Origin of the sequence: Azospirillum sp. A1-3 (assembly GCF_023806445.1) — a bacterium.
Taxonomy (GTDB): Bacteria; Pseudomonadota; Alphaproteobacteria; order Azospirillales; family Azospirillaceae; genus Azospirillum.
Genome location: NZ_JAMSLU010000007.1, coordinates 345,809 through 403,479 on the forward strand (window position 1 = coordinate 345,809; position 57,671 = coordinate 403,479).

General features: G+C 65.4%; 33 protein-coding genes, 2 tRNA genes and 1 pseudogene (1 of these 36 cut by a window edge). 13 read left to right on the forward strand and 23 right to left on the reverse strand.

All coding sequences use genetic code 11. From position 1 onward, the window contains the following. Nucleotides 1-321: 321 nt before the first annotated feature. Together M5E06_RS32100 and M5E06_RS32105 are read right to left on the reverse strand one after the other, a co-directional pair. A complete protein-coding gene (locus tag M5E06_RS32100; protein ID WP_252141712.1) occupies nt 322-792 on the reverse strand; it encodes a flagellar biosynthesis repressor FlbT in 471 nt (156 codons plus the stop codon). Nucleotides 793-870: 78 nt separating this feature from the next. Next, complete coding sequence (locus tag M5E06_RS32105) at nt 871-3,456, reverse strand: flagellin (RefSeq protein ID WP_252141713.1); 2,586 nt, start codon at nt 3,454-3,456, stop codon at nt 871-873. Nucleotides 3,457-4,207: 751 nt separating this feature from the next. Here M5E06_RS32105 and M5E06_RS32110 point away from each other — a divergent pair. Beyond that, nucleotides 4,208-4,621, forward strand: coding sequence for a flagellar biosynthesis regulator FlaF (locus M5E06_RS32110; RefSeq protein WP_252141714.1), 414 nt, complete (start codon nt 4,208-4,210; stop codon nt 4,619-4,621). A 203-nt stretch (nt 4,622-4,824) separates the two neighbouring features. Here the strand turns inward: M5E06_RS32110 and M5E06_RS32115 are convergent, their stop codons facing one another. Beyond that, a complete protein-coding gene (locus tag M5E06_RS32115) occupies nt 4,825-5,280 on the reverse strand; it encodes a hypothetical protein (RefSeq protein ID WP_252141715.1) in 456 nt (151 codons plus the stop codon). A 306-nt stretch (nt 5,281-5,586) separates the two neighbouring features. On the opposite strand from M5E06_RS32115, the gene M5E06_RS32120 reads away from it, so the two are divergent. Continuing rightward, the gene (locus tag M5E06_RS32120) at nt 5,587-5,970 is read left to right on the forward strand and encodes a hypothetical protein (RefSeq protein WP_252141716.1); all 384 of its coding nucleotides are present in this window, start codon (nt 5,587-5,589) and stop codon (nt 5,968-5,970) included. A gap of 360 nt (nt 5,971-6,330) precedes the next feature. On the opposite strand, the gene M5E06_RS32125 is transcribed toward M5E06_RS32120, so the two are convergent. From M5E06_RS32125 to M5E06_RS32160, 8 genes are all read right to left on the reverse strand, one after another. Continuing rightward, entirely contained in the window at nt 6,331-6,528 is a 198-nt protein-coding gene (locus M5E06_RS32125; RefSeq protein ID WP_252141717.1) for a hypothetical protein, read from the reverse strand. A gap of 73 nt (nt 6,529-6,601) precedes the next feature. Then, nucleotides 6,602-6,907 (reverse strand): hypothetical protein, encoded by a 306-nt coding sequence (locus M5E06_RS32130; protein ID WP_252141718.1) that lies wholly within the window; start codon nt 6,905-6,907, stop codon nt 6,602-6,604. Between the two features lie 362 nt (nt 6,908-7,269). Further along, the gene (locus tag M5E06_RS32135; protein WP_252141719.1) at nt 7,270-7,773 is read right to left on the reverse strand and encodes an RT0821/Lpp0805 family surface protein; all 504 of its coding nucleotides are present in this window, start codon (nt 7,771-7,773) and stop codon (nt 7,270-7,272) included. Nucleotides 7,774-7,845: 72 nt separating this feature from the next. Next, complete coding sequence (locus tag M5E06_RS32140; protein ID WP_252141720.1) at nt 7,846-10,017, reverse strand: HlyD family efflux transporter periplasmic adaptor subunit; 2,172 nt, start codon at nt 10,015-10,017, stop codon at nt 7,846-7,848. After that, a complete protein-coding gene (locus M5E06_RS32145) occupies nt 10,002-11,390 on the reverse strand; it encodes an efflux RND transporter periplasmic adaptor subunit (protein WP_252141721.1) in 1,389 nt (462 codons plus the stop codon). Before M5E06_RS32145 ends, M5E06_RS32140 begins: the two co-directional genes overlap by 16 nt. Continuing rightward, nucleotides 11,387-12,193 (reverse strand): efflux RND transporter periplasmic adaptor subunit, encoded by an 807-nt coding sequence (locus M5E06_RS32150; protein WP_252141722.1) that lies wholly within the window; start codon nt 12,191-12,193, stop codon nt 11,387-11,389. Before M5E06_RS32150 ends, M5E06_RS32145 begins: the two co-directional genes overlap by 4 nt. Next, the gene (locus tag M5E06_RS32155; protein ID WP_252141723.1) at nt 12,190-13,893 is read right to left on the reverse strand and encodes a TolC family protein; all 1,704 of its coding nucleotides are present in this window, start codon (nt 13,891-13,893) and stop codon (nt 12,190-12,192) included. The genes M5E06_RS32150 and M5E06_RS32155 overlap by 4 nt, the downstream gene beginning before the upstream one ends. Next, a complete protein-coding gene (locus M5E06_RS32160; protein WP_252141724.1) occupies nt 13,890-33,428 on the reverse strand; it encodes a cadherin-like domain-containing protein in 19,539 nt (6,512 codons plus the stop codon). The genes M5E06_RS32155 and M5E06_RS32160 overlap by 4 nt, the downstream gene beginning before the upstream one ends. 336 nt (nt 33,429-33,764) lie before the next feature. Here M5E06_RS32160 and M5E06_RS32165 point away from each other — a divergent pair. Beyond that, nucleotides 33,765-33,840 (forward strand) — tRNA-Asn (locus M5E06_RS32165). A 4-nt stretch (nt 33,841-33,844) separates the two neighbouring features. Then, a tRNA-Asp gene (locus M5E06_RS32170) sits at nt 33,845-33,921 on the forward strand. A gap of 316 nt (nt 33,922-34,237) precedes the next feature. Here the strand turns inward: M5E06_RS32170 and M5E06_RS32175 are convergent. The 3 genes from M5E06_RS32175 to M5E06_RS32185 all read right to left on the reverse strand — a co-directional run bounded on the left by M5E06_RS32175 (nt 34,238) and on the right by M5E06_RS32185 (nt 37,647). Next, nucleotides 34,238-34,807 carry a class I SAM-dependent methyltransferase gene (locus M5E06_RS32175; protein WP_252141725.1) on the reverse strand — a complete coding sequence of 190 codons (570 nt, stop codon included), beginning with the start codon at nt 34,805-34,807 and terminating at the stop codon, nt 34,238-34,240. Between the two features lie 78 nt (nt 34,808-34,885). Further along, on the reverse strand, nt 34,886-36,031 hold the full coding sequence (locus tag M5E06_RS32180) for an RNA-guided endonuclease InsQ/TnpB family protein (protein WP_252141726.1): 1,146 nt from the start codon (nt 36,029-36,031) through the stop codon (nt 34,886-34,888). 1,376 nt (nt 36,032-37,407) lie between these two features. Beyond that, entirely contained in the window at nt 37,408-37,647 is a 240-nt protein-coding gene (locus M5E06_RS32185; protein ID WP_252141727.1) for a hypothetical protein, read from the reverse strand. Nucleotides 37,648-37,653: 6 nt separating this feature from the next. On the opposite strand from M5E06_RS32185, the gene M5E06_RS32190 reads away from it, so the two are divergent. From M5E06_RS32190 to M5E06_RS32205, 4 genes are all read left to right on the forward strand, one after another. Further along, nucleotides 37,654-38,418: a sulfotransferase family protein gene (locus M5E06_RS32190; protein ID WP_252141728.1), complete on the forward strand. Its 765-nt coding sequence runs from the start codon at nt 37,654-37,656 to the stop codon at nt 38,416-38,418. Next, the gene (gene cysD / locus M5E06_RS32195; protein ID WP_286209080.1) at nt 38,408-39,421 is read left to right on the forward strand and encodes a sulfate adenylyltransferase subunit CysD; all 1,014 of its coding nucleotides are present in this window, start codon (nt 38,408-38,410) and stop codon (nt 39,419-39,421) included. The genes M5E06_RS32190 and cysD overlap by 11 nt, the downstream gene beginning before the upstream one ends. Then, complete coding sequence (cysN, locus tag M5E06_RS32200; protein WP_252141729.1) at nt 39,421-41,355, forward strand: sulfate adenylyltransferase subunit CysN; 1,935 nt, start codon at nt 39,421-39,423, stop codon at nt 41,353-41,355. Before cysD ends, cysN begins: the two co-directional genes overlap by 1 nt. Nucleotides 41,356-41,649: 294 nt before the next feature. Next, the gene (locus tag M5E06_RS32205; protein ID WP_252141730.1) at nt 41,650-43,314 is read left to right on the forward strand and encodes a methyl-accepting chemotaxis protein; all 1,665 of its coding nucleotides are present in this window, start codon (nt 41,650-41,652) and stop codon (nt 43,312-43,314) included. Nucleotides 43,315-43,479: 165 nt separating this feature from the next. Here M5E06_RS32205 and M5E06_RS32210 read toward each other — a convergent pair whose 3' ends face one another. Further along, complete coding sequence (locus M5E06_RS32210; RefSeq protein ID WP_252141731.1) at nt 43,480-44,367, reverse strand: S-methyl-5'-thioadenosine phosphorylase; 888 nt, start codon at nt 44,365-44,367, stop codon at nt 43,480-43,482. A 158-nt stretch (nt 44,368-44,525) separates the two neighbouring features. Here M5E06_RS32210 and mtnA point away from each other — a divergent pair, with 158 nt between their 5' ends. Further along, nucleotides 44,526-45,617, forward strand: a complete 1,092-nt coding sequence (gene mtnA / locus M5E06_RS32215; RefSeq protein WP_252141732.1) for an S-methyl-5-thioribose-1-phosphate isomerase — start codon at nt 44,526-44,528, stop codon at nt 45,615-45,617. A 25-nt stretch (nt 45,618-45,642) separates the two neighbouring features. Here the strand turns inward: mtnA and M5E06_RS32220 are convergent, their stop codons facing one another. The 5 genes from M5E06_RS32220 to M5E06_RS32240 all read right to left on the reverse strand — a co-directional run bounded on the left by M5E06_RS32220 (nt 45,643) and on the right by M5E06_RS32240 (nt 49,687). Next, nucleotides 45,643-45,894 carry a type II toxin-antitoxin system RelE/ParE family toxin gene (locus M5E06_RS32220; protein ID WP_252141733.1) on the reverse strand — a complete coding sequence of 84 codons (252 nt, stop codon included), beginning with the start codon at nt 45,892-45,894 and terminating at the stop codon, nt 45,643-45,645. Nucleotides 45,895-45,935: 41 nt separating this feature from the next. Beyond that, nucleotides 45,936-46,220, reverse strand: a complete 285-nt coding sequence (locus M5E06_RS32225) for a ribbon-helix-helix protein, CopG family (protein ID WP_252141734.1) — start codon at nt 46,218-46,220, stop codon at nt 45,936-45,938. Nucleotides 46,221-46,272: 52 nt separating this feature from the next. After that, complete coding sequence (locus tag M5E06_RS32230) at nt 46,273-47,691, reverse strand: UdgX family uracil-DNA binding protein (protein ID WP_252141735.1); 1,419 nt, start codon at nt 47,689-47,691, stop codon at nt 46,273-46,275. An 11-nt stretch (nt 47,692-47,702) separates the two neighbouring features. Beyond that, nucleotides 47,703-48,914: a putative DNA modification/repair radical SAM protein gene (locus M5E06_RS32235; protein ID WP_252141736.1), complete on the reverse strand. Its 1,212-nt coding sequence runs from the start codon at nt 48,912-48,914 to the stop codon at nt 47,703-47,705. A gap of 83 nt (nt 48,915-48,997) precedes the next feature. Continuing rightward, complete coding sequence (locus M5E06_RS32240; RefSeq protein WP_252141737.1) at nt 48,998-49,687, reverse strand: RNA-guided endonuclease InsQ/TnpB family protein; 690 nt, start codon at nt 49,685-49,687, stop codon at nt 48,998-49,000. 834 nt (nt 49,688-50,521) lie between these two features. Here M5E06_RS32240 and M5E06_RS32245 point away from each other — a divergent pair. Continuing rightward, a complete protein-coding gene (locus tag M5E06_RS32245; protein WP_252141738.1) occupies nt 50,522-51,706 on the forward strand; it encodes an RNA-guided endonuclease InsQ/TnpB family protein in 1,185 nt (394 codons plus the stop codon). A gap of 400 nt (nt 51,707-52,106) precedes the next feature. Beyond that, complete coding sequence (locus tag M5E06_RS32250; protein WP_252141739.1) at nt 52,107-52,814, forward strand: DUF2076 domain-containing protein; 708 nt, start codon at nt 52,107-52,109, stop codon at nt 52,812-52,814. Nucleotides 52,815-52,871: 57 nt separating this feature from the next. Here M5E06_RS32250 and M5E06_RS32255 read toward each other — a convergent pair whose 3' ends face one another. After that, nucleotides 52,872-54,239 carry a nucleotide sugar dehydrogenase gene (locus M5E06_RS32255; protein ID WP_286209082.1) on the reverse strand — a complete coding sequence of 456 codons (1,368 nt, stop codon included), beginning with the start codon at nt 54,237-54,239 and terminating at the stop codon, nt 52,872-52,874. Nucleotides 54,240-54,429: 190 nt separating this feature from the next. Here M5E06_RS32255 and M5E06_RS32260 point away from each other — a divergent pair, with 190 nt between their 5' ends. Further along, on the forward strand, nt 54,430-55,332 hold the full coding sequence (locus M5E06_RS32260; RefSeq protein WP_252141740.1) for a hypothetical protein: 903 nt from the start codon (nt 54,430-54,432) through the stop codon (nt 55,330-55,332). 39 nt (nt 55,333-55,371) lie between these two features. Here M5E06_RS32260 and M5E06_RS32265 read toward each other — a convergent pair whose 3' ends face one another. Then, the gene (locus tag M5E06_RS32265) at nt 55,372-56,211 is read right to left on the reverse strand and encodes an RNA-guided endonuclease InsQ/TnpB family protein (RefSeq protein ID WP_252141896.1); all 840 of its coding nucleotides are present in this window, start codon (nt 56,209-56,211) and stop codon (nt 55,372-55,374) included. On the opposite strand from M5E06_RS32265, the pseudogene M5E06_RS32270 reads away from it, so the two are divergent. Continuing rightward, a pseudogene (locus M5E06_RS32270) lies at nt 56,099-56,617 on the forward strand (transposase); the annotation flags it as partial. The gene M5E06_RS32265 and the pseudogene M5E06_RS32270 overlap by 113 nt on opposite strands. A 39-nt stretch (nt 56,618-56,656) precedes the next feature. Here the strand turns inward: M5E06_RS32270 and M5E06_RS36130 are convergent. Beyond that, nucleotides 56,657-57,671 carry the 3' portion of a HigA family addiction module antitoxin gene (locus M5E06_RS36130; RefSeq protein ID WP_502802026.1) on the reverse strand. 266 nt of this gene lie beyond the right edge of the window, so the window shows 1,015 of its 1,281 coding nt (coding positions 267-1,281); the start codon falls outside the window, past its right edge; the stop codon is at nt 56,657-56,659.

Here is a 57,671-nt window from a genome sequence, read left to right on the forward strand (position 1 = left end):
CATGCCAATTCTAGAGCTAAGCCCCGGGGCTCAACGGCGACCATATGTGTTGCTAGGCCTGTGGCCAGGCCACCAATCGCAGCCGTCGTGGCGTTCATCCACGGCGGTGTGGTGCTGCCCGGTATCTTTGTGTCACCTGAGGGAGAAAGCTGGCGCAGGCGTTTGCCCGCACCCTGGGTGTGCTTGAGGTGGTCCCGGCAACTTTGGACAGGCAAGATCTTCTGACCGGGGGAAGAAGCTGCCTACTGGTGACAAGAGATGATCGCCACTCAGGATCATGCTGTGGCGCGATCCAATGTTTGGGCCGGCCGGCCAGTTCACTCAGCGGTCGTCTGATGGCTTGCGCAATGCCTGATTGCGGCCGTCGGTGAAGGCTTCGGGTAGTGGCGTTCCGGCGGCTTGGGCCGCTTGCGTCTCTGCGACGACCATCTCCCTCAGCCGCTTCAAGGCATGGAACCCGTTGCCGGCTGCAAAGGCTGAGACGGCCTCTTTGATGGTTGTGCGGAAGTCTGGATCAACGGACAGCAGCAGCAGTTGTGTGGCTTGCCCCTCAAAGGACTGATACCGCTCGCTCCGCCCCCCTTCGTCCAACCAGTGCATAAACAGGGACTGACCGGTAAAATAAAGCCGGCGCACCGGGGATACGGTCACCTCTTCCTGCATGACCATCCGGCCCGGCAGGATCTGAGCTTGGTTGTGGATCAGCAGCGCGGCGCGCGACTCGGTGTTGGTGATGACCACCCCGTTGATCATAACCTGTTCGAATGGGCGGAGTTCCAGTCGAAGGGGCATCGGCTCTTCTCTGTGAAAGACGAAAAAAGGCGGTCATCCCGGAGGATGACCGCCCGTACCATAGCCCTGATGCTCCGCTTAGCGGAACAGCGACAGGATCGACTGCGTGCTCTGGTTGGCGGTCGAGAGCGCCTGGATGCCCAACTGCGACTTGGTCTGCAAAGCCTGCAGTCGGGCCGCCTCCTCAGCCATGTCGGCGTCCACCAGGGTCGAGACGTTGTTGTTGAGCGTCTTGACCATGTTGTCCACAAACCCGCTCTGTGCAGTCAGGCGCGACGAGGCCGAACCCAGGCTGCCCAGCACCTTCTTCACCGTCTGCTCGGCTTCGTCAGCCTTCGCCAGCATGGCGTTGAAGTCAAGGCCGTTGGAGTTACCGTTCACGTTGAAGGACGACAACGTGGTTTTGTTGTCCTGTTTGGTGTCGGTCAGTGTCAGCCCGCCCGCACTGTCCCAGCTGAGGGAAACGCCCTTCGCACCGGCGATGTTCTGGAACCGAGCCGCAGCATTCGTGGCGGTAGTGTGAGCAGCAGCATCGGCCCCGCCCGTAATCCCTGACGGGACTGTTGTGTCAGCATCGGTAATCGTCATATTGCTGATAGCTCGCCCTTCCTTATCCTGAAGGGACAGCTTTCCAGTATCATCGGCGACGAAAGAGAGATTTGTATTCGCCCCGTACTGTGTAGTGAGGCTGGTGTTGAGTTTCGTAGCGAGCGCCTTCAGGTCTGTAATAGCATTTGCTGCGGTATCGCCGCTATCGGCAATGCCGCTAGCGTCCAGAGAGAAAGTGAGCTTTTTGTCACCCTCTCCTACGGTAAAGCTGACACTCTTGAGCGCATCAACGTCAACGGCAGCTGGATCAGCGTCCACCGTAAGGGCAGCGTTACTCTGCGTCTCAGTCTGATCCGCCGCAATGCCACCGTACACTCGGAACGAAAGACCGGCCACTTCCGCACCAATCGGATTGGCGTCGGTATTTATCTTCGAATCGGCACCCTTGGTCATAACAAAGTTCATGAGCTCGGCCACTTGTGAGCCCGTGCGCTGCTCATTCTCCGAGCCAACCACATCCCGATAGTTTAGGTAGTAAGTGTTATCTGCGCCATCGACCTTCGCGCCATTTTTAACAGTTTGGTCAGCAGCGCCAATACGGAAGGTCAGCTTCTCATCCTTGCCGTCATTGTTGACGGTCATGGTGATCTCGTCGCCCGCCTTCAGAACATTGTTCTGGTCAAAGGCGAGCTTGATCTGGGAGGTTGCTCCTTTCGCTTGAGCGGAGCCAACTTCCGCCGATGCCACAGCCAGCTTGGTCGTGCTATCCGTTGTGGAAATGCCCACGAGTTGGACATTCGAATTTACGGCATCACGCTCAACCTTGATTGTCGTATCGGTCTTCGAGAAGGTCAGGCCACTGCCCTCGAGCGCACCACCCTTGTCGGTGAGCTTCGAAAGTGCGCTCTGGAGATTGCTCAAAGTGTCCTTTTGCGCAGTGGCTCCCGTGCCAAGCTGGAACTCATAAGCACTCGCCGGCGTACCCGTGACAGCCTTCATCGAAATCGTCTTCTGGGCTCCAGACGCATCTTTATAGGTGAGGTTGAACTGGTCGTCTTTAGTGAAAGCCGATCGATCCGTGGGAGCAGCATCATACGCCGGCGCACCAAAACCAGGCGTAGCGGCTGCGCTGCTGTCAACCATGGTGAAGCCACTGACAATACGGGCATTGGTGTCCGTCAGAGTGAGCGTGCCGTTGGTAGCAGTTCCTTTATCATCATAGGAGAACGACAGGCCGTCCTTGTCGAGCCCCAGTTCTTTGAGTTTCGTATTAAGCGCGTCGGTAAGGGCCTTTGCGTCTGCTTCCTTTCCAGCCTCACCAGCAATTGCAGAAGCGGTGATTGGATCAAGAGCAAAGGTGACACTTTTGGCATCCGCTGTGCCAGACCCAAGGGTAAAGCTAACTTGCTGGGCTGCCGTGACATCGAAGGCACCAGTAGTGGCAAGGTCTACAGATGCGGTGGTCTGCTTAGCGCTGTCCGACAGCGTTGCGGACAGCAGGCCGCCGGCCATAGCGGTCTTGGTTTCGGTCGCGGCACCCTGGACCACATTCATTCCGAGCAGCGAGCCCAATCCCTTATCAGCCTTGTCGATGCTGAGATTCTGATAGTCGAAGCTGAGGCTGTTCAGCGTCGGGTCACCGGACGAATTGCGGTCGAGCGAGGCGGTCACCGAAAACTTCTGCCCAGCGTCGGCACCCTTGCCGTCGAGCAGGTTGATGCCGTTGAAGGTCGCCGACTTGGTCCAGTTCTTGATCTGATCGAGCGCACCGTCGATGTCCTGCTGGATCAGTGCGCGCCCCTGCGGCTGGTCTTTAGCCTGAGCTAGTTTCGTCTTCAGCGTCGAGATCTGGTCGCTGATGGAGGTGGCGACGGAGAGCGAGGAATCAACAATCTGACTGCCGGTCGCCAGATTTTCCTTCACGGTTTTGAAGGTGGCGACATCCGAACGCAGGCCGAGCGCGATGGCGAACGTCGATGCGTTGTCCTTGGCCGAGCCGACCTTTTGGCCCGTGCTCAAGCGGCTTTGCACGTCCTGCAGTTCGGTCTGCGTCTTGTTGAAGTTCAGCAGCGCGTTCGCAGCTGCCGAATTGGTGAGGATCGAGTTAACAGACATGGCAACGCCTCTCGTTTTGAGTGACTAAAGTGCTGCATTTTGCGCACATGGGCTAACTCTACCACGATCGATAGAAAGCGCCAGAGTTTTCAGGAAGGAAGATGCGACATTGTGGCGGCAGGCAAAAATTGCCGCGGCATACTGTGCCGGGCGATACGATGCTGGGCAAAAATTGCCGATATCTGATGATATATCTGGCAGTTTCTGGTTTCTTCAATAACTCTGTTACTTAGGAGATGATGGTAGATATAGTGCCAATGCTTAATAAAATTTCCTCTTGGCATTGGCGCTAATTTTATAAACCAAATTCATTTATTGCGCAGCATTCGAGCTGTAGCAGAATCTTGCAGTTGGAATATCGTTGTTAATCTAAATCTATACATATCGAACTTCAGAACCTTGTTTCAGGCCGGGAGGCGGTAAAGCTTTACTCTGCCGCTGAGCCTTTTGGCAGAGGGCATGATGCCGATGTGTATCTGCCGGTCGCAGCTGTCGCACCGCAGGTGTTACGTCGACAAAGCCAGGGGTTGGCAATCAGCTTTGTCGGTTCAGAGCGCCCTGAGCCATTCGGTCGCACCGCTCTCCATCTCAGCTCTTTGCCTTATGAATCCAGCCTTCTCGCGGTTTGGCATCTCACCTTTTGTGCCTCTGGCACAGTGCTTGCTTTGGCGGATTGGAGTTGACGCGTGGAGCGGGGCACGGTGTCCTGATACGCCATCGCGCAGACGGTTTACTCTGGGGAGCCTCATCCATGTCGATCAATGCTTACCAAAAAACCCTTCGCACGGCGATGAGCCCCTCTCAGGTCGAACTGACGGTGTTCCGCCAGATCACTGGGCGTTTGCTTCAGGCCAAATCCGTGACCGACCCCATCGTTCGGGCACAGGCCATCAACGAAAATGCGAATCTGTGGCGCATCATTCTCACCGATGCGGTCAACCCTGACAACAAGCTTGCCGATGAGGTGAAGGCCGGTCTGATCTCTTTGGCCATGTGGGTCGAGCGTCACTCGGGTGTTGTGCTGAGGGAGGGGCAATCGATCGATCCTCTCGTTGAGGTCAATGAGCAGATGATCGAAGGGTTGCGCATGCAGGTCGAAACACCGCCCTCCCAGCCTCAGCCGACCACTCCGGATGGCTCAAGCAGGGTTGCCGTTTCCTTGTGAATAGGACGGAAGGCAGACCTGTTCGGGCGGGAAGCTTGGGCTCCAAGCTCCCACCGAGCAGGTCTGCGCCGTATAACGCCCGCGACCACTCTCAGCTCGCTGGATAGGAAAAAAGCTTTCGAAAGCATCAGTGAGCAACTGTGCCTTGCGATGTTTCCTCATTCATGTGGTGCCTCAGTGTCGCCTAAGCCATTTGACGCCGGTCAGACTGAGAGCGGCAGTGTGTCCTGGCTGCTTGTTGGCACCCGACTCGTCCGAACCGCGGATAGCCGGTCTAGATTTTCTGACCTGTTGTTGCCAGTTGGTCCCGATGCTGCGGTCAAAAATGTGGTGAGTGCCTCTGCGGCGTCGGCTGTGGTGGTGGAAACAATTCGCTCGTTTTGCTTGCGGTAGGTTTCGACAATTCGCCGGGAGGGAATTTGTTGCTCAACTTCTCCCGTCACGCTGTCGCGCACCACAAGAACCGCGAGCTTCGCTTTGCTGTCATATTGAAGCACCGGACTGACATAGGGAGCCGCAGCGGATGCATCGCCCCCGTCCGTCGCAGACGGCTCAGCTCCTTGTTTCAAAGGCTTCGCGCGCGCTCCTTCACCGAGGCTTTGCGCGATGATTCCACCCTTCCCTGGCAACGGAGAGGTCGGATAAAGACTGACCATCATGGACCCTCCATACCTGAGCTGCGACGCAGACATCCCATCACTGACATGGGAAAATCTATTGGGCTATTAACGCTACCTTAAGCGATGCGCAGCTGCAAGGGCCCTGAGGATGCTTCGGTCAGCGCTTGTGGCCCTGCGATCCGGTGGGGACGAGGGCAAAAGCAGGCGTGCGACCATGATCGACAAGCTGGCCCACCGTTTGCTTGTCCTGATGACCTTCCGATTATGAGAGGACAGGCTATGGAACCGACCGAGACTAGTACCATCCTCAGACAGCGTCTGGAGGCTGTTGCGGAGCGCTTGGTGATGCTTCTCACCACCGAGACGAGCGCCGTACGCTCAGGCGATGTCACGGCCGTCGCAACCACTGCTCCGGTCAAGGAGGGACTGGTCCGGGACTGTGCCATACTGGTGACCGCTCTTAAAGGACAGCAAGCAGATGGCATCGCGAGCTCAGGTGGCTCCTCCCATCCTTTGACGCCCGTGCTGGACCGGTTGGCGACTGCTGTGCGCGAGAATGAGACGGCGATCGCCGCGGCACTTGAGGCGAACCAGACACTTCAAGCCATGATCGTGTCGACCCTGAGCCAACAGCGCACGACGGCAAGGCCATACAAGTCTCCGGTCAATCCGGGCTCTTCACAAGCTGGAGCAGGCGGTCGTCACGCCATATTCGCACAGAATATCTGAGCGTTCCAGAACCAGGACATTCTCCCCTTCTGCAAAGTGACTGATTGCTTGTGCGATCCGTGGCTGCAGGTCTGAGGTGATTGAAAGTATTTTTCTAAATATCTGAGCTGCGCCATCAATCAGGCCCTCTGCTCTTCCAGAGGGCCCATTGCTCTCCGATGTTCCCGCCTCTCTGGGCGGGATCGTACTCTCAGTGCCAACAGCTTGCGCGGCAGCGAGGTCCCGCGGCATGACCGGTGTTTTTGCGGTCTGCCGGTGAACAGGCCCGACGGCGTGCCTTCCATCCGATGGGAAAGCGGCGGCGAGAAAACGTGCCGAAGGATCACAAGGGACGGATCCAACTGGTGCTCGTGAGCGCGCTCAGCGCTGCAGAAGTTGCCGCTGTGCCGCGCGCCCGGCAGGGCTCAGCGTCCAGCTGCCGGGTTTGCTCCCCGGGGTCACCAAACCAAGATCGTGGCACTGTTCGATCAGCCACTGCGGCGGTGGTTCGGCAACATCGCCGGTGGTTGGATCGGCGAGCAGGAGCCAAAGCTTTTGAGAATAAGTCAAAGACGTCATTCTGACGGTCCTTATGATCGCGGAAAGATAAGGTGGGGCAGCCCACGCCTCGACAAGCCGAGGTCTGAAACCCTCACGGCGTACGCCGGTGATGGGCGTCAGGGTCGAACGGCTCGTGCAACGCCTGTGAGCGGGCTTGATGAATGATCGCCATCACAATGTCTCGGAACTCTTGCGCCGCAAGATCGCTCCATTCGGGCGTCTCGCTCGGGAAGGCCATCGTATCGGCAACTTTCTCAAAGAATCGTAACCATTCATCGGCTTTTTGAGCCGGGTCGCCGGACAGTGCGAAATGCTCCTCAAGGAGCTTGGCGAAGATCGCCCGCATCGCCAGAAAATTAACGTGGAGAAGCATGTTCCCCAACATGTCATTTGACATAACAGGCTCCATTGCCAGGCGTGTTTTGGGCCCGTGGCTCCAATCTCTCGGCACTGTACCTGACCGCTGTCCGGGGCGCAGCGGCGATCGCGCCTCCAATCATCCTCCCCTGCCCAGCAGCAGGCGTTGCCACGGTGTCAGCGGCATGCGGCCCCATCGTGGGTCTTGCGTGCCAACTTGAGGCCACAGGGGGCACGCTGTCGTTGAGCGGTCATAAGCCGAGCTGGCGCTGTTACCCGCTCTTGTTGATGGCCATCAGCGGTGACGCCAATGGTCAACAGCGCCAGTTGGCTTTTGCTCCCTTGGTCAAGCGCCAGAGCCACCCAGGGGACCGCGTTCAGCAGTCACCTTGAAGGCTCCCCTCACCCGACGATCTTCCACGACCCGTCGGGCTGGCGGCAGGCGGTGCCATAGGCCTGTTCGGTGCGGCCACCGACGACAATGGTCTGCTGGAACTCGCGGCAGTAGGCGCCGGAGCCGTCATAGCCGTCCTTGACCGGCACGATGACGCCCTGGTTGCCGGACTGCGGGTTGTTCCAGGTGATGCGCTGGCCGATGGGGGCGCTGTAGGCCTGAGTGGCGGCACGGTCGGCATAGGCCTGGTCGGCACGGTCGAGCGAGGCGCCGAGTTCCCGTCCGGCGAAGGCGCCCAGCAGCGTGCCGATGCCGACGGCCACCAGCTTGCCCGAGCCGCCGCCGAAGCGCGAGCCGATCAGGCCGCCAGCAATGGCGCCGCCGACGGTGCCAAAGCCCTCTTTGCTCCCCGTCGAGCCGGTTTGGCAGCCGGTCAGTGTGGTGGACAGCAGCACAATGACGGCAGCATACCGGATGGAGCGGGTGGCTGTTGGCTGAGTCTGGGCACGCATCGCAAGAGCTTTCTTTGTTCCGGAGGATGGTCTCTGTTTATAGCGTAAGCGCTGCCTTTTGTGCAGCCGTGCTCACCAGCCGCTCTCCCGGATCAGCACGCCCAGCACATTGCGGCGCAGCCGCTCAAACCAACTGCTCCGCTCGCCCTCGACCACCACCACGCCACGGCGGCTGCGGGCTTGGGTCAGCGGCACCTCCGGCACCAGGATGGCGCGATAGACCACCTCGGCCGGGATCAGCTTGCCGTTGGCGCTGGGGCGGACGGCGATCTTGCCGCCGTGTGAGGAGGACAGCTCCGGCTGGTCGAGCTCCGTCACGGCGCTGACGTCGAGGGAGCGCAGGCGCAAGGGCAGTTCATCGCCGCCGTCATCGGGAATGAAGCGGGCTGTCGCACCGGGGTGCAGCCGGGCGACGTCGGCTTCGGCGACGAAGCCTTCAGCCACCACCGCATCCGTCACCAACAACGCCAGCGGCTCGCGTGCGGCCACCCAGACGCCGGGGCGCAGATGCTCGGGCAATTCAGCGATGTGGCCGGTGAAGGGGGCGCGCACCACCATGGCGGCGCGCTGGGCCGTGAGGCTGGCCAGTTCGGCCAGAGCCGTTTCCATCTCCTGCCACGTGATCGGCAGGTGGCTGGCCTGATCAGGGTTGACCTGCTGGGCATTGGCCTGAGCCTGGTGCAGGCGCACCGAGCGTCCGGCCTGGGCGATGCGGACCTCAAGGTCGGGGGAGCCGAGCACAAAGGCGATGCTGCCTTCGCGCAGCTCGGCAGCGACGCCAGGGGGCATGCTGGCGATGCGGCCGGCCCGTGGGGCGTAAAGCACAGCCTGCTGTTCCGCCTTCAGCACGGCGGGCGCACTCACCTGGGTGCGCCAGGGCAGGAAGACGGCGCCGATCAGCAGGGCTAGCGCGGCACAGCTGGCGGCAGAGCGGCGGTTCCAGCGCACCGCGCGCCGCCGCTGCACCCACACGCTCAGTTCCTGCAGGATGGGGCGTGCGATGAACCAGCCGATCTCCACCATCATCAAAAACAGACCCAGCAGTTTGAAGGCCATCGCGTAAACCAGCAGCGCGATGCCAAAGAACAGGAAGAAACGATAGACCCAGACCGCCAACGCATAGCCGATCATGAAGCGGCGCCGTGCCGGACCTGGCTGCTCCGGCGGCGGGTCGCCGAAGCCGAACAGCACCTCGCGCAGCCAATGGCGGCCCATGGCAAAGGCGCGGTCTTGCAGGTTGGGCAGGTCCAGCGCGTCCGACAGGATGAAATAGCCATCAAAGCGCATCAAGGGGTTCAGATTGACCGCCAGCGTCATCACCCAGCTGGTGCTGGCCAGCAAAAAGACGCCGGTGCGCAGTGCCCCGTCGGGCAACACACTCCACACCAGCGAGGCGAAGGCGGCCAGCGTCAGCTCCGCCAGCATGCCACCGGCATCGATCAGCAGCCGCTGCCGGCGGGAGACCAGGCGCCACGCATCGGTGGTGTCGGTCCACAGCATGGGCACCATCACCATGAAGGCGACGCCCATGGCCGGCACCCGGCAGCCGGCCCGCTTGGCAGCGATGCCATGTCCAAGCTCGTGCAGGATCTTGGCCAGCAGCAAGGCTCCACCGCCCAACACCAGGCCGTCGACCGACAGCAGGTGCAAGAAGCTGTGGGTGAAGGCGTCCCATTGCCGCCCGATCAGGTAGAGCCCGAGCAAGGCCGACAGCAGGACAAGGGCCAGGAAGCCGCGGGTGAACAGCGCCGCCGCCACCGGCATCAGCGCCGTCAGCAGGCGATCGGGCGACAGCAAAGCGATGCGGATGAACAGGTAGTTCTTCAGCAGCCACTTGGCCGGCCCCATTCGCCGGGCCTCGACCGTACGGGCCAGCCGCAGCGTGTCACCAGGAGCGACCGGCTGGAGCAGCTCACAGCGTTCGGCAAAGCGCAGCATCTCCAGCACCTGCTCCGGCTGGGCGGCGATCGGCGTGGTGCGGCGGATCGACTGGGCGATGGCGGCGGCGGTGCCCAGGCTCCAGCGCTGGAGGATTTCAAACTCCAGCCAGCCGATGCGCAAGAAGCGGTTGGCCGCCGGGTCCTGCAGGGTCCAGGTTGGCGCTCCATCCGCCCCAAACGGTCCTGGCATCAGCCGCAGATCCTCGCGCAGCGGCGGCAGCGGATGCTCCTGCGCTGAGGCCTGTGCGGTGGGCGACGCTGCGGCCGGTGCCTGGTGCGGGGCCGCGGCTACAGCGTCAACCATTGCCGGACCGAGGCGATGGGACGGCGCAGCACCCATAGGGCGAGCGGTGCGGTGTCGCCGTAAATTTTGGCGGTGCCTTTCAGCCCGATGCGCAGATGGTCTGTCGGTTCTGTCCAGTGTGCCTTCAGACGATAGGCAACCACCCCGTCGGGGGCGGCTTGGGCGCGATAGCTGGTGGACACCAAGGTGGCATGCACGGGGGCATCGGGTGTCACATTCAAGAAGAAGGTGACATCGGCCCCCTCCTGGAACGGCAGAGCATCGCCCACCGGCAGACTGATCTCGAGCTCCACCTCATGGGGATCGGCCAGCATCATGATCCGTTCGCCCTGCGCCACCGGGCGGCCGACCCAGTCATTGACATCGTCGAACACCGCGACACCGGCCATCGGTGCGCTCAGAGTCGCGCGCTCCAGCAGGGTTTGCAGATACGCCGCCTCGGTGGCCTCCTGCTCCAGCTTGCCCTGCAGGACAACCAGCTGTGCCTTGGCTTTGGCATCGAACACCGCCTGCTGGGCGGCTTGCTGGTATTCTGCCTGGGTGACGTCGCGGGCCTTCAGGGCCACCTTGTGTTTGGCAAGAAGTTGAGCGGTGTCGAGCGTCACCAGCGGCTGGCCGATGGCTACGGCCTGGTTGGGTTTGACGGCGACGCTGTCGACCACCCCCTCGAATGGCGCCCGCACCAGGGTGGGGGTGCGGGGAATGACCTCCGCTGGTGCCAGCACCGACTGGCGCACCGGGATGGCCCCGACGCCCAGCAGCAGCGCCACCGCCGTCGCCGCAGCCCAGAGTTTGCGCGTGCCCCCGTGTCCCGGCAGCCGCGCTTTGCGGGCGTGCGCCGCCAGCCAGGCATGGGCATAGGCATCGCCGATATGGTCGAGCAAATGGGCATCTGCGTCACTCCAGGGCTCGGTGCGGGCCAGCAGCAGCCCCCCCAGCGTGCCGCGTCCCGCCCAGGCCAGCGGCAGCCAAAAGGCGTTGGCCGACAGATGCTCGCTCCACCCCGACCGCAGGTCGGGCGGCAGGGTCGCGCCCTCGATCGGTCCGGCCGTCGCCGCACCGGCCAGATGCGCCAGCAGCCGCGTCACCCAGCTGGCATAAGCCCCGGTGAGATCGGGCACCGACACGCCCGACAAGGCCACAAGCGATCCCGTCGGGCCTCCCTGCCACAAAGCCGCCTGCTGGTAGGGCAGCACGCTTGCGGTTTCATTGACCATCACAAAAGGCAGTTCGCTCTTCCCCGCATGGCGTGCCCGCTTTTGCACCTGCAGCATCGCCGACACGCGCAAGAGCTGGCGGTTGAGCTGTCCATTCACCGCAGCAGGATTGGCCGGGAGCGGTGCGGGGGGCGCAGACATGGTGGTGGCGCTCATGGCTGCTGTCCTTTCGGCGGCTCCAGCAAGGCCCGCCCGCTCATTCCGGCCAGCAGACGCTCATCCGGATTGCGGATGGCGGCATAGAGTTTGATTGACTGGCTGACCGGATCGACCCGGCCGGACAGACGCGACACCTCGCAGTCGTAAGAGCGGCCGGTCTCATGCACCTGCACCGTGAAGCGGGTTCCAATCCTCAGCCAGGAGAGCCAGCGGGACGGCACGATGGCCTCCAGCTCCAAGCTGGTGTCGTCGAGGATGTCGAGCAGGGGCTGGCCTTCGCCGATGAACTGGTACTGGCGCACCGGCACGCCGGCAACCCGGCCGGAGAAGGGGGCGGTGATGGTACAGCGTGACACCATCGCCCTCATCACCCCAACCTCGGCCGCCGCCTCAGCCACATCGGCCTGACCGACACTGATCTCCTTGACGCTGACCGACCCCAGCTTGCGCAGCCGTTCATTCACCTCAAGCAGGCTGCGCGCTTTGTTGAGCACGGCATTGGCACGGGCAAGCTGGCTTTCCTGCACCGCGCAATCAAAGCGGACCAGCACATCGCCCTTCTTGAAGCCCTGCCCATCTTGCACCGGCAGCTCCAGGATGCGTCCCGCCATACCGCTGGCCAGAATTGTGGCGGTGTGGGCGGTGACCTGGGCGCGGATTTCCCGCTCCACCATGGGCAACTCTGGCGGCGGCGGTGTCAGTGCGGCAGGGTCAGGCCCAGCCGGGGCTTGGGCCATGGCGGTGCCGGCGGACAGCATGGCCGTCAGCACACAGCCACGGAGGAGACAGCGAACGCTCACGATACCGGTTGACCTTCTGGTTTGGCGGCTGCGGCATCCGGTGCGGTTTCAGCGGGATGCTGGCCGGCGGGCACAGCGGCAGGCGGCGTGGCGGGGGTGGGAAGCGGAGGCAGCTCGCCCTGATCCAGGCGCATCAGCGACTCCTTCACCGCACGCCGCAGGGCGTTGAGATCATCGGTCTCCACCGATGCCGGAATCGGGTCCAGTCCAACCGAGGTGTACAGATTGCCAAGCGCCGTCTGCAGCTCTGTGAAGGCGCGGTCCCGATCGAGTTCTGCCGCCACAGAGGACAGGCCGCGGCGGATGCGCTCGAACTCCGGCTCCGCCTGGGCAAGACCACCGTCATTGACGGTCTTGGCAATGCGCCCTTCGACCCGGGCGATCTCCAGGGCGGTGTCGTAGGTTTCCACCGAGCGCTGGAACTGTTGGTAGCTGACATTGACCTGGGTCAGCACGGCAACCGACAGGGCGAGGCGGCGGGTCTTTGCCACCTCGATCTGTGCCTCCGCGGCGTCGATGATCTGGGGGGCGCTGATCAGGTTGACCAGGTTCAAGGTGGCGCGCACCCCCGCCTCAGCCCACAGATTGTTCACCAGATAGGAATTGCTGTCGTAGTTGAGCGAGCCCAAAACGGACAGCCCCGGCATCAGCCGCAAAATTTCCTTATACAGGTTGTTGCGGTCGACCCGCTCCTGGTAGCGCTCCTCGCGCAGCTCCGGGCGCTGTGATAGCCCCATCAGCTCCAGCGTTGCCACGTCAACCGACACCGAGCGCGGGAAATTGGGCAGCGCCGGCGGCTCTTCGACGGTGAAAGTGGTGGTCGGCGGCACATTGATCAGGGCCGCAAGCTGCGCCTTTGCCACCGACAGGTCGGAGCGCAGGCGGCGCAGCTGGGTGATCACCTGCAGCAGGTTCTTGCGATACTCCAGGGTCGGTAGGATCGGCGCCAGCGCGTTTTTCTCGATCTCCGTGCTGGCGGCCAGGGCCTGTTCGGCCTGCCTCATCAGCGGGTCGATCTTGGGCAGCAGGCGCTGGGCGGTGCCGGCCCGCCAATAGGCGGAGCGCACCTCTTTGACGATGTTGTTGACGACGCGGCGTCGGCGCTCCACCGCGATCAGCGCGCGGTCGGACTGCTGGCGGGCCTGGAAATAGCCGACGCCGAAATCGAGCAGGTTCCAGGAAAAGGTGAGATCGCCAGTCCGCCGGTGTTGGTCTTGCGAGGTGGAGGGTTCCAGCGACTGGCGCCTGGTGAGGACCGACAGGCTGGAGGACGCGCTCTCATTGTTGCGGCCCACATAGCCGGCGCTGGCCGCCAACCGCGGCAGCAGGTTCATCACCGTCACATCGAACTGACGGTCCTGCAGGGATGCTTCGGCCATCGCCAGCTGGTGGTCGTAATTGTATTTCAGCGCGCGGGCCACCGCCTCGGCCGCGGTCAACGGACCGACGATCTCAGGTTGATTGGCGTAGATCGTCTGATAGTCGGACTGGGCCTGCACGACATGCTCAGCCGCCGGAATCGGTTCTGGCGCAACCGCACAGCCGCCAAGCAGCACCAGGGAACCGAGCATCGGAACGGGCGACAGCGCAAGCAGGCGCATCGGAAAGGACTTGGCCATCAGGGGAGGGGTGCCTTCAGCAAAAGGACTATGACGAACAGAGGGTTTCTGCTGTTGCGACAAGAAGGGGGCCGCCGTCATGCGGCCTCCTGATCGGTGTCGGCGGCGAGCAGGAGCGTATCAAGCAGGCTGCGCGCCTCGGCCAGCAGACCCGGCAGCCCTGCGGCATGGAGTTGCGCGGTGAAGCTCGTCCGTCCAGCCTGGATGGTGGCCGGCATGCCAAAGAAGGACTCCACATCGGCGTCGGCCCGCCGCTCACCGGTGGCAGCTGGTGCGGGCGGGACATCCCTGCCCTCCCCTTCTGGTGCGGTATCCGGTCGGTCACTTGGCGTCCCCTCTGCTGCCGGCTCATCCGGGCTCGGCTGCTCCGCTGGCGGTTGCGCCGCCGGCGTGCCGGCGGCTGACGGTGCCCGCGGTGCCGCCGACCGGTTGGGGGGACTGCCGGCGTCGCGCTGGGCATCGTCCACCGGGGTGCCGGTCTTCAGATCCTGTCCGACCAGGATGCGGAATTGGGCCGCCGCCTGGTTGCCGCGGTTGTCCTTCGCGACGATCACGATGTCGACGGCACCGCGGGCATTGGCCGGCGGCGTGCCGCGGAAGGTCAGGTTCGGGGCGTCGAACTGCAGCCAGGTGGGCAGAGGGCTGCCGTCCGGGCGGGTGGCCTGGTAAACCAGCTTCTCGCCGGGATTGGTGTGGCGGAAGACGTTCGGCGGCACCTGGAAGCTGGTCTGCTGCTGCGGCATCATCACCTGATTGCCCACCGATCCCGCCAGGAACAGGTCGACATTGGCCGAGCTGATCTGACGGAACAGCGCATCGGTTGACAAGAAGCCGCTGCTGTCACCCCAGCGGTTCAGGCTGGATGCTGCAAGCACCGCATCACTGCCGTAGCCGCTGACGCTGCCTGTGCTGGTGAGCACCGACAGGGCGTCGACATAGCTGATCAGCGGCGTCAGCGGCGCCGTCGGTGTGGTGGTGGTGGTCTGTCCGCCCTCGCTCGTGGGCGTGGTTCCGGACGGGGTGACCACAGTGATCAAGGGGTGCGTTGGCGTGAGCGGATCGGCCGGCGGGCTGGTCGGCGGGGGGGGCGTGTTGGGGACCGTCGGGGTGGTGGGGGTGGGAGGCGTCGGTTGCACATCAGCGGTGATGGTCAGCCGCACCCCGAGCTCGGCATAGGCGCCGACGGTGTCGGTCCCGCGCACGGTGATTGCCATGTCGCCGCTGGTCCCCGACGGCGGGGTGCCGCGGAAGGTCAGCGTTGTCGGGTCGAAGCTGAGCCAGCCCGGCAGCGGCCGTCCGTCGGCCAAGGTCGCGGTGAAGCTCAGGCTGTCTTGGGTGTCGACATCGCTGAAGCGACCGCGATCGACCGTCAGCACAATGGGTTGCCCTGCCTGCCCGCTGGCCAGCGGCGGCGGCCCGCTCACCACCGGCCGGTCGTTGGTGCCGGTGATGGTCACCACGACCTGTCGGGTTTCGCTGCCGCCATGTCCATCTGAGACGGTGACGGCATAAGTCTCGGTGATGGTCTGGCCTTCGGCCAGAGCCTGCAGCTTGGCGTTGTCGACGCTGTAGGTCCAGCTCACCTGACCACCGGTGCCGCTGCCGGTCGTGTCGGCCGACAGCACCGCCGTCAGCGTGCCAAGCTGGCCAGAACCGCTGGTGGAGACGAAGGTGGAGGTGACGGTGTGGCTGTCGCTGCGGTCGAGATCGCCAAAAGCGATGGTGCCGGTGTCGCTCAGAATGCCGCTGCCGGCGTCCTCGGTCACACGGCCGGTGAGATCGGCCACGCCGATGACCGGGGCGTCGTTGGTGCCGGTAAGGGTGACGACCACGTCTCTCGTCACGGTGGCGCCGCTGCTGTCGGTCAGGGTCAGGCGGTAGGTCTGGGTCACGGTCTCGCCCACGCCCAGGCCCTGCACCGCGGCGTTGTCCACCACAAAGTCCCAGTTCACGCTGCCGCTGCCATCGGCCTCCGTCACCCGGGCGCTCAGGCTGCCGAAGCCGCCCGCCGGCACCAGACCCGCCGGCACGCCAGCGGAGGTCTGGACCGTTGCCGCTCCCACCGACACGGTGTGGCTGTTGGTCACGTCCACATCGGTGAAGGCGACGGTGCCGCTGTCGCTCAGCGTCGGGCTGGCGGCATCCTCGGTGACCGCTCCGGTTATTTGGCTGTCCGCCATCACCGGCACATCGTTGGTGCCGGTGATGGTGATGGTCACGGCGCGCGTTGCCGTCGCACCGCCGGCATCGGTGAGCACAAGCTGATAGGTCTGCGTCACCGTCTCGCCCGCGGCCAAGCCCTGGACAACGGCGTTGTCAACCGAGAAACCCCAAGTAACCGTGCCGGCGCCGGTCCCACCAACCGGTTGACTGACGCGCGCGGTCAGCGTGCCAAACCCACCTGCCGGAACGAAGCCGGTCGGGATGCCGGACGAGGACTGGATGGTCGGCACACCCACGGTGATCGTGTGGGTATCGCTCAGGTCGACATCGGTGAGAACGATGACGCCGGTGTCCGTCAATGTGGGGGATGTGGCGTCTTCGGTCACTCCGCCGACCACATCGTCGAGCGCCAGGCCAGGTGCGTCGTTGGCGCCCTGGATGGTGACGGTGAGCGTTGCCGTGCTGGTGAGGCCGGCGGCATCGCGCATGGTGTAGGAGAAGGTCTCGGTGAGCGTGTCGGTGGTCAGGCGCAGCGCCTGGACTGCGGCGTTGTCGTTGTCGACCGCATAGCTGTAGGAGCCGTCGGGGTTCAGGGTCAGCGAGCCGTAGCTGCCGGCCAGGGCTTGGCCGAGCGTGCCGGCTGTTGTGCCAAAGGCCACGGCGGACACGGTCTTCGTATCGCCGCCATCCACGTCACTGTCGTTGGTCAGCACATTGCCGGTCGGAGTGGTGCCAGGCGTTCCGTTGGCCAGACCACCGGCCTCAACCGCCGTGGCCGTGTCGTCCACCGCTGCCGGTGCGTCGTTGGCACCCTGGATGGTGATGGTCAGCGTCGCCGTGCTTGCCAAACCCGCGGTGCCATTGATCGTGTAGGAGAAGGTCTCGGTGAGCGTGTCGGTGGTCAGGCGCAGCGCCTGGACCGCGGCGTTGTCGTTGTCGACCGCATAGCTGTAGGAGCCGTCGGGGTTCAGGGTCAGCGAGCCATAGCTGCCGGCCAAAGCTTGGCCAAGGGTGCCGGTCGTCGTGCCAAAGGCGACAGCGGACACGGTCTTCGTGTCGTCCCCATCCACGTCACTGTCGTTGGTCAGCACATTGCCGGTCGGGGTGGTGCCGGGCGTCCCGTTGGCCAGACCGCCGGCCTCAACCGCCGTGGCCGTGTCGTCCACCGCTGCCGGTGCGTCGTTGGCGCCCTGGATGGTGACGGTCAGCGTTGCCGTGCTGGTGAGGCCGGCGGCATCGCGCATGGTGTAGGAGAAGGTCTCGGTGAGCGTGTCGGTGGTCAGGCGCAGCGCCTGGACTGCGGCGTTGTCGTTGTCGACCGCATAGCTGTAGGAGCCGTCGGGGTTCAGGGTCAGCGAGCCGTAGCTGCCGGCCAAAGCTTGGCCAAGGGTGCCGGTCGTCGTGCCAAAGGCGACAGCGGACACGGTCTTCGTGTCGTCCCCATCCACGTCACTGTCGTTGGTCAGCACATTGCCGGTCGGGGTGGTGCCGGGCGTTCCGTTGGCCAGACCACCGGCCTCAACCGCCGTGGCCGTGTCGTTCTCCGCCATCGGTGCGTCGTTGGCACCCTGGATGGTGATGGTCAGCGTTGCCGTGCTGGTGAGGCCGGCGGCATCGCGCATGGTGTAGGAGAAAGTCTCGCTCAGCGTATCGGTGGTCAGGCGCAGCGCCTGGACTGCGGCGTTGTCGTTGTCGACCACATAGCTGTAGGAGCCGTCGGGGTTCAGGGTCAGCGCGCCATAGCTGCCGGCCAGGGCTTGGCCAAGGGTGCCGGTCGTCGTGCCAAAGGCGACAGCGGACACGGTCTTCGTGTCGTCCCCATCCACGTCACTGTCGTTGGTCAGCACATTGCCGGTCGGGGTGGTGCCGGGCGTTCCGTTGGCCAGACCACCGGCCTCAACCGCCGTGGCCGTGTCGCCCACCGCTGCCGGTGCGTCGTTGGCGCCCTGGATGGTGACGGTCAGCGTTGCCGTGCTGGTGAGGCCGGCGGCATCGCGCATGGTGTAGGAGAAGGTCTCGGTGAGCGTGTCGGTGGTCAGGCGCAGCGCCTGGACTGCGGCGTTGTCGTTGTCGACCACATAGCTGTAGGAGCCGTCGGGGTTCAGGGTCAGCGCGCCATAGCTGCCGGCCAGGGCTTGGCCAAGGGTGCCGGTCGTCGTGCCAAAGGCGACAGCGGACACGGTCTTCGTGTCGCCGCCATCCACGTCACTGTCGTTGGTCAGCACATTGCCGGTCGGGGTGGTGCCAGGCGTCCCGTTGGCCAGACCGCCGGCCTCGACCGCCGTGGCTGTGTCGTTCACTGCCGCCGGTGCATCGTCCGCTGCTTTAACGTCGACCGTCGCCCGGGCGGTGTTGCCGTCCAGGTTGCCACCGGCGGTGGTCGCGGTGTCGGCGCTGCCGGCGTCGGTCAGGCGCACATCGAAGGTACGGGGAGTGCCGGTGGATGGATTGTCCGAGACGTTGCGGTAGGTGATATCGCGCAGCAGCGCTTGGACGTCGCTCTTGGCAGTGACGCCAGAGTTGCCGGTGATATCGATGATGACAGCGCCATCCGTGCCAGCCGTTTGCACCACCCGATAGGTCACGCCACCAAACATCACCGTTTGGCTGTTGGTGCCGGTGACCAGGGGGATGTCGGTGCCGCCGATGCGGACAATCTCCGCGGCCCCATCGGCCATGCCGCTTGCAACGATGCGGATCGCGCTGAGGTTGGCGCTGTCCACGTCGGCCAGAATGGCGTCGGCAAAAGGCTTCACCTCACTGCCACGGGTGTCGGGCCCGGACTGCTCGGTGAAGGTGAGGGAGACGTTGGACAGACCATTGGCGGCATTGCCGTCGAGGTCGACCGTGGGCGCGTCGTTGGCGCCAGTGACGGTCACTGTCAGGGTGTTGGTCGTTTCCGCGCCACTGTCACTGTCGCCACTGCCGTAATCCTCGACCGTGTAGGTGAAGATCTCCTCTGGCGCTTGGCCACTGCGCAGGCCCTGCACGCTCGCCGTAGGGTTGCGCAGCGTGTAGGTGTAGGTGCCGTCGGCCTGAACCTCCAGGTCGCCGTAGGTCCCGGCGACAGTGATCTTACCGTTGTCGGTGGGGACGGTGACCGTGGTCCCGTCGAAGACCACCTGACGGATGCGCAGGCTCTGGGCCTCGTCCGGATCGGTGTGACCGGTCAGTAGATTGCCGGTGGTTGTGAGCGTGCCGTCCTCTGTGACGGTGCCGGTCTTGGGCATACCGGCCGAGGGCTCGTCCTCCACCGAGCTCACGCTGAGCGCGATCGTGGCGGTGCGATCGGCGGGGCTGGCGCTGTCATCCTGGCTGCGGGCGGTCACGGTCACGGTGAGTGCACTGTTCTGTCCACTGCCACCGCCACCTTGCGTGTTCCAGTCGGCCGGCAGGCGGACCCACAAGCCCACGGGCTGTCCGCTGGTGAGCGCGGCGTCGGTGAGCGTGATGGGGGCATTGCCGGTGATCGCGGTGCCGGCCGAGGCGGCGCTCGGCATGCTGTCGCTGACGACATAGTGGGCACCGTTCGGCAACCCCTGGACGACCAGGGTCAGCGTCTCCGAACCGTCGGCGTCGGTCTCCGCAATGGTGAGCGGAAGCTGGAACCAGCTGTCCTCCACCCCGGTCACGGCGACCGTGGCGCTCGGGTTGAGCTGACCGTCGACCGTCAGGTCAGGCGTGTCGGAAACGCGCGCAAGATCAATCGTGATGCTCGTGGTGGTGGTTGCGGCCTCGCCGCCAGCCCCACCGTTGGAGCCGTCATTCACAATGATGGTCAGGATATCGTCGGGCGCGGCTTCGGCTCTGTCCTTGTCTCCCAGATAGCTGAGGGTCGCCAGGGCGGCGTTGATGTCGGCGCGCGTGCCGCGGAGCTCGATGGTTGCAACGCCCGTGTGGTCCGCCGCCGCCAGCGCCGTGCCGTCGTGGCGGGTGAGCCCGGCGACCGACCCGAGGGTGAGCCCTCCCTGTCCGACACTCAGCGTGACCGCATAGCTGTCGGGGTCCGGATGGCTGGGGAACGCGCGGTCGCGTCCGTCGTCGATGGTGATCAGCCCGGCCTCATTGGCACCAGTGCCGCCATTGAAGCGCAGGACCGTGTCCTCGTTGGCCACGCTGGAGCTGACGGACAGTGGAGCGGCGATGGTCGGCGTGTCGTTGCGCGGTGTGACCGTCAGGGTCACGGTCCGCGTGGTCACCAGGGCTGCCGTTGCAGCATCCACAAAGGCGAGGCCATCGGCATAGGCATAGTCGCCAGGGTTGGCCGTCGCATCGTTGGTGTCGGTCGCCGTGTTGGCACCCTGCACGACCAGCGGGCGTACGCCGCGGTTGCCGCCATCATTGACAGCGAGCGTCACCGTCACCGTGCCGTTCCAGTCCTCCGGTCGCACGCGACCGCCGCCATCCACATCGGGGAAGGCGATGGTCAGGGCGGCCAGGCTGGCGTTGAGCTGGGCGCGCGTGCCCTGGAGGAGGAGGGTCTCGGTGTTGAGACCGGTGCCCGCCTGGGTGAGGATGGTGGCGAGCCCGGTGCCAGTGTGGGTGGCGAAGGTTACATTTCTGTCGAGCGTCACCCTCGCGGTCATCACGTCGGCCGCCCCGACGTCCGGATCGCTCATCGACAGGCCGAAGGCCGACAGGGCATAGCTGGTGCTGCCCTCATCGACCGTTTGGCTGCTGCCGCTGAGTGACGGAGCGTCATTTTCCGGGGTCACCGTCACCAGAAGCGTGGTTGCAGGTTGCATGGCGTTGGCGCCGCCGTCATTGACGGCGATGGCCAGGGTGCGGGTTGCTGTCGGCGTGTCGGAGCTGGTGCGGAAGGTCAGCGCCTCAATCAGCGCTTCTGCAACCGCGCGGGTGGCGAGCGGGCTGGTGAAGGAGATCACCAGATCGGTGCTGCCGGTTCCGCCGGAGATCGTGCCGATGGCAACCCAGCTGCCGCCGGTTTGCAGCTCGACAGCGCCGCCGTTGCGCCGCACGCTCCCGTCTGCAGCGGCCGTGTCGGTCCGCACCGAGATGGTGTCCTCGCCGGACACGAAGCCCGATACCGTGATCGAACCGCCGTCGAAGGTGGCGCTGTCGACATCTGTTAGGGTGATGTCGGCATCAAGGACCAAGGGGGCGGCCTGTGCGGCGTTTTCCCGGACCGTCAGCGGCGTCAGACCGCTGATCGTCGGTTGGTCGTTGGTCGCCTCTATCGCGATCGTTGTTGTCGCGGTGTTGCTGGGCAGACCGCTGGCCGAGATGTTGGTGTCGCCCGCGTCCCAGACCTGTACGGTGAGTGTGCGCGCTGTTGTGGTGGTCGGGTTGTCGGAGGTGTTGGTGTAGGTGATGGCGCGCAGCAAGGCTTCGAACGCGGCAACAGAGTGGGTGTCGCCGGAGGCCGGGGTGATGGTGAAGCGGCCGGTGCTTGCCGTGTAATCGACCGTGTAATCGACCAGGAACTGCACTGCCCCTTGGCTCACGGTCACGGTGCTATGGTCGGTATTGAGTGTGAAGTCATGACCGCCGATGCGCAGGAGCTCAGCGCCTCCGTCTGCCACATTGGCGACCGTGATCTGCATTGAGGACAGATTTGTGTTGTCCACATCGCTCAACAGCGTGCCCGACGCAGCGGCAATGGCCACCGGCAAGTGCTGGCCGTTTGCGACGTCGGTGAAGGTGACGCTGTGATTCACCCCGTCCGCCGCACCGTTCAGGTCAAGCTCTGGCGGATCGTTGACGTCGGTGTAGGTCAGGGTGACCGTTGCAAAGGGGCTGGGATTGGTCGGCAGTGCCTCTCCACCGGACTTGGCGTTGTTGGCGCCATCGGTCAGGTTGAAGGTGACCGTCCGTCCGGTGTTGGCGCCGTTGCTGGTTGGATTGTCGCTGGTGGTCCGGTACGAGACGGCTTCGATGAGCGCGGCCACCCGCTCGGCGGTGGCGTTTGCGGTGAGGGTGATCTGCAGCGGCACGCCGGCCGTGCTGACGATCGTCCCGCCATTGCTGTTGATGGTGCCAACCAGGAGACCGTCGACGGCGACATCGCTGCCGCTGAGTGTGACGGCCTGGCTTTGATAGGCCCCGGGCCTGACCAGCAGCACGTCCCCGGCGTACCATGTCGCCAGAGTGACGGACAGCACGCCACCGCCAAAGTTTTGATCGGCAAGAGCCAGATGCGCGAAGTCGCGCGGATCGTCGACGCTTGTCACGGTGAGCAGGCTGACCGGGGCGGTGCCACCGAGCCCTGCAGTCTCTTGGAGTGTGATGGTGGGGGTGCCGCGTGGGGTTGAGACCACCTCCGGGCTGTCGTTGACCGCCGTGACCGTCACACCAATGGTGTTGGTGGCTGACCATTGGCTGGTCTGCTCGTCCACCGCAGCGAGGTTCTCCCCGGTGTCGGCCGTGTGGCCGCTGACAGCGGCGATGGTGGCGTCGGACGCGCGCACGGTCAGGGTGCCCGGTGTGCCGTGATAGTCGGCCGCCGGATGAAAGCGGATTTCGGCCGTGGCCGGCAGCAGCAGCGCGTCGGTTGCGGCAACGTCGGTGCGGATCGTCTGCCAGCTTCCGCTGCCCACCCGATACTCCCACACGCCCTCGGCGGCGGTGGCTGCGTTGCCGACGATGGCGAGACCCTGGATTGTCGAGGCCGCCGTGTTGCCGCCGCCGGCGATGTTGGCCCCGGAGGGGCCTTGGTTGTCGGTGACGTCGGAGAAAGACCCGGAGTAGAGCGTGGACACCATGGTCCCTGAGGGCGTGGCGCTGTCTTCCGGAATGCCGGTCACTGTCCGGCTGGTGATCGTCGGCCGGTCATTCACCGGGGTCACTGTGGTGGAGACTGCAACGCTGTTGAGGCCCCAGGCGCCGGTTTGGCTGGCCGAGTCGCCGTTGGCCGACAGCGTGATGGTCTTGACGTCCGAGGCGTTGGCGCTGGTCGGCAGCGACATGCTGCTGTCGGCGATGCGGATGGTCAGCACGCCTGGCGTGCCGTGGAAGTTGGCTGCCGGCGAGAAGCGAACTTGCGCGTTCACCGACAAAACCAGAGCGGTGTCTTTCGCAAAGCTGGTCGGAACGTCGACCCAGGTGAGGCCATCACTGGACACCTGCCACGTGCCCTGTGCGGCAATCGCCTCATTCTTGGTGATCGCGATGTAGCCGGCAGCGGTTGCCGTATTGCCACCGCGGACGCCGGTCTGGCTGTTGGGAGGAGCGGTGCTGCGGTCGTCGGTTGCGTCGGAATAGCCAATGGCGGCGCTGTTGTCGGTCAGCAGCGTGGCGAAGCTGATGGCGCTGGTGGTCGTGGCGTTGGTGGTGTCCTGTTCTGCAACGGTGCCGACGCTCATGGTCTTGCCGCTCTCGTAGGTCGGCCGGTCGTTGAGCGGGGTGACGGTGATCGACAGGATGTCGGTGTCGGACTGAACGCCCAGCCCACCGCTGTGCTGATCGGTCGTGACCACCTGGATGCTGGCCACGCCGCTGGTACCATGCAGGTTGGCGCTCGGCGTGAAGGTCAGGGTTTTCAGGACGGCGTTGAGATCCGCCTTCGTGCCGGCCAAGGTGATCGTCGTCCGGTCCGCCACCCCCGCGCCGGTCACGCCTGCCTGGTTGGCGATGCTGATCGTGCCGCCGTCGGCCGTCAGGACCACGGTCATCGGCAAGCCGAAATCGTCGACATCCGAGATTTGGATGAACGCGTCGTGCGCATCCTTGACCGGGGTGTTGGTCGAATCCTCGGCGACGCTCAGGGGCGACGGCAGCGCGTTGACCGGCGGGTCATTGACCGACGAGACGTTGAGCAGGCGGGTGGCCGTGGCGATGTTGGTCGCCAGGGGCGGGACGGTATCGGTGGCGGGGTTGAAGGTGTCGGTGCCGGGGATTGCTCCTGGCGGCGAGCCGTCCTGGTTGACCAGGCCGCCGTTCGCCCCAAACTGCGTTCCAGCCGTGCCTGCATCGGCGTCGATCAAAGCCCCGCTCACGAGGTCGCGCAGCCGGTCGTCGACGATCACCTGAAGGCGGTAGGATGCGTCGCGGTCGGTACCGAACTGAAGGGTCAGCCCTGCCAGCGCGGCGTTCACCTGCGCCAGGGTGCCGCGCAGCACCAAGGCGGTATTCGTGCCGTTGTGGGTCGTGTCGACCGTAGCCCCTGCCCCCGCGCCCGGCGCGATCGTCAGGTTTGCGTGGTCGGCGACGGCGGTGCCTGCGGCATCCATCAACCGAACCGTCGCCTGGACAAAGCTCGTCTCGCCGGGGTCAATGGTGGCCAGTTCGGCTTCGGTGATGACGATGCCGGAGATCGCCACGCTGCCCGAGCTGGTTACCGGCACCGTACCGCTGCCGGCGGTCACGGTCGGCGCATCGTTGACGGCGACCACCGTCAAGGCGACGGTCTTGACCACGTCCGCATTGGCGACGCTTCCGGCGCCGACGTCGCCCCCCACAGCGGCATCATGCTCTTTGAACGTGACCGTCAGCGTGTCGGGACCATTGTAGTCTGCGCTGCTGGTGTATTTCAGGCCGCTGTTCAAGATCGCTTGCAGATCAGCCCGCTTGCCGGTCAGGGTGAGGTCCGAGCCGGTTTGGCCGTTCACCGACAAGGTACCCTTGGTGACGTGCAGGCGGACCTGCATGTCGAGGTCCAGCGGGTCGGACTCCGGGTCGCTCAGCGTGAAAGCGCCCGTGAAGGTCCCCTGGACGTCCTCATAGAAGGTTTGGGCCGCCGGCACGGTCATGTCGTGCGGGTCGTTGATCGGCGACACACGCAAGACCACGGTTGACGACACGATGTTCCGGCTGCCGGCCGGCACCTCGGCCGTGGTCCAATCGTACGCTGTGGTGTCGACTGCTGGTGCAGCAGCGCCGATGCTGCTTGGCTGGTTCACCGGGCCGCCGTTGGCGCCGCTGGTGAGCGCACCGTTGCCGTCACGCAAGCGGTCGTCGACGATCACTTCCAGCTGGTAGCGCTGGTTCAGGTCCTGGCTGAAGGTGACGGTCAATGTCTCCAGCGCCTTGTTGACCTGGGCGCGCGTGCCCTGGACGGTCAACGGCTTGTCGACGCCATCAGCACCCGCGAGTGCAGTGATCCCGGCCGCCGTGCTGTCGAAGGCGAAGGTGACCGTGCCCGGGATGGTGGTCGCGAGGTCGGTGATGAGCGTGCCATCCTTGTCGCGCAGGCGCACGGTCACCTGGACGAAATCGCTCTCGGACGTGTCGAGCCTGGTCAGGTCCGGGTCGGCGATCTGGAAGACCGTCGTGCCATCCTTGATCGGGTTGTAGGCCGGGGTGCCGCTGTCGATGAGGATCGGGGTCGCCGGCCGGCTCGAGATGGTCGGCGCATCGTTGGCCGGTGTGACCACGATCTCGAATTTGCGGTCGGCTTGTTCCTTGTCGCCGTCTGACAGCGTGAAGAGGAAGCTGTCGTCGGTCGCTCCGGCGGGGTTGCCGTCATAGTCCTCGGCGCCGTTGTGGATGTAATAGATATGGTTGGCGGCCACATCGGCCTGCGTGAAGCTGGAGCCGACGGCGATTCGGCTGAAGGTGATCCCATCGCTGGAGCGGGCGATGTACCCTTTTGTCGGCGCTGTGGTGATGCGGTACTGAACCTGGAGGCTCGAGCTGTCGGGATCGTAGGCCTGCAGATCGGCGCTGGTGATCAGCACCCGGCTGCCTTCGGAGACGGTGACGCGGTTGTTCGCGGGAACCCCACCGATGAGGTTGGGAGACCCAACGGTGACGGCCGGGTCGTCCGCATCGGCATCCGCTGCGATTTGCGGGCCGTCACTGACGGCAGTCATGTCGAAGGACACGTCGGTTGGGGCGCTGACGGCCCCCCAGCGGTCGACGGCCTTCACGGTGAAGGTCGCGGAGCGCACCTCGCTGCCGTTGTGGACGAACCGCAATCCGGTCGTGTCGGCGCTCGCGGTGAGGAGTGAGGCGGAATAGAGCCTGTTGAGCTGCACCGCTTCCCAGCCGGTGCCGGTGTTGATCTCAAGCCAGCCGGCGTCGCTGCTCGGCAGAGCGGTGATCTGGAACTGCAGGGGGTTGGCAGCGTCGTGGTTGAGCGCGAAGTTGTTCGCATAGACACCATCAGCCGCTGGTGTCTCCAGATAGGATTCAGTGACCGCATCGTCCGGATCGGCGAATGACAGCAGCGAGGTGGTGATGTACGACGTCCCCCCTTCCGGGATCGTCGTGCCGCTCGAGCCCGCCGCCGTCGGTGCATCATTCACCGGCGTGGTGTAGATGGTGAAGATCCCCGTCGTGGCGATGGAGGCCCGGGTCACCGGGTCGATGGCGCCGGTTGAGACCGAATAGCGGAAGCTCGACTGGAAGCCTTCGCCGGCCGACGGCATGAAGCGGACATGGCCGGCATCCAGATCGGCCTGGGTGAAGGTGCCGTAGGTGCCGAGTGTCTGCCAGGAGCCATTGACCTGGCGCTGCAAGGTGCCATGCCAATCGCTGCCAGTGACGCCCAGTTTCAGCAGCGTGTAGACGATTTGCGCGGTCGAGGCGCCCGACGCGCTGTAGCTCAGCATCACCGGGGTGGCGGAATCGCTGTCGACGCCGTAAATGATGCCGGCCGTCTCACTGCCCTCTGTCACCGTGCCGGCAGCGGGCTTGGCGGGGTCGGGGTTCTGGCCCAGGAACAGGATTTGGCTGCTGTCGGCGGCAGGCGGTGGCGGTGCATCGTCGTTGCGGATGAGGCCGGTGGCCGTGGCCCCGGCGCCGGCGATGCTGCCATAGCTGGCCGAGACCAAACGGACGGTGAAGCCCTCGTCCGCTTCAATCGTGCTGTCACCCGCGACCTGGACGGTGATGGTGGCGCTGGAGGCGCCAGCGGCGAAGGTGACGGTGCCTGAGGGCAGCGTTGCGTTGGCAAAATCGGACGCGGTGGCCGGGCTGGCGCCGCTGCCGGCCGCCGTCCACGCCACGGTTGCGGCGCGCGAGCTGTCGCCGCTGCGGGTGACGGTGAAGGTGTAATCGGTGGTGCCGCTGGCCCCTTCATACTTGCTGGCGTCGGCGGCGCTGACGGTGTAGGTCGGCGGGACCGGGTCGTCATTCTCGATCATGCCACTGGCCGAGGCGGTGACGATCCGTGCGCCGACGGCGTTGCTCAGCACCACCTGGAACGGCTCGTCCGCCTCATAGTCGATGTCGCCGACGGCCGCGATGGTGATGGTTTTGCTGTCCTGGCCGGCTTCGAAGGTGATGCGGCCGCTCAGGCTGCCGGTCAGATCGCTGGCCGTGGCGCCGCCATACTGCACCGCCCAATCAACCGCGCTGGTGCTGGTGATGTCCCCGCTGCGGGTGATGGTGAAGGTCAAGGGGGTGGTGGCGCTGTCGCCCTCGCTTTTCACCGCGTCGGTGGCGGCGATCGCCAGGGTCGGCAGGCTGTTGGGATCGTCGTTCACGATGGTGGCATGGGCGATCGCTTGGTCAATCACCGCGTTGGTCGCGGCAATCAACTCGACCTGGAACGGCTCGTCCCCCTCCCGCACGCTGTCCCCGCTGATCGGGATGGTGATGGTTTTGCTGGCCTCAGTCGGGGCAAAGGTCACAGTGCCGGTCGGCAGCCGTCCGCCAAAGTCGGCGGCGTCCACCGCATCGCCGGTCACCCGCCAGGTCACCTCGCTGCGGTCGGACAAGGTGCCGCTGCGGGTTACGGTGAAGGTAAAGCTGGCGCCGGTGTCGGTGCCTTCCCTCAGCGCCACAGCAGTGTCGACGATGGCAACATGAGGGAGCGGGTCATCATTGACGATGGTCGAAGCCACCCAGCCACGGCCGATGGCAGCACCCTGCGCATGGTCCAGCACGATGGCGAAGCTTTCGTCCGCCTCCACCAGCTGGTCGCCCTTGATGGTGACGACGATGGTTTCGCTGGCATCGCCGGCATGAAAGGTCAGCGTTCCTCCGGGCAGCACGCCGCCAAAATCGGCCGCCTCGGCCGGGCTGGCTCCCACCCCCACCACCGACCAATCGACCGTGGCGGTGTTGGACAGATCGCCGGTGCGGGTGACCGTGAACAGATAGTGGTGCGACTCGCCGTCCCCTCCTTCCAGCTGGGTTTTGGTCACGGCGGTCAGGTCGAATTGCGGCAGGGTCTCGGCATCATCGTTGGTGATGACCGCGCTTGCCGTGGCAACCGTGATGACGCCGTCCTGCGGGGGGTCAGACAGCGTGACGATGACTTGCTCATCTGCTTCCTGCAGGCGGTCGCCGGCGACAGTGATGGTGATGGTCGCGGTGGTTTCATTCTCGCCGAAGGTGACGGTGCCGTGTGGCAGGAGGCCGTTGAAGTCACCGACAAAATCATCAGCGGTGACACCGGTGCCGCTCAGCGTCCACTTGAGCGTTGCCGCCGTGGCGACAGCGCCGCTGCGGGTGACGGTGAAGGTGAACGGTGTGCTGGTGTCGTTGCCCTCGGCCTTTGCCGACTGGTCGGCGGTAATGGCATAGATCTGACCATCGTCGTTTTGGATGGTGGTGGTGACGCGATCACCACCCGTCGCCAGCGCGACACCGGCCGGCGTCGACAAGGTGACGGTGAAGTCCTCATCCGGCTCCACCTGGGTGTCGCCGCTGATCTCCACCGTGAAGGTCGCCGTCGTGGCGCCGGCGGCAAAGGCGACGGTGCCATGCGGCAGGCTGCCACCAAAATCGGCCGCGTTGGCGGTGATGCCGCTGACGCTCCAGTCGACGCTGGCGGCAGCACTGGTGTCGCCAGAGCGGGTGACAGTGTAGGTCACGCTGTGCGGGCCGGTGTCGCCCTCCGCCACCGCCCCTGGACCGGCCAAGCTGACCCAGGAGACCGGGTCATCGTCATTTGCCACCACCGAACTGGCCGAGGCGACGGTGATGCGCGCGTTGTCGGCGTTGCTGAGCGTCACCGTCAGCGTTTCGTCGGCCTCCACCATCCGATCGCCGGCCAAAGCAAGTGTGATGGTTTGGCTGGTTTGGCCGTCGAGGAAGGTCAAGGTGCCCGATGGCAAGGTGCCGTTGAAATCATCGGCATTGACCATGCCGCCGACGCTCCAATGCACGGTGCTGGTGCCGGTCGGATTGGTGCGGGTGACGGTGAAGGTGACATCACGCGTGGCGCTGTTGCCCTCCGCCAGCACCCCTTGGTCGGCACTGATCGACAGAGCCGGATGGTCATCGTCGACGATGGTGACGGTGGAGCTGCCCACACCAATGGTGCCAGACACCGCGTTCAGGAGGGTGACGGTGAAGTCCTCGTCACTCTCCAGCAGGGTGTCGCCCTTGACGAGGATGGAGATGGTCTTGGTGACGTCGTTTGCATTGAAGCTGACGGTGCCCTGCGGCAGGCTGCCGCCAAAATCGGCCGCGTCGGCTTGACCACCACCAACCACATACTGCACGGATCCGGCCTGGCTGGTGTCGCCGCTGCGGGTGACGGTGAAGGTGAAAGCGGTGTTGCCGCTGTTGCCCTCGGTCAGGCGGGTGGCGACGGCGGTGAGGTCCAGCACCGGCGGGACCGGCGGGTCGTCGTTCATGATGGTGGCCGTGGCGGCCGCACTGGCAAGCGATCCGTTTGTCGGATTGGACAGCGCCACTTGGAAGCGTTCATTCGCCTCCTCGCTCCAGTCGCCCTTGACCGTGACGGTGATGGTCTTGACGGCCTCACCCACAGCGAAGGTCAATCCGCCTTGCGGCAGCTCGAGCAGATCGAAATCGGCGGCCGTGAGTCCGGCATCCAGGGCCTCCACCGTCCAGTTGACGGTGGTCTCCTGCTCCAGCTTGCCCGAGCGCATAACGGTGAAGGTGAAGGAGGTGTCGGTCCCGCTGCCGCCCTCTGCTTTGGCAACGCTGCCGGGATCGACGCTGATGGCCAAATCGGGGAGCGGGTCGTCATCGCGGATGGTGGCACCCGCCGGGAGGCCGATCAAGGTGGCGCCAACCGGGTTGCTCAGGCGGAGCTGGAACTGTTCGTCTGGCTCCTCACTCTCGTCCCCAGCCACCAGGATGGTGACGGTCTTGACCGTCTCACCAGCCGCGAAGGTGACGCTGCTGTGCGGCAACATGCCGCCGACAAAGTCGGCAGCGCTGGCGGCATAAGGCCCGGTGCCTTCGACCTCATACTCCACCGTGCTGGTGCCGGTGGTGATGCCGCTGCGGGTGATGGTGAATGTGTAGCTGCGCGTCTCGCCGGGTTTGCCCTCGAACTGGGTTTGGGTGGCAGGATCGGCGCTTACCGTCAGGCCGGTGTCATCGTTCAGCACGGTGGTGGTGGCGCTCGGGGTCACCACCACGCCGCCCACCGGGTCGGAGAGGGTGACGGTCAACGCCTCATCCGCCTCGACCGTGACGTCGCCCGTCAGCATCACGGTGATCGTCTGCTCCCGGACCCCTGCGGCAAAAGTGACGGTGCCGCTGAGCTCTGTCAGATCGTCGGCGGTGACGCTGCCGCCAACCGTGTAACGCACGCTGCCAGGCGTGCTGAGGTCGCCGATGCGGGTCACAGTGAAACTGACCGGCTTGGTGGCGCTGTCGCCTTCGGTCACTGTGGCGGCAGTGGCGGAAACCGCATAACCGACCGTGTCGGCACCAGCACCGCCTGCCATCGTGAGGGTGAAGGTGAAGAGCTTCAGAGGATCACCGGCATTCGGCCCCTCATAAAGGCCGCCCTGCCGGACATAGCTGCTGCCGTCGGCGTTCCATTTCACGCCCATCGCATTGTCCGACACCGCGAAGGTGAAGGAATCCTGGGACGACGGGCCGGTCAGACTGGCCTGTGATTGGACATAGACCACCTTCTTCTCAATGATGTCCTGCAGACTGAAGGTGCCGCCGGCCGCCACCAGCACGCCATCGCGCAGGATGCGGCCCTGGCCGGGGGTGCCGACCACCGCAAAGGTGATGGCGGACGGGTCGCTGTCGCTGTCCGTCACATTCAACATCGCCGTGGTCAGCACGACGCGGAAATTGTCCGTTGCTGTCGACAGGTCACCGTCCGGGCCTGCTGCGCTGACCACCGCCTCCCCTGTCCCGGTCACGGCACTTGGGTCATCATTGACCGGATCGATGGTCAAGCTGACCGTTTGGCGGAGGCTGGCCGGCGTGCTGGTGCCGCCACCAGTGTCACTGAGGATGATGTCGAAGCTGTCGGTGGCGGCGGCTCCTGTCGGCTCCTCCCCGGCATGGGCGTAATGCAGCCCGGCGAGTTGGTCTTGCGCGATGGTCAGCGTGACGGTGTCAAGGTTTTGCGCGCCATGATCGGTCAGCCAGGCCGAAAGCTCGGTGTTTGCCACCGTGTAAGCGGTGCCGTTGAGTGCGAGGGTGCCGGTGAACACCAGCCTGCCATAGGTCGGCAGCGAGGCCAGGCGGATCGTCAGCGCATCATCGGGGTCACCACCGGCGGTGGCGATGATAAAGTCGCCAATGGCGGTGCCGGCGGCGTTGGCCGGGCTCCCCTCCAACACATGCCCGGCCGCTTGCGTCACCTCGGGCGCTTGATTGACCGGGGTAACCGTGACCGCAACGGTCTGCACCCGCTCTGGCGCCGACGAATAGGACTGTGGCGTGGCGCCGTCATTCACCGTGACTTGGAAGCTGTCGTCCAGATTCTGCTCGGCCCCGGTGGCGGTGTGGACATAAACCAGCCGGCCCTTCACCACGTCGTCCTGGGTGAAGACCGATTTGGCGCCCAGCCGCTGGCCCTCGAGCTGCAGATAGCCGTGGGTTGGCAAGGCCTCCAGCCGATAGACCAGCTGAACGTCGCTTTGGGTGCCGGCGGTCACCTCGGGATCGACAGCGATCAAGGTGCTGGGGCCGACACCGACACTGCTCTTTTCGACCACGGTGACCGTGCCGGTGGTCAAGCTCGTCGGATCGTTGGAGGGCGACACCGTGACCGCGATGGTCTTCGGTGTGGCGCTCAGCGCCGGGGTCTGGCTGTCAGCGGCGGTGATGGTGAGGGTGGTGGTGCGGGCGGTGGTGCCCAGCTCTGTGTCGGCTGCAACAAAGCGCACCCCGGCCAGCCACAGATTGGCATCGGCCGCCGTGCCTGTGAAGGTCAGGCTGCTTTGGGCATCGTCACCTTGGGTGGTGCCGTCGTCGAGATGGCCAACGCTGGTGTTGGGCAGGGAAACCGTGACCGTGACCGACACAGGGTCGGTGCCGGTGCCGGCATAGCCGACAGTCCAGCCCGACAACGCGGCGCTGCTGGCATTGGCCGCATTCAGTGCGCTCGGCTCGGCCACCGTCAGGCTGTCGGCGCCGGCTGAGGTGATGCTTGGCGGGGCCAGCAGATGATGCCAGCTGGCGAGCGCTGCGGCATCGGCGGCGAGATGGGAGTCGATGGTGCCGGTCGCAACCTCCAAATCCCAGTTGCCGCCCAGCCCTGTCGAACCGGTTGCGTCGGTGGACGCTGCGACATCGGCATCGGTCAGATCGGCGAGCCGGGTAACAAAGGCCAGTCCAGCGGCCCCTCTGCCGACGTCGCAGCCGAACAGCAGAATGTCGGCGTCAGCGGTCAGGCCACGGCGCCAACCGGCCACACCGTCCGACAGGCTGTCGGCGGTCAGCACGTCATGGCCCAGCACAAGCGCGCCCTGTGAGCCATGAGCAATGATTTGCAGCGAGGATACAGAACCAGTGGCCAGCGCATCCTGGATGCGGGCGATGGCGTTGTCGTCGACGCCAATGACCAGACGCTCCACGCGTGAGGGGAGAGTGGCAAGCAGTTGATCGACATCCTGAACGCGGGCATCGACGACGACGATCTCCCGCTCCGCCAAACTGGCCTGTGCCGGAGGAGCATTGCGTCCCGGCATGTCACGGTCTGGGTCGGTTATGACGGCCACGCCGGTCAGGTCACCCAAGGTGCGGGCGAATGCCTGTCCGGTTGCACTGGCGTTGGTGTCATAACCATGGATGTGGATGCTTGCGCCGTCGCTCAGATGGTCGCGCCAGCTGGCAACCTCATCAGCTCTGAACGCCAGTGACGCGGCATCCAAGGCGTCACGACCGGCCAGCAGCCCGTCATCACTCTGGGAGGGCAGAATATGGAGGCTGTCGAGCCCGCTCTGCCCAGCCAAAGCCTGGTTGATCTGGGTGACGGCATCACGCTCGGGGTCCAGCACCACCACCCGGCTTCCCAGGGACGCAGAGGCCGCCCAAGCAGCTTGATTTTCCAGGCGGGCGTCGACGAAGACGATGCTGTGGACCGGTGCAGTGTCAAAAGACGGCGCCGCTGGAGCGCTTTCGCGCTGTTGGGGGGGCGCGGCATCTTTCGCCGCGGGCGAGACAAGCGCAGCGGTCCCATCGATTGTACGGTGGTTCTCGTCTGTTGCGGCTGGCGGGTGAGTTGCGTCAGTGGGAGAGGCATCGTCATGGCGCGCATCACGATGCTGCTGGTCGATGACCGTGTTGGCGCTGTCCGCCACCGTGGCAACGGCGGCGCCGTCAAACACGAAACGGGGCTCAAGGATGATCTTCAGCGAATTGCCCATGCTCATGACGCTTTTCCTGCCGCAGCACGGGCAGCGCCTCAGACTGGCAGCGCCTGGCCGTGGAGCGGCACAGGACGCCACCTGTGTGTAGAGCTTCCGAAACCGCCCGGGTGTTGCCTAAAATTGTATGCATATTGCATCCGCTTGGGTTACCCAGACAAGGAGGGACGTTGTTGCGAAAAGTAATGTCGCAATTCGTGACATAATCGTTCTGTCATATGGTGTGTATCAGAATCGAAACATCACGGTGGAGGTTTGATCGGGAAGGCCCTCCAACCCGGTGCTTTATGCAAAGTTCGAGCTTGTCTTCGCAGCTGGAGACCCGTATAAGCCGGCCTCCGTTCCGGATTAGCTCAGTCGGTAGAGCAGCGGACTGTTAATCCGCGTGTCGCTGGTTCGAGTCCAGCATCCGGAGCCATGTTGCGGGTGTAGCTCAGTTGGTTAGAGCGCCGGCCTGTCACGCCGGAGGCCGCGGGTTCAAGTCCCGTCACTCGCGCCACTTCGCAGGCTTAAGCTTAAGAGGGCGGACACAACCGTGTCGGCCGAGGGGGCGAAGCTCGTGACAGGCTCCAGAGCATCCATCTATGCGTCCAAGGTGGCGATCGCGACCGTGGTGAACAGCCTCACGGGCATGTCGAGCCGCCGCCGGCACCAGACCCACTCAGCCCTGGTCCGCCGCTGCTGGCAGGGGGGCCGTGGTCGCCCAGCGATTTCGCCTCGTCATGCGGCAGCGCTTCGCCTGGCATCATCCGCCAGTCCCTTGAGCAACACCGCACACCCGGTCAACGCTTAGCCTCGGTGCAGACGCGCCTCCGTCAGAGCTTGCGCAACCAGAGGCTTCCGCCAGGATTGAGGATAAACATCGGGAGTGCGGCCTCTGTTTCTGCGCCATGCCGTACATGCATGAAATCATTGAAGAAAACGATCTCAAAATCTGAGTTTCCAGTCAGAAAGGCTCTTAACATATAAATCTCATTCCATGATCTGTTCTCATCAAAAAACCAAGACTCCGGATATTCAAATGGATAGAATATATCATGGAAATGTATGTAGACTCCTGATTTTAGCCGAGGAAGCGTCGTAAACATATGGAAATTTACATCACTTCCAGCTTTACTAACGTGAGTGGAATCGATAAAGACGACATCTCCAGCATCAAGATTGTCAATCAATGACATTGGAATATCTTGAGCGCGGCATGGCATGATCTGGCAGCGCTGCTGATCGTCATGATTTATCAAACTGAAAAGCAACTCTGGGTGCGGTTCTACAAATGTGCATTGGACCTTATTTTTGAAAAACACCTCATTAATATCAAGAAACAAGCACGACGAATATCCAGATCCGAATTCAACAACACGTTTTGGCTGTGTGTTGAGAAGCATCGATCCCAGCACAATGGCATCGCCATAGGAATAGGGTGACAACTCCGCCGGCTAAAGCGCGGCGGCTTCTCGGACGAGCTAGGCGGCACCCCGCTGGCTTGGTGTCCGAAGGCCGTGTCCCGGCCCCGTGGCGTGGCTGGCCCGCTGCAGGATGACCGTGGCTGCCGCAACGTCGCGGTCCATCATGCAGCCGCAGAGGCAGCGGTGGACCCGGATGTCGAGCGTCTTGGCGACCACGGCCCCGCACTGCGGGCAGGTCTGGCTGGTGCCGCGCGGATCGACCGCTTCCACCCGAGTGCCGGCGCTTGCAGCCTTGTACTCGAGGAAGGAACGGAGCTGGCCCCAGGCGGCGTTGTGAACGGACTTGGCGAGCATTGAGCGGGCCAGTCGCTCGACGCTCAGGTCTTCGAGGGCGATGAAGGCGTAGCGGTCGACCAGCGAGCGGCTGAGCTTGTGCAGGACGTCACGGCGCTGGTTGGCGGTGCGGGCGCTGTGCCGGGCCAGTCGCTGCTTGGCCTTGCGCCGGCGCTGGCTGCCCCGTTTGCAGCGGGACAGCGCGCGCTGGAGACGGCGCTGCGTCTTGGCGGCGCGCTTGGTCCACGGCGGCGTCGGCACCACCTCGCCGTCCGAGGTGGCAACCAGAGATGTCAGACCAACATCGATGCCGACGGCGGCGCCGTCGCGCTCCGCCACCGCCACATCCGGCACGGTGACCTGGAAGCAGACGGACCAGTGTCCGGCAGACCGCGACAGAACGGCGGCGCCGAGCTTGGCGCCCGGCGGCAACGGCCGGTGCCACTTGACCTTGATGTCGCCGAAAAGGCCGGTGAGCCCGAGGCGCCCGCTCTTGCGCAGCGTCAGGCCATCGCCGACGCGGAACTCGGCGCTGTCGAAGCGAGCCTTGGCCTGGAAGCGCGGGAAGCCGGCCTTGCCTTTCGCCTTGAGGCGACGGAAGAAGGCCTGGAAGGCCTTGTCGAGGCGGCGCAGGACCTGCTGCTGGGCGGAGAAGCTGTAGCCGGCCAGGCGCTCATCGGCGGCGCGGACGGCCTTCAGTTCGCCGGCTTGGTCGGTGTAGCGCAAGGTCTTGCGCCGACGGCGGTAAGCTTCGATGCGTTGCTGCAGAGCGGCGTTGTAGAGGTCGCAGAACGCGCCCAGCATCGCTTCCATCCCGGCGACTTGTGCTTGGGTGGGATAGAGGCGGTATTTGTAGCTGAGCACGGACATGCGATGAGTTTACCTGTCGTTCCCGGTTCGTTCAACTCTCGATCTTCGGCCTGCGGCCGACCGGCTTTCCTCCGCCGCCTCAAGGCGGCGGTCCCCAGCCGGCTCTCCTGATGGGGAGGTCGGCGCCAAGATGGCGGCACGTGGGCAGTTCGTCGGTCATCGCCACAGCGCCAGCCCCTCCACCGTCTCGAGCGCCGTCTCGCTGGCACCATATCTGCGCGACGCCAAGGCGCCGCTATGGGTGGCCGGTGTTGCGCCCATAGCGGTGCCGCCACCACACTGGTTTCAGCGCTGCGCATCGGTTGGACCTGCGCAGCCCCGGCTCCAACGACGGCTTCCTCGATTTCGACGAGCCTGTCGCATGAGCGGGGCTCTCCACCATCCGCTGGCAGGGGGAATGTCCTGCGGCGCGAGGACAAGATCCGTGCGGCGGGGGGCAGACCGGCAGGCGGACCGCCCTAAGCAGTCTGTGGCGCCCGCCTGCAGGCTGTTCTGGCAAGCGGCGTCTCTTGGCACGGCATCGCCCTGACTTTAGGACGAGCAAGGTTTCAGCCAAAGCTGAGAGCAGCTGCCTGAACCGCAACAGGGCAACCTCGCCCGTCAGAGCAAGGAGGATGTCGCCGGCAGCGCTCGTCGGCACATGACGCTTGAGCTCGACAATAGGTGGTTGAGGCTCACCGGGCGTCGCCGCAAAGTGCATGAACCGGACACTTTTCTGACGTTTTCTTTGGTCTATACTGAGAATACTTAAAATTATATTATGATTTGCCAATTTAGCAACGATGTTGTTTGTAGAGCCTTGTCAGGCATCGCAGTTTTCTTTCTGGGCTTATCCGTCAAGCCAATTGAGAAACAATCAAAAACAAGGAGGATCATGAACTCTTGCCCTCCCCATCTACCCGAAATATCGAGGATTTGGCGAATACCTCAGGAAATCCCATTGCCCTTAGGGAAAACCTCTGAAGAAACGTTCAGCAATTATATCATTGAACAGATAGCTCTGCAGAGTTTTTTTTAGATATCCCATTCTCATCTGGAAGTATGCACAAAATATCCTATCGAAAGTGATTTGCACTCCTCAAAAATCATCATACTACACATCCTGGATAAATGACCTGCTTTGCAATCCACCATTGGGTGATACGTCCGTTGACTTGTAAGCCCATGGGGTTAGATCCGGATTAGAACTAAAAATGCTCATCCGATAGGACCATAACAAGCCTTGAGAAGCGGCGATTGCCCGATTTGCAGGAAAGACGCACCGATTGCCGATGCCTGGGAAAAAGACTGGGACTTCAGGTGGAGCGGTGACGCAAAAGGAGGCCGTTGTGTTTTGGAATGCAAAGACCCTGACAGCCGATCATTATGCCGCATCATTAAGACATCACTTCGGTGATGGTGCGGTTCATCGTCTTCAAAAAGAGATCGGTTTTGTTGGAAAGCGGCTCCTTAGACTTCCCAGTACGGAAAGATCCAGCTTCTTCGATCCCTGGTTCACGGAAGAGAACGCCCGTCACCTGCGGTCGGTCGCCCAGTCTGTCCGCGGGATCGCGCCGGATGCCGCCAGTGCGGCCGGTGCCGCTCCCCGCACCATCCCCCGCATCGTCTTCCTGCACGGGGTGATGCCGCGCAGCGGCACCAACTATCTCCAGAGCCTGCTGGAGCTGCATCCCGACGTGGTGGTCAACCCCTACGGCGTCCGAGAGCTTCCCTTCCTGAACACGGTGGAGGACGCGCGCATCTATGAGGGTCGCTTCCTGCGCCTCTATCAACGCAACCGGGAGTCGTTCAGCGATCTGGAAACCTTCTGCTACATGGTCAGCGGCTTCCTCCGTCGCATCGAAGCCGAATTCCCGGCGGACAAGACGGTTCTGATCAAGTCGCCCCACACCCGGATGATGCGCTATTTCCCCTACCTGTTCCCGACGGAACGCTGCCTGATCGTGCTCCGCGACGGCCGCCGAGCGGTGCAGTCCACCATCGACACCTGGCCGTTGCGCTTCATGGGCCGGACCTTCGCCGACGTCTGCCGCGAATGGAGCTTCGGCACCGAGGCGGCGCTGGAGGCGCAGAGCCGCATGAGCGCCGACGCCTGCCGTCTGGTCCGCTTCGAGGACGCGGTGGCCTCCCCCGACGGCACCGCCCGCAACCTGCTGCGCTTCCTGGATCTGAACGAGGAGCGCTATCCGTTCGAGCGGATCGGCGACCTGCCCATCCTGGGATCGTCCCGCGTCTCGCGCCGCGATGGCGAGGTCAGCTGGACCCCTGTCAAGAAACCCGAAGGCTTCGACCCGTCGAAGCGCCAGATCGACTGGCCGCGCAAGCGTCGGACCGTGTTCGACGCCGTGGCCGGAGACATGCAGAAGAAGGCTGGCTATGCTGCTTGATCCACTGCTCGACCCCCGCCCCGCGGCCAGGGAGCTTCCCGGTTCCGCCTCTGCTTCCGCACCCGGTTCTGAGGACAGCTTGCCCGCCATCCTGACCACGCCGGCCCGCCTCACCCACCTGCAAAGGCTGGAGGCGGAGAGCATCCACATCATGCGTGAGGTGGCGGCCCAGTTCCAGAAGCCGGTCATGCTCTATTCGGTGGGCAAGGACAGCTCGGTGCTGCTGCATCTGGCGATGAAGGCCTTCTATCCGTCGAAGCCGCCCTTCCCGCTGCTGCATGTCGACACCACCTGGAAGTTCCGGGAGATGATCGAGTTCCGCGACCGCACGGCGCAGGAATTGGGCATCGACCTGATGGTCCACATCAACCAGGACGGCGTGCGCCAGGGCATCGGCCCCTTCACCCATGGCTCGGCCGTCCACACCGACGTGATGAAGACGCAAGGGTTGAAGCAGGCGCTCAATGCCCACGGCTTCGACGCCGCCTTCGGCGGGGCGCGCCGCGACGAGGAGAAGAGCCGCGCCAAGGAGCGCATCTTCTCCTTCCGCACCGCCTCCCACCGCTGGGAGCCGAAGAACCAGCGGCCGGAGCTGTGGAGCCTCTACAACGGCCGCATCAACAAGGGCGAGAGCATCCGCGTCTTCCCGCTGTCGAACTGGACCGAGCTCGACATCTGGCAATACATCCACCAGGAGAACATCCCGGTGGTGCCCCTCTATTTCGCCAAGCCGCGTCCGGTGGTGGAGCGCGACGGCACCCTTATCATGGTCGATGACGACCGCATGCCGCTGAAGCCCGGCGAGACGCCGGAGATGGCCTGGGTGCGCTTCCGCACGCTCGGCTGCTATCCCTTGACCGGGGCCGTGCGCAGCACCGCCGCCACCCTGCCCGAGATCATCCGCGAGATGCTGCTGTCCACCAGTTCGGAACGGCAGGGCCGCGTGATCGACCAGGACGCCGCCGCTTCCATGGAAGCCAAGAAGCAGGAAGGCTACTTCTGATGCTGAAGGAACTCGACCCCGCCGCCATCGCCGTCGCCGACATCACTCCCGACGATGCCGCCACGGAAGTGCAGGAGTATCTGGCCCGCCAAAACAGCAAGGATCTGCTGCGCTTCATCACCTGCGGGTCGGTGGACGACGGCAAGTCGACGCTGATCGGCCGGCTGCTCTACGACTGCAAATGCCTCTTTGAGGACCAGCTCGCCAGCCTGGAGACGGACTCCGGCCGTTTTGGCACCACCGGCGCCGGCCAGCTCGACCTCGCGCTGCTGGTCGACGGGCTGGCGGCGGAGCGCGAGCAGGGCATCACCATCGACGTCGCCTACCGCTTCTTCACCACCGACCGCCGCAAGTTCATCGTCGCCGACACGCCGGGCCACGAGCAGTACACCCGCAACATGGTCACCGGCGCCTCCACCGCCGACGCCGCGGTGCTGCTGGTCGACGCGCGCAAGGGCGTGCTGACCCAGACCCGGCGCCACAGCACCATCGTCTCGCTCTTGGGCGTGCGTCATGTCGTGCTGGCGGTCAACAAGATGGACGCCGTCGGCTGGGACCGCGACACCTTCGAGCGCATCGCCGCCGACTACCGGGTGTTCGCGGCGCGCATCGGCATCACCGAGGTCACCTGCATCCCGGTCTCGGCCCTGACCGGCGACAACGTCACCAAGCCGTCGGATGCCATGGCTTGGTACGGCGGCCCCACCCTGCTCGGCCATCTGGAGAGCGTCGACGCCGCGGCGGAGCGGAAGCTCGGCGCCTTCCGTTTGGCGGTGCAGTGGGTGAACCGGCCGAACCAGGACTTCCGCGGCTTCAGCGGCACGGTGGTCGGCGGCGCGGTGCGCGTCGGCGACGACGTCGCCATTCTGCCCAGCGGCCGGACCAGCCGGGTGGCCCGCCTCGTCACCATGGATGGCGACCTGGAGACGGCGGAGCCCGGACAGGCGATCACCCTGGTGCTGGCCGACGAGGTCGACGCCAGCCGCGGCGACATGATCGTCGCCGCCGCCGGCCGGCCGGAGGTGGCCGACCAGCTCGCAGCATATGTGGTGTGGATGGACGAGCAGCCGCTGCTGCCCGGCCGCTCCTATCTGCTGCGCGCCGGCACGGCGACGGTCGGCGCCCAGGTGAGCGAGCTGAAGCACGCCATCAACGTCAACACCCAGGAGCATGCTGCCGCCAAGCATCTGGATCTGAACGACGTCGGCTTGTGCAATCTGGCGCTCGACCGGCCGATCCCGTTCGACGCCTATGCCGACAGCCGCGAGACCGGCAGCTTCATCCTGATCGACCGGCTGAGCAACGCCACCGCCGGCTGCGGCATGATCCGCTTTCCCCTGCGCCGAGCCTCCAACATTCACCGCCACGCCACGAAGCTGGACAAGGCGGCGCGGGCCGGCGGGCTGCAGAAGCCCTGCGTGCTGTGGTTCACCGGCCTGTCCGGCTCCGGCAAGTCCAGCGTCGCCGACCGGCTGGAGCAGGAACTGCACCGTCTGGGACGGCGCACCATGATCCTGGACGGCGACAATGTCCGTCACGGCCTGAACCGGGATTTGGGCTTCACCGACGAGGACCGGGTGGAGAACATCCGCCGGGTGGCCGAGGTGTCGAAGCTGATGGTGGAGGCTGGCCTCATCGTGCTGGTCAGCTTCATCTCGCCCTTCCGCGAGGAACGCCGGATGGCGCGGTCCCTGGTGGAGGACGGCGAGTTCCTGGAGGTGTTCATGGACACGCCGCTGGAGGTCTGCGAGGCCCGTGACCCCAAGGGGCTGTACAAGAAGGCCCGCTCCGGCCAGCTCCCCCACTTCACCGGCATCGACAGCGCCTATGAGCCGCCGGAAGCTCCGGAAATCACCCTGAAGGGCGGTGAACACGGCACCGACGAGATGGTCGCCCAGCTGATCGAAGAGTTGCGGCGGCGCAGGGCCATCTGATCCTTTCCTCCGTGACACCTCCAAGGGCGGCTCTAAGCCGCCCTTTTTCTTTCCCCGGCCGGACTCTTCGCCGTGCCGCACAGGATCAGGATTGAACGGAAGCCGGGAAGAAAACGGCGGCGAAGGACAATTAAATTTACAATTGATGGTCGTTATTTGTCGAGGAATCAGTGATTTCCCCTATATATTGTATATCCCCTTATTGCGTTTTGTTAACGCAACTATGGCAATTCATTCCTTTTGCGCCGGCGGAGTGACCTCCCGGCCACCCGTTCCGCCCCCCATGAGAGTGTGATGAAACTTTCCAGCAAGATCCTGCTGCCGGTTCTGGTCCTGTCCACCGTCTCGGCCGCCATCGGCGCCACCTCCGTGTGGGGGCTGAACCGCATCGCCTCCGCCAACCAAGCTCTCATCCAGATGGACCGGATGGTCCTGACCGCGTCGGAACTGCGGTCGATCAGCCGTTCCCTGCAGCGCGACGCCCTGAACCTCATTTCCGAAGACGCCGCGACCCAGGCGGCCATCGGCGAGCGGTTCGGCGCACGCATCGACGAAATGGCGGAGAAGAACCGCCGGCTCGACCGGCTTCTCGCCGCGTCGGGCAATCCCGCCGCCGGCCGGATCGGCCCACTGCAGGCCAAGGTCATGGACGCCCTGGCCAAGACGCATGATCTCGCCCTGGCGGGGCAGCGCGAGGCCGCCGCCGCCCTGTTCCGCAGCGATGTGCGCAGCAGCGAGCGTGCGGCCTCGGACCTGACCGATCCCATCATCGAGACGGGGACGGAGCGGATCGCCCAACTCACCGACGCGGTGGAGGAAACCGAGAGCTTCGTGAAGGTCACCGTGGCGGCGGTCGGGCTGATCGGCATCCTCGTCGGCGCCCTGCTCTCCCTGGTGATCGCCCGTCGCAGCGTCGTGGAGCCGCTGGCCCGCCTGACGGCGAGCATGGGACGCCTTGCCCGCAAGGACTACGGCGTCGACCTATCGGACGCGGTGCGCGGCGACGAAGTCGGCGCCATGGCCACCGCGGTCGTCACCTTCCGCGACGCTCTGCAGACCGCCGACCGGCTGGAGGCGGAGCAGGCGGCCGAGCGTGCCGCCAAGGAACGCCGCGCGGCGGAGGTCGACCGGCTGGTCCGCCGTTTCGAGGCGACCGTGGGTGGCATCCTGCACACGCTGTCCTCCGCCGCCACCGAGCTGAGCCAGACGGCGCACAGCATGTCGGGCATCGCCGAACAGACCAATGCCCGCGCGTCCGCCGCGGCCGGAACGGCGGTCGATGCCTCGTCCAACGTCCAGGCCGTCGCGGCGGCGACGGAGGAGCTGACCAACTCAATCACCGAGATCAGCGGGCAGGTGTCGCGCTCCACCGCCATCGCCGACCAGGCGGTGGGCGAGGCGCAGCAGACCAATGCGCAGGTCCAGGGGCTGGTCGAGCAGGCGCAGCGCATCGGCGAGATCGTGCAGATGATCAACGGCATCGCCACCCAGACCAACCTTTTGGCGCTGAACGCCACCATCGAGGCGGCGCGCGCCGGGGAGGCCGGCAAGGGCTTCGCCGTCGTCGCGTCGGAGGTGAAGAGCCTCGCCAACCAGACGGCCAAGGCGACCGAGGACATCGGCACCCAGATCGCCTCGATGCAGGGCGCCACCAACGGCGCGGCCCAGGCGATCGGCGGCATCAGCCGGACCATCGCGACGATCAGCGAGGTTGCCACCTCCATCGCCTCCGCCATTGAGGAACAGGGCGCGGCGACGGCCGAAATCGCCCGCAACGTTCAGGAGGCCTCCAGCGGCACCGCGTCGGTCAGCGCCAACATCGGCGGCGTCAGCGAGGCGGCGGCCCAGACCGGCGCCGCGGCCAGCCAGGTGCTGGGCGCCTCGGGCGAACTGGCGCGCCAGTCCGAACTGCTGCGGCAGGAGGTGGAAACCTTCCTGAGCGGCATCCGCGCCGCCTGACCCTGAAGGATGCGACACGAAGCCGGCGAGCAGGCCGCCCAGATGGTCAGGGCGGCTACGGGATGCACACATCTCCAAACTTCGCCCGCGCCCGTCGCAGGTCGGCGACGAAGTCCTGATAGGCCCGCTCCGTCCCCTCTCCCTGGCCCGCTCTCCCGCGGCGGATCAGCCGAGCGTGCGCTTCACGATCAGCGACAGCTTTTCCAGCATCGCCGGGTCGCGGTGGGAGGGGGCGGTCATGATGGCGTTGTCCAGCGCGGTGTGGCAGCCCTGGGTGCACGCACCCTCGCGCCCCGCCACCTTCGGCGCCAGGGCCGAGACCAGCGCGCGGGCCCTGCCGGCATTGGCGACCACCACCTTGATCACCGCATCGACCGACACATGGTCGTGCCCCTCGTGCCAGCAGTCGTAATCGGTGACCATGGCGACGGTCGCGTAGCACATCTCCGCCTCGCGGGCGAGCTTGGCCTCCGGCATGTTGGTCATGCCGATGACGTCGCAGCCCCAGCTGCGGTAGAGGATCGATTCGGCGACGGTGGAGAATTGCGGCCCCTCCATCACCATGTAGGTGCCGCGCCGCTGGTGCGGGATGTCCAGCTCGACCAGCGCCTGCTCGATCAGGTCGCCCAGCCGGCTGCAGACCGGATGGCCCAGCGCCACATGGGCGACAAGCCCGCTGCCGAAGAAGGTCTTGTCGCGGGCGAATGTACGGTCGATGAACTGGTCGATCACCACGAAGGTGCCCGGCGGCAGATGCTCCTTCAGCGAGCCGACCGCCGACACCGACAGGATTTCGGTCACGCCCAGCTGCTTCAGCGCGTGGATGTTGGCGCGGAAATTCAGCTCCGACGGCGGGATGCGGTGGCCGCGGCCGTGGCGCGGCAGGAAGACCAGCTTCTGCCCCGCCAGCTCGCCGGTCAGCAGTTCGTCCGACGGGTCGCCGAAGGGGGTCGTCACCTTGACCCAGCGGGTGTTCTCCAGCCCGTCGATGTCGTACAGGCCGCTGCCACCGATCACGCCCAGAACCGCACCGTCAACCGCATTGCCGCTCATGCCTAGCTCTCCCCGCTGAAACCGGTGCGACTATTCCGGGCAGACCGGGAGAAGGCAACAGCGGACTTCCTCCACAAGCGGATTGATGCCGGGCCATCCACCGCCTACCCTCGCCAGTCCGGCTTTGGCCAATCCGGCTTTGAATGGAGTGTCATGTCATGCGGATCGATGGAACGGCCTATCGCACCATCTGGCCGGACGGCGAGGGTGCCGTCGCCATCATCGACCAGACCCGCCTGCCGCACGATTTCGCCGTCGTCCGCCTGACCAGCCTGGAGGAGGCCGCCCACGCCATCCGCGCCATGCTGGTGCGCGGCGCCCCGCTGATCGGTGCGGCGGCGGCTTATGGCGTGGCCCTGGCCCTGCGCGCCGACGCCAGCGACCGCGGGCTGGAACGGGCCTGCGCCACTCTGCTGGCGACCCGTCCGACCGCAGTCAACCTGCGCTGGGCGCTGGAGCGCATGCGCGGCCTGCTGACCCCGCTGCCGGAGGCCCGGCGCGTCGAGGCCGCCGAGGCGGAGGCCGCGGTCATCGCTGACGAGGATGTGGAGATCAACCGCTCCATCGGCCTGCACGGTGCGGCCTTGATCCGCGCCGCGGCAGCGCGCAAGGCGCCGAGTAAGCCGGTGAATGTGCTGACCCACTGCAACGCCGGCTGGCTCGCCACCGTCGACTGGGGCACGGCGCTCGCCCCCGTCTATGCCGCCTTCGAGCAGGGCATCCCGCTGCATGTCTGGGTGGACGAGACGCGGCCGCGCAACCAGGGCGCCAGCCTGACCGCCTGGGAACTGAAGCACCACGGCGTCCCCCACACCGTCATCGCCGACAATGTCGGCGGCCATCTGATGCAGCATGGCAAGGTCGACCTGTGCATCGTCGGCACCGACCGCACCACCGCGACTGGCGACGTCTGCAACAAGATCGGCACCTATCTGAAGGCGTTGGCCGCGCACGACAACGGCGTGCCCTTCTATGTCGGGTTGCCCTCGCCGACCATCGACTGGACCATCGCCGACGGCGTGCAGCAGATCCCCATCGAGGAGCGCGACGGCCGCGAGGTGAGCGAGCTGACCGGCCGCACCGCCGACGGCCGGATCGAGACGGTGCGCGTCACCCCCGACGGCAGCCCGGTCGCCAATTACGCCTTCGACGTCACGCCGGCCCGGCTGGTGACCGGCCTGATCACCGAACGCGGCGTCTGCCCGGCCACGCGCGACGGGCTGCTCGGGCTGTTTCCGGAGCGGGGCTGAGGGCAGCGCCGCAAGATCTCCCGCGTTACTCCTCGAACTCGCCACGGACGGCGAGTGCCGCGGCGTCTCGCGCGCCATGGAGGACGCGGACGATCGCAACCGCATCCGGCAGCGGCCGATAATAGATCGCGTAGGCACGGTGGAAGGTCACACGCAGACCGGCAGCCAGCTCGTCGCGGGCGGCACCCGATAAAGGAAAGCGGCGCAAAGGTTGAAGCGTGGCTTCAATGGCCCGGATGAAGCCGGTCGCCACCGCTTCCGAGGACTCCGTCGCCACAAGGGCCCAGAGTTCCGAAAGGTCGGCTTCCGCCGCCTCGGTCAGGCGGAGCGGGAGCGGGCGGATAATGCTTTCCCTCGTTCGGCGATCCGGTCGGCATCGAAGTCCGTCAGGCGTCCCTCGGCCAGATCGGCCACGCCCCGGTCGATGTCCGCCTTCAGCGATGCAAATTCCTGGCGCTGCAGGGCGCGCTTCACGGCCCAGTCGCGCAGAGCCTCGCGGATGACCTCACTGCTCGACGCATAGTCGCCGCCGGCAACGGCGCCCTTCACGGCCGCCGCCATGGCGGCCGGTAAGGTGATGGTCAGACGTTCGATCTCAGCCATGACGACTCCCCATGGAATACTTTATAATACTTGATCATACTGATAGAGACCGTCAACCGGCCCCTTCCACCGTCTCCCGCGCCCGCCGCAAGTCGGTGACGAAGTCCTGATAGGCCTGCTCCGCCCCCTCCCCGGCTGGCAGGCGCAGCAGGTAGGACGGGTGGACGGTGACGAAGCCGTTCCAGTCGCCGAACCCCATCGGCCCGCGTTCCCGCAGGACCGACACGCTGCGCCCGGTCAGCGCCAGAGCGGCGGTGGCGCCCAGCGTCACCACCAGACTCGGGCGGACGAAGGACAGCTCCTTCATCAGCCACCAGCGGTAATGCTTCACCTCGCCGGCGGTCGGCGACTGGTGCAGGCGGCGCTTGCCGCGGGCGACGAACTTGAAATGCTTGACCGCGTTGGTCAGGTAGGCGGCGCCGCGCTCGATCCCGGCCTCCTCCAGCGCGCGGCTCAGCAGTTGGCCGGCGGGACCGACGAAGGGGCGGCCCTCCATGTCCTCCTGGTCGCCCGGCTGCTCGCCGACGATGGCGATGGCGGCGCCCTCCGGCCCCTCGCCCAGCACGGCCTGCGTCGCCCCCGGCACCAGCGGGTCCGCTGCCAGGATGATGCGGTTCAACTCGGCCAACGTCGCCGGCTCCTGCCGGGCCATGGCGGCGACGGCCTTGTCGGGGTTGCGGCGGCGGGGAGCGGCGGCCTCCGCCTCGATCATCGCCTGCACCCGCGCAGGCGCGGAGCGGATCATGCCGGGAATTGCCGCCGCTTCCGGCAGGTTGGCCCAGTATTTCCGCGGCATCTCCGCCCGCATCGCCGTGGGGTTCACCCGCGCCGGGTTGAAGGTGCTCTCGTAATAGCGCTGCCAGCCCTCGGCGAAGCGGTCGTCGCGGTCGAGCCCCTCCGGCTTCATCGCCGCCGGCCCGACGGTCAGCGACCGCCGGTCCCAGTGCAGCGATCCGACCGGCGTTAGGATGGTCCAGACCAGACTCTCGAAGCGCTCGACGAAGAAGGGGGCGGTGGCCTCGACGATGAAATGGTCGGGCTCGAACCATGCGACGTAACGCTCAGCCCCATCCGGATCGCGCACCTCGCGGAAGCGCAGGAAGGCGTGCATCTTGTGCAGGTCGCGCCGCACCGCCTTGTCGAGCAGCGCCAGCCGGTGGACCAGCGGATCGGCATGGTGGTCGAGCATGTCGCGCTCCCCCCGCAGCACCCGCCACACCAGCCGGTGCAGCAGGGCGTAGCGTTCCGGATCGCGGTGGCAGACCACGCTTTCGATCAGCGCCCCCACCGGCCGCGGCAGCGAAACCGGCGGCGCGTCCGCCGGCAAGGGGGCCGTATCCCCGAACAGCGACGGTGCCGCCCCGATGCTCCACACCACCTCGTCCGGATCGGCGCCCAGCGCGACCAGCCCGCGCAGCGCGCGGCGGAAGCCGTCCAGGTCGGCACCGTCCTTCAGATCCACACGATGCATGACCCGGCCCCTCAGAACAGGCTGAGCTGCTTGGGCGGCGCCACCAGCCTTTGCCGCAGGTCGGCGCGGTCGGTCAGCCCGCTCGGATGGTGGTCGGCGGCGATCAGGAAGGCGCGCGCCCGCTTCAGCCCCGATGACAGCCGGGCCACATCCTCCAGCCGCAGGGTGGTGTGGCGCCGCGCCTCGACGATCTTGTCGACCGCCCGCGCCCCCAACCCCGGCACGCGCAGCAGCATCTCGCGGTCGGCGCTGTTCACGTCGACCGGGAAGCGCTCGCGGTTCTTCAGCGCCCAGGCCAGCTTGGGATCGACGCCCAGATCCAGCATCCCGCCCTCGCCCCCGGCGGCGATCTCCTCCACCGTGAAACCGTAATAGCGCAGCAGCCAGTCGGCCTGGTACAGCCGGTTCTCGCGCTGCAGCGGCGGCGGCTTGGCCGGCAAAGCGGAACTCGCCTCCGGGATCGGGCTGAAGGCGGAATAATAGACCCGGCGCAGCCCATAGCGGCGATAGAGCGTGTCGCTGGTCTCCAGCACCGACAGGTCGGTGGAGGCATCGGCGCCGACGATCATCTGGGTGCTCTGCCCGGCGGGGGAGAAACGGCGTTTCTCCTCCTTGGCCTCCAGGATGCGTTCGCCGACCTGCCCCATCACCGCCTTGATCGCTCCGCCGTCCTTCTCCGGCGCGAACTCCTTCAGACTGCGGTCGGAGGCCAGTTCCAAGTTGATCGACAGCCGGTCGGCCCACAGCCCGGCCTGCTCGATCAGCCAGGGACTGGCCTCCGGTATCGTCTTCAGGTGGATGTAGCCGGCGAAGCCATGATCGCGCCGCAGCGTGCGCGCCACCAGCATCAGCTGCTCCATCGTGTAATCGGGCGAGCGGATGATGCCGGAGGACAGAAACAGCCCCTCGATGCAATTGCGCTTGTAGAAACCCAGCGTCAGCTGAACCACCTCGTCGACGCTGAACCGCGCGCGGCGCACGTTGGAGGAGCGGCGATTGATGCAGTAAGCGCAGTCGAACAGGCAGTAGTTGGTCAGCAGGATCTTGAGCAGCGAGACGCAGCGCCCGTCCGGCGTATAGGCGTGGCAGATGCCGGCCCCGGTGGTCGAACCGATGCCGTCCGGCCCGCCCGTCCGCCGCTTGGCGCCTGACGACGCGCAGGAGGCGTCGTACTTCGCCGCGTCGGCGAGAATTTCGAGCTTGTCGAGCAGCGCGTCATCCACCGTGGAGGCTTCCCTCTCCCTTGAAGATGTTCGCAATATGTTCGTTTGAAAGCAAAAGGCAAGCCAAGTGATCACTCCGCCGGCTAAAGCGCGGCGGCTTCTCGGACAAGCTCCGCGGCACCTCGCCCGCTTGGCGTCCGAAGGCCCGATCCAGGCCTGACTTTGTTGTGGCCGGAGGCCCGGAACGCGATGACGGACGCCGCCGCCACGTCGCGGTCTTCGACCAGACCGCAGTCCGAACACCGGTGCACGCGATCGGCCAAGGTCTTTTCGACCTTGGCGCCGCAGCACGGGCACTCTTGCGATGTGCCGCGCGGATCGACGGCGACCATCAGCTTACCGGCTCTCTCGGCCTTGTCAGCGATCAGCGCCCTCACCAAGCCCCACGCAGCGTCCAACACGTCCTTGGCTAGCATCGAGCGGGCCAGACCTTGAAGGTTGAGGTCTTCGACCGCGATGCGATCGTATCTGGCGACGATGTCCGCCGCCAGCGTGTGCAGCTCATCGGTGCGGCGGTTGGCGGCCTTGCGGCTGTAAGCCGCCAGACGCGCCGTCGCCGTCTTCCGGCGGGTGCTCCGCAGATCCGGTTTGCGGCTGCGAGACACCGCCCGCTGGCGCTTGCGCAGCCCCTTGGCGGCCGTCTTGGTCCAGTTCGGCCGCTCGACCAGAGTGCCGTCCGACAGCGCCACCAGCGCCGACAGTCCGACGTCGAGGCCGACGGCCCGGTCACCGAGTGCGCCACCGGCACATCGAGCTGGAACACGACAGACCACGTGCCGGCCTGGCGGGTGATGACGACGGCCGCGCCGCACGCCGCACCCGGTGGCCAGTCGCGGTGCCACTTGACTTTCACCAGGCCTGGACTCCCGACGATCGACACCCGTCGTCCCGGCTTCATCGTCAGGCCATCACCAAAGCGGAAGTCGGCCGCATGAAAGCGGGCGGACGCCTTGAAGCGCGCAAAGCCAGCCTTGGCGCCCCGCGTCACACGACCGAAGACGGCAGTGAAGGTCTTGGTGAGCCGGCGCAGCACCTGCTGCTCGGCTGAGAACGAAGAGGTGCCCAGCTCCGGCACCTCGGCGCGCAGCAGCTTGAGTTCGTCGGCCTGGGCCTTGTCGGTCAGGGAAACGCCCTGCCGGCGATAGGCCTCGATGCGCTGTTGAAGCCCGGCGTTGTCGAGCTGGCAGACCCAAGACAGCATCTCGTCGAGCGCTTCGCGCTGACGCCGGTTTGGGTGGATGCGGCATGTGTCGCTGAGAAGCATAAGCGTCGTGACGTTCTGTGCTTGTTCTGATATATACCCGCCCGAGCGCTTCGCAAGTTTGCGGACCAAATTCCCCTGCCGGCTAAAGCGGGCAGTCCACTTCGGCGTCCATGGTGGGGATGGCCGGGGGCGGCGTCGAGGATGCGGCGATACAGGGTGTCGGCCTTGGCGAAGCGCCCGGCCTCCTGATGATCCAGCGCCGCGACCAGGGCTTTCTGCAATGTTGCCATCATGGAGGCCGAAGGGGACTGCTTGCTTCAGCTGGCAGGGGAATTCGGCTCGGTGACTTGCGGCCAGCATGGATTGCGTATACACTGGCACAAAACAGGAACGCTCGTAGCAAATGAAGCTGAGCTACAAATACCGGCTGTATCCCAACCGGCGCCAAAACGAGGCGCTGGGTGAGATGCTGTATTGGTTTTGCCAGCTCTACAACGCCGGCCTACAGCAGCGCATTGAGGCCTACCGGCGCCGGGCGGTGTCGCTGACCTATAAGACGCAGGCCGACGAACTCAAGCTGTTGCGCACTGAAGTGCCGGAGCTTGGTAATTATTCCTTCTCCGCCGAGCAGCAAGTATTGCGTCGGCTCAACAAGACCTTCACTGCCTTCTTTGGTCGCGTGAAGCGCGGCGCTAAGGCCGGGTTCCCCCGGTTTAAGGCCTCCGCCCGCTTCCACGCGGCCGACTTCCGGTTTGGCGATGGCTTGACGATGAAGTCGGGACACCGGCTGTCAATTCTCGGCGTTTCCGGCCTCGTGAAGGTCAAATGGCATCGGGATTGGCCGAAGGACGCGACGTGCGGCTCGGCGATCATCACCCGCCAAGCCGGCAAGTGGTCTGTCGTTTTCCAGCTCGATGTGCCGGATGTGCATTCAGTCGTTGGCCCCGAGACCGTCGGCGTTGATGCCGGTCTATCGGCGCTGGTGGCGACGTCGGACGGCGCTCTGGTCGAACGGCCGAGATGGACCAAGACAGCCGCCAAGGGGCTCCGTAAGCGTCAGCGCGCCGTCTCCCGTAGTCGTAAGCCAAATCTGCGGAGCAAGCGCCGGAAAAAGGCGAAGGAGCGCTTGGCAGCTTACAGTCGGAGGGTGGCAAACCGCCGCGCCGACTATCTACACAAACTCGCCGCGAGCATCGTCGCCAGATACGATCGCATCGCCGTCGAAGAATTGAACATCCAAGGTCTCGCTCGGTCGATGTTGGCCAAGGACGTGTTGGACGCCGCGTGGGGGCAATTGATGTCGCTCATCGCTTACAAGGCTGAAAGAGCCGGTAAGCTGATGGTGAAAGTCGACCCGCGCGGAACATCGCAAGAGTGCCCGTGCTGTGGGGCGAGAGTCGAAAAGACCCTGGCCGACCGCGTGCATCGGTGCCCGGACTGCGGTCTGGTTGAAGACCGCGACGTGGCCGCTGCCAACGTCGTTGAGTTCCGGGCCTTCGGGCACAACAGATTCAGGCCGGGATCAGGCCTTCGGACGCCAAGCCGGCGGGGTGCCGCGGAGCTTGTCCGAGAAGCCGTTGGCTTTTAGCCGACGGAGTGATCACCGCCCTTATAGGAGGGGAGGAATCGTCACGACAAGGTCGGCCCCGTCGCCGGCTCCTTTCGGGGGGAAATTGTTCGGGCGCCGTCTTGACAGGAAAGCGGGACGGGGCCACGTGCTGATCACCTGGATCCGGGCCCCTCTGGCGACTTAGACGTGGTCGCGATGTCGGATCTCTTCACCTGCTTTTGCGCCGACGGGCGTGACCGCACTTGGAGGGAGCGATGTCCTTTTCCCCGACCCCTTCGCCGGAACACCAGCTCCCGATCCCAGCCCTTCCCGCTTCCGACGCCTGCCCAACGCACGCCGCCCCTCCGGCGCGCGGCCGCAGCCTTGCGCCCCTGCGGGGCGACGTCGCCGGCAGCGAAACCTTTCCCGCAACCATTTCATGAGAATGATCATCGCCATGGACCAGACCGAACGCCAGATCATCGACGACCTGTTCGCCAAGCTGCATCAGGCCGAAGCGCAATCCGGCCCGCGCGATCCCGAGGCCGAGGCGCTGATCCGCGAGCGCATCGCCCGCCAGCCGGCCGCCCCCTATCTGATGGCCCAGGCCATCGTGATTATGGAGCAGGCGCTCGCCGCCTCGCAAGGCCGCAACGAGGAGCTGGAGCGCCAGCTGCGCGAGCGCCCCGCCGCTCCGGCCCAGTCCGGCGGTGGCGGCCTGTTCGGCAGCCTGTTCGGCGGAGGCCGGCCGGCCTCCCAGCCTCAATCCCAGCCCCAGTACCAGCATCCTGCCGCCGCCCAGGCCGCCATGCCGCCGGGTTCGCCCTGGGGCCGTCCGGCCGCCGCCAATGGCCCGGCAGGCGCCCCCGCCTATGGCGACCCGCGCGTTGCCGGCTATGCCCAGCAGCCGCGGGCCGGCGGCGGCTTCATGGCCGGGGCCATGCAGACGGCGGCCGGCGTGGCCGGCGGCATGCTGATCGGCAGCGCGCTCTCCAGCATGCTCTCCGGCGGTGAAGCCATGGCCAGCGAGGCCGCCGGTGCGGCGACCGATGCGGCGACCGCCGCCACCGACCATGCTGAACAGGCGGTCGAGGACAGCGGCTGGGGCGATTTCGGGGGCGATTTCGGGGGCGAGGAGGAACTCTGATCCCGGAGCCGGCCCGCGGGAAGGAGGCGGCCCGCCCTCCTCCCGCGGGCCTTTCCCTCAGGCCTTCACGACGCGGTCGGCGAAGCCCTCGACGGTGCGCATGGCGTTGCGGGTGTCGACCACCAACGGGCAGTGGGCGGCGAGGCTGTGATAATCGATGCTGTCATGGTCGGTAACAATCACCGCAGCGTCGAAGCCGGCAAGCCTCTCCGCCGTCCAGTCGATGGAAGTCCGGCCGGCAAGCGCCGCATGCTCGCGGGTGACCGGCAGCACCGGGATGAAGGGGTCGTGGTATTCGACCGCCGCCCCGCGCTCCAGCAGCATCTCCATCAGTCGCAGCCCCGGTGACTCCCGGCTGTCGTCGACGTTCTTCTTGTAGGCCATGCCGACCAGCAGGATGCGCGCCCGGCTCAACCCGATGCCGGCGCGGCGGTCGAGCGCCAGGGCCAAGCGGTCGACCACATGGCGCGGCATCATCGTGTTGACCTCTCCCGCCAGCTCGATGAAGCGGGTGGAGATCTGGTACTCGCGCGCCTTCCAAGTCAGATAGAAGGGGTCGATCGGGATGCAGTGGCCGCCCAGGCCGGGACCGGGATAGAAGGGCATGAAGCCGAAGGGCTTGGTCTTCGCCGCCTCGATCACCTCCCAGATGTCGATGCCCATCGGCTCGAAGACGATCTTCAGCTCGTTCACCAGGGCGATGTTGACGGAGCGGAAGATGTTCTCGGTCAGCTTGGTCGCCTCCGCCGCCCGCGTGCCCGACACCGGCACCACCTGCGGCACCACCTGCTCGTAGAGCGCCACCGCCAGCCGCCGCGCGCCCTCGTCGTCGCCGCCCACCACCTTGGGAATGGTGCTGGTGGTGAAGCTGATGTTGCCGGGATCCTCGCGTTCGGGCGAATAAGCCAGAAAGAAATCGCGGCCGCTGACCAGCCCGGTCTCCTCCAGGATCGGCCGCATCACCTCGTCGGTGGTGCCGGGCCAAGTGGTCGATTCCAGAACCACCAGCTGGCCCCGGCGCAGCCGGTCGCGGATCAGCCGGGTGGAGGCCTCGACAAAGCTCAGATCGGGCTCGCGCTGCGGCGACAGCGGGGTGGGGACGCAGACGATCACGGCATCGCAGGCGGCGAATTCATCCGCCGCAGTCGTCGCCTGGAAGCGCCCGGTCGCCACCGCCTCGGCGACGCGCCCGTCGGCGATCTGCCGGATGTAGGAGTGCCCGCCGTTCAGCGCCGCCGCCTTCGCCGGGTCGATGTCGAAGCCGGTGACCGCGAAACCGGCCCCGGTCAGCGCCAGGGCCAGCGGCAGCCCGACATAGCCAAGCCCGATCACCGCCACCCGCGCGCTGCGACCGCGATAGGCGCTTTCCAGAGACTGGATGTCGGGCGCCTGGATATCGGGCGAGGTGTTCGCTGTGCTCATCATGCCGTTCCGTATAGACGCTTCTAAGGACTGGACCGCCCGGACGGCTGTTCCGCCTGCGGCAGCCAAATGTGTGACGGTCGGCGCAGCTTTGCGCAACCCCTCGGTCCGCATGGGTGCTGGAGATCGGAAACTCTGGCGCCGGGACGGCGAAGGGTGCCAACTTCCCTGAAAACGACGGACCACGACCGCCATGACGCCGCACTCCCCGCCCCTCCTGCCCCAGCAGATCGCCCCGGTGGACGACCGCCAGTCGGCGCTGACCGCCCGCCATCTGGGGGGCGACGGGGGTGCGCTGTCCGGCTATTTCATGGCTCTGCGCGAAGAGAGCGACCGGGCGCTCGCCGGCCTGCCGCCGGCCGGCGGCAAGCTCTATCCCTATGGCCGCTGCGAGGAGATCACCCGTGACCTCTTCGCCCGCCTCTTCCAGCGTCTGGCCCAGCCGGCCGGCCCGGTGGAGCGCGCGCTGCGCGCCTTCGTCGAGGAGGGCGGCGTGCTGCAAAGCGTCTGGGGCGTCCTGCGCGACCAGTATTTCCAGAACGCGCTGCAGGTCGGCGCGCTCTATGTCGACGTGTCGAACGACACGGTGGTGGTCACCAAGCCGAAGGTCGAAATCCTGCCTATCCAGTCCTCCGGCCTGGTACCGGTGCGCGACCTCGACCATTTCCGCCGGACGGCGGAGCGCTATTGGGGGGCGACGCTCTACGCCAACCATCTGGCCCCGACGCTGGCGCCCCTGCTGCCGGTCCTGTCGGTCAGCCCCGGCCGGCTGGCGCCCGGCCTGCAATCGGCCTGCGACTCCATGATCGCGCTGATGTGCCGCGACCGCTTCCGGGATGCCGAAGGCTGGCTGGAGACCGGTCCCGCCCCGCCGGCGGAGCTTGCCGCCGCCTGTCTCGCCACCATCCCCGCCGACCTGCGCCCGCTGACCGGCCAGCCCCGCCTGGAAGCGGTGGCCGCCTGCCGCCGCGCGCGGGAGGCCGCCTGCTGGGCTGACCCCGACTGGCGCACCGCCCGCGTGCTCGACTATTTGCGGCTCATGCGTGGAGTGGTGGGGGCTAAGCCGCCTCGCTCAGATGCGGCAGCGGCTGGGTGACAACTCCGTTGCCTAGACGGCGACGGTTTCTCAGTCGAGCTATGCGGCAGTCCGCTCGCTTAGCGACCGAAGGCCGTGTCCCGGCCCCATTGCTTGCGCCCGCTGCAGAATGACGGTCGCCGCGGCAACGTCCCGGTCCATCACGCAGCCACACGGGCATGTGTGGCTGCGATCGTTGAGCGTCTTGGCGACACCGACCCCGCACTGCGGACAGGTCTGGCTTGTCCCATGCGGATCGACAACCTCCACCCGAACACCGGCACTTGCAGCCTTGTACTCCAGGAAAGCGCGAAGGTGGTCCCACGTGGCGTTGTGGACTGCCTTGGCCAGCATCGAGCGGGCCAAGCGGGCGACATCGAGATCTTCCAGGGCGATGACGGCATAGCGCTCCACCAGGGAGCGCGACAGCTTATGGAGAAAGTCGCGGCGCTGATTGGCGGTGTGGGCATTATGGCGGGCAAGCCGTTGCTTGGCCTTGAGCCGGCGCCGGCTGCCCTGCTTGCAGCGTGCGAGTGCCCGCTGAAGGCGGTGCTGCTTTTTGGCCGCGTGCTTGGTCCAGGGCGGCGTTGCCACCGTCTCCCCGTCCGAGGTGGCAATCAGGGCGGTGAGGCCGACATCGATGCCGACCGCAGCACCGTCGCGCGGCGGCGCTTCCTGGTCAGGCAATGCGATCTGGAAGCAGACGAACCAATTGCCGCCCGAGCGGGATAAGACGGCAGCCCCGACCTCGGCAAAGGCCGGAAGGTCGCGATGCCACTTGACCTTGATCTCGCCGGGGACACCGGCAGGCGAGGCCCGTGCCGCCGTGGTCGCTGACCTGTCGCTCGACGAGGCCGAGCGGGTGCTCGAAGCCGCTGTCGATCCTGACGCGCACCTGATGAGCGACGAATGAAAGGCGTTCGTCGCCATCGGCAGCGCGTTCACTGCGCACAATACCGTTCGCCATTCTCAGCGCGAGTATGTTCGCGGCAGTGTGCATGCCAATTCGGCCGAGGGCTTCAACGATCGTGTCCGGCGCACGATCACCGGCGTCTTCCATCACATCAGCCCCGACCATGCTGACCTGTATTTTGGCGAGATCGGCTTCCGCTGGGCCCAGCGCACGGTCGCAGGTCAGGCCCAACGCCGGACCCGCAAGGGGCGGACGGTGATCCAAACCCTGTGGTCCCGTGTTCCTCCAGCGCTCCAGCTTCCGGCCGTCTTCCGTTATGCTGTTGGGCGCCAACTCCGGCGGACCAAAGGCGGCGGGATCAGCATCCGCTCCGCCGTAGCTGTCTTTGGTTGATAATGGCGGCGTCTGCTCTTCCCTGACTTTCTTGGTTGCCTAAAGACGGTGGCCTCCACTCAGTTGTTGGATGGCGTCCAGAGCGTCGCCGATCTCCGCCCGTGCGACCTTGGTCTCGAAAATGCTTTGCAGGTTGGTCCAATAGCGCGCGTCGGTTCCGAAGGCCTTGCCCAGCCTCAGCGCCACCGGAGCGGTGATCCGGCGCTCGCCGTTCATGATCTCCGTCACCGCGTTGGGCGGCACGCCGATATGCTCGGCAAAGCGCCGGGCGCTCAGGCCCAGCGCTTCCAACTCGTCGCGCAGGAACTCGCCGGGATGAATGGGCGGCAGATTGTCGGTGGCGGGATGGCTCATGGCGACCTCAGTGGTAATCGGCGATTGCGACGTCGTAGGCTCCCCCAGGACAGTCAGGAGGTCGGCATCAGCCTGAGCGTCGCCAACCACGGCCCAGCGGAAACAGATGCGCCACTGGTCGTTGATGCGGATGCTATATTGGCCCTTCCTCTCTCCGCCCAACGCTTCGAAGCGGTTGGATGGAGGGCGCCGGAGATCCATCAGCCGGGTGGCCGCCTGGAGCTTTCTGACATCCTCTCCGCCCTGGAAGGGCGGAGGTTCCGGTGAGGTGCATCCTGCGGCCCTCCGGCTGGTTCCTGCTTCATCGGGCCGCTTGGTGCGGTGCCCCTCCACAGGCTTCAACGCGCCGTCCGCGCGCCGTAGAATGTTGATCGCCGCGTTGGTGTCGGCGTTGGCGCTGTGGCCACAACGCCCGCACATGAAGACGGCTTGGCTCGGCCGGTTGGCGGCATCGACATGGCCGCAACAGGCGCAGGTCTGGCTGGTGTCGGCGGCAGGCACCTCGACCAGCCTGCCGCCGCGATCCGCCAGCTTGTCGGCCAGCATGGTGCGGAACAAGCCCCATCCCTGATCGAGAATGGCCCGGTTCAGTCCGGCTTTCTGCCGGACCCGGCGGCCCGGCTCCGCGACCGTGCCCGTCGCCGACGCAGACAGGCTCCGCACCGGCAACGCCTCCACAACGACCACACCGTGGTTCTTG

What these genes read in the sequence shown, in the direction of transcription:
- M5E06_RS32100 (WP_252141712.1), bottom strand. Translation starts at nt 792, where the DNA reads ATGCCCCTTCGACTGGAACTCCGCCCATTCGAACAGGTTATGATCAAC.
- M5E06_RS32105 (WP_252141713.1), bottom strand. Translation starts at nt 3,456, where the DNA reads ATGTCTGTTAACTCGATCCTCACCAATTCGGCAGCTGCGAACGCGCTG.
- M5E06_RS32110 (WP_252141714.1), top strand. Translation starts at nt 4,208, where the DNA reads ATGTCGATCAATGCTTACCAAAAAACCCTTCGCACGGCGATGAGCCCC.
- M5E06_RS32115 (WP_252141715.1), bottom strand. Translation starts at nt 5,280, where the DNA reads ATGATGGTCAGTCTTTATCCGACCTCTCCGTTGCCAGGGAAGGGTGGA.
- M5E06_RS32120 (WP_252141716.1), top strand. Translation starts at nt 5,587, where the DNA reads ATGCTTCTCACCACCGAGACGAGCGCCGTACGCTCAGGCGATGTCACG.
- M5E06_RS32125 (WP_252141717.1), bottom strand. Translation starts at nt 6,528, where the DNA reads ATGACGTCTTTGACTTATTCTCAAAAGCTTTGGCTCCTGCTCGCCGAT.
- M5E06_RS32130 (WP_252141718.1), bottom strand. Translation starts at nt 6,907, where the DNA reads ATGTCAAATGACATGTTGGGGAACATGCTTCTCCACGTTAATTTTCTG.
- M5E06_RS32135 (WP_252141719.1), bottom strand. Translation starts at nt 7,773, where the DNA reads ATGCGTGCCCAGACTCAGCCAACAGCCACCCGCTCCATCCGGTATGCT.
- M5E06_RS32140 (WP_252141720.1), bottom strand. Translation starts at nt 10,017, where the DNA reads ATGGTTGACGCTGTAGCCGCGGCCCCGCACCAGGCACCGGCCGCAGCG.
- M5E06_RS32145 (WP_252141721.1), bottom strand. Translation starts at nt 11,390, where the DNA reads ATGAGCGCCACCACCATGTCTGCGCCCCCCGCACCGCTCCCGGCCAAT.
- M5E06_RS32155 (WP_252141723.1), bottom strand. Translation starts at nt 13,893, where the DNA reads ATGACGGCGGCCCCCTTCTTGTCGCAACAGCAGAAACCCTCTGTTCGT.
- M5E06_RS32160 (WP_252141724.1), bottom strand. Translation starts at nt 33,428, where the DNA reads ATGAGCATGGGCAATTCGCTGAAGATCATCCTTGAGCCCCGTTTCGTG.
- M5E06_RS32175 (WP_252141725.1), bottom strand. Translation starts at nt 34,807, where the DNA reads ATGCTTCTCAACACACAGCCAAAACGTGTTGTTGAATTCGGATCTGGA.
- M5E06_RS32180 (WP_252141726.1), bottom strand. Translation starts at nt 36,031, where the DNA reads ATGTCCGTGCTCAGCTACAAATACCGCCTCTATCCCACCCAAGCACAA.
- M5E06_RS32190 (WP_252141728.1), top strand. Translation starts at nt 37,654, where the DNA reads ATGCCGCGCAGCGGCACCAACTATCTCCAGAGCCTGCTGGAGCTGCAT.
- cysD (WP_286209080.1), top strand. Translation starts at nt 38,408, where the DNA reads ATGCTGCTTGATCCACTGCTCGACCCCCGCCCCGCGGCCAGGGAGCTT.
- cysN (WP_252141729.1), top strand. Translation starts at nt 39,421, where the DNA reads ATGCTGAAGGAACTCGACCCCGCCGCCATCGCCGTCGCCGACATCACT.
- M5E06_RS32205 (WP_252141730.1), top strand. Translation starts at nt 41,650, where the DNA reads ATGAAACTTTCCAGCAAGATCCTGCTGCCGGTTCTGGTCCTGTCCACC.
- M5E06_RS32210 (WP_252141731.1), bottom strand. Translation starts at nt 44,367, where the DNA reads ATGAGCGGCAATGCGGTTGACGGTGCGGTTCTGGGCGTGATCGGTGGC.
- mtnA (WP_252141732.1), top strand. Translation starts at nt 44,526, where the DNA reads ATGCGGATCGATGGAACGGCCTATCGCACCATCTGGCCGGACGGCGAG.
- M5E06_RS32225 (WP_252141734.1), bottom strand. Translation starts at nt 46,220, where the DNA reads ATGGCTGAGATCGAACGTCTGACCATCACCTTACCGGCCGCCATGGCG.
- M5E06_RS32230 (WP_252141735.1), bottom strand. Translation starts at nt 47,691, where the DNA reads ATGCATCGTGTGGATCTGAAGGACGGTGCCGACCTGGACGGCTTCCGC.
- M5E06_RS32245 (WP_252141738.1), top strand. Translation starts at nt 50,522, where the DNA reads ATGAAGCTGAGCTACAAATACCGGCTGTATCCCAACCGGCGCCAAAAC.
- M5E06_RS32250 (WP_252141739.1), top strand. Translation starts at nt 52,107, where the DNA reads ATGAGAATGATCATCGCCATGGACCAGACCGAACGCCAGATCATCGAC.
- M5E06_RS32255 (WP_286209082.1), bottom strand. Translation starts at nt 54,239, where the DNA reads ATGATGAGCACAGCGAACACCTCGCCCGATATCCAGGCGCCCGACATC.
- M5E06_RS32260 (WP_252141740.1), top strand. Translation starts at nt 54,430, where the DNA reads ATGACGCCGCACTCCCCGCCCCTCCTGCCCCAGCAGATCGCCCCGGTG.